Genomic DNA, 55,741 nt, shown 5'->3' with positions numbered 1-55,741 from the left:
GCCCCACATATCCCTACTATTTCTGCAAAATTCTTGTTGAAGCATGCTTCGTTAACCGTCGCTAGCCGTTTCATCCATAAGGGTGCTACGCAGACGACGAACGTCCCGGATTGGTGGCTGCCCAAACATCCGCGCATATTCCCTGCTAAAATGCGATGGGCTCTCATATCCAACCTGAAATGCAGCTTCGGCCGCATCGATGGATCCTGTCAGGAGTAACCGGCGTGCCTCTTGCAATCGGATCTGTTTCTGAAACTGGATCGGACTCATCCCTGTGACTTCCTTAAAATAATCGTATAAAGACGAAGCGCTCATGCGGGCCTCTGCGGCTAAATCATCGACGCGCAGGGGCTGGGCAAAGTCGCGATTAAGCTTTTCGACGACCCCTGCGATGCGTTGTGCATGACTTCCGATAACTGCAATCTGCTTCAGCGAAGCGTTATTTTCTTTCTGGAGCACCCGGTAAATAACCTCTCGCATAGCGTAAGGCGCAAGCACCGGGATATCTTGCGGCGCTTCGATCAATTTTACAAGCCGCAGCACTGCATCCAGGAGGGCATGGTCGATTTGGCTTACCTTTAGTCCCCGGCATGTTTCATTTCCTGCTCTCATCGAATCTCCGGCAGCCTGAATGACGTCAACAATCTGTTTCATATCGAAAATGATCTGCGCACTGACATATGGTGTTTCACTCGAAGCTTCCATCACCTGTCCAGTAATCGGCAGATGTACCGATGCGGTTAAAAAGCTGTTTGAATCATATTGGTACATCTCCTGCCCTAATATAACTACCTTGGAACCTTGAGCTACGACGCAAAGAGAAGGTTCATAAACGGAATAAACCGGCTCGGACGTCCTGGAAGCACGAATCAGGCGCAAACCGGGAACTTTCGTGTCATGCGTTCCGTCTTCTAGCGTGAATTTCTCTATGATATGTAGAAGTTCCTTTCTTTGTTTCTCGAACCATGCATCCATTAGTCTTCCCCTTCTTTTTACTGATGTAATTAACCTTACTTTATCTTTCTCTGGAGGATTTGACAATGATCCTGCAGGATCCGGCTACCGACTCTCCGCTCGAAGTTGCGATAATCGATATGTAAAAAAATGCGTTAGCGGAATGGGAGACCTATCCATAAGCAAACTTACAAGGTAGGTAAATGACAGCCCAATACACGCAAACGAGACGAGAGGAGAAATTGTATGAGTACACCAAACGAACAAAACCATCCATATGTCGGCATGTGGGTGACCAAAGACGGTTATATTCGACATGAACTGCTGCCGAACGGGCGGTATGACGAGGCACGCGGTAATCGAAAAAGCGCTTATCAAGGCCGGTATACCATTATAGGCGACCATATTGAGTACGTAGATGATACCGGGTTTACCGCAGACGGTGATTTCCGGGATTCAGTGCTTTACCACGCCGGTATGGTTCTCTATCGTGAGGAGTAGGAGATTTCCTTGTTTAGTTTATTAATTAGTTACCGTTTAATCGAACAATTAGCATAATCAAATGGAAGAGGAGAAATGTTTCATGTCAAAAATCCAGGGTAAAGTTGTTGTCATTACAGGAGCAAGCAGCGGGATTGGTGAAGCGACGGCCAAGCTTCTTGCCAGTCAGGGAGCGCATGTTGTTATGGGGGCCAGACGCGTGGAAAGACTGGCAGCTTTGGCTTCGACGATTGAGACAGAAGGAGGCTCGGTACTATTTCAACAGCTGGACGTGACGAATATCGAGCAAATGCAGTCCATCATCCGCTTGGCGCAGACCCGGTTCGGCCAAGTCGACGTCATTGTAAACAATGCCGGCGTAATGCCCCTCTCTCCTTTGGCTGCCTTGAAAATTGAGGAATGGAACCGAATGATTGACGTCAATATTCGCGGAGTTCTGCATGGCATCGCTGCAGGTCTTCCCATCATGAGAGAGCAGCAATCCGGTCATATCATTAACTTGGCTTCCATCGGTGCCTATGCAGTGTCACCAACGGCAGCAGTCTACTGTGCAACCAAATATGCCGTTCGCGCCATCACGGAAGGCTTGCGGCAGGAAGTTGGAGCAGACATTAGGGTAACGCTGGTTTCCCCGGGCGTAACACAGTCTGAGCTCGCAGAGAGTATTTCGGATGACGAGGCCAGGGAACTCATGAAAACGTACCGACGTGACGCTCTGCCTGCTTTTGCCATTGCCCGAGCTATTGCTTATGCGATTGAGCAACCGGCAGATGTCGACGTCAATGAGTTAGTGGTGCGGCCAACTGCCCAGCTTGCATAACAATGTGACAGAGAAAGGACCTGGAGCAACGGGTCTTCAAATATTGAAGGATGAATCAGGCAGTCAGTCAACCCATCGACTCGGCTGCTTGTTTGCTTCAAACTCCCCCTCCGATTCCGTCAGCGGAAAGTTTTGTTTGAAGATAGGCCTAATGGGTTAGAAGTATGCGGCAACTCCCGCCCACCCATAACCTATTGAGTTACGCTTTTTCGTCATTTGTTTATGACTACCGTGCTAGACAATTACCCTGCAATTATTGCACAGGTGTTGCTTGCCCCTGGCACCCCAACATTTTTCCGTCTTTGTTTGTTAGCACAGCTAAATCAGCAATGAGCCAATCACCTCTACTTACGAGGTTCCGAAAATTTAAAGTGGGCAACAGTGCTTTCGCACAGTGTCGCCCCCGCTTGTATTCGTTCTTCAAATCTCAATTTTATATCCGACACCCCATACCGTCTGAATGAGCTTATAGCCTAGCAATTTGTCCACTTTCTCTCGCAGGTTGCTGATGTGTACCATCACAGTATTATTGCCCTCATAATATTTTTCCTTCCATACCTTCTGGAAAATGTCTTCGGCGGGAAATACTTGCCCTGGATGACTTGCAAGTAAATATAAAATATCAAATTCTTTTGCGGTGAGGACGATTTTTTCTTCATTGTATCTTACTTCGTAACGTTTATGGTCGATCGTAAGTGGTCCAAATTGCAGGACAGAAGAACCTTGAGATGGATTGTTTTTTGCCGGATAGGCGCGTCTCAGAAGGGCCTTCACCCTTACAATTAACTCCAAAAGATGAAACGGCTTGGTCATATAATCATCTGCACCAATCAATAATCCTTCTATCTTGTCCATGTCCTCCGATTTGGCGCTTAGCATGAGAATAGGCACGTTCTCTGTCTTTCTAACTTCCTTAGAAAACGTAAGTCCGTCCATCTCAGGCATCATCACATCTACGATTACAAGGTCAATCTCTAGTTCCTGAAAGCATCGTAAAGCTTCCAATCCAGTAGCAGCTGTGAAGACGTTATGACCTTCTTGTCGAAGTGCAAGCTCCACGAGTCTTACAATTTCCGGATCGTCGTCTACCACCAATATGTTAGCGTTCATCGATGTTCTCCCTTTCAAACAAAGTAAAGAAAGCTGTCCCGCTCTCATCACTCTTCACCCAAATTTCCCCTTGATGAAGTTCTACAATATTTTTGGCTATGGCAAGCCCGAGACCTGAACCTTCTTCCGTACGCGCCTCATCTGCTCGATAAAAGCGTTCAAAAACATATGGAAGAGAGTGCTTAGGAATCGGTTTCCCGTAATTTTTTATTTCAATACAAATCCCTTTCTCGTCCTCCTGGAGTCGGATATCAAGCCACTTACCATCCGCGCCATATCGCAATGCGTTGTTTATAATATTTTCGTATACTCGTACGAGTTTCTCAGCATCTGCATAAAGCCAGACTTCGCGACCAGGTAAACTTAAACGAGCTTCCATCCGATTGGCTTTTAATTCAGGAATATACTGAGCAGCCAGCTGTTGGAGCAATCGAGTCATATTTATTTTTTCTTTATGAAGGGTTAGCTTCGGATTTTTTGTACGAACATACTCAAACAGTTCATTAACAAGGCGATCTAAATTTTTGCTCTTCTCATAGATGATAGACGTATAATAGCGCATTTCGACTTCATCTTTGTAACGATCCTGTTCAATAATATAGAGATAACCAAGAATTGAAGTTAATGGCGTGCGTAAATCATGGGAAACAGAAGTGATTAGCTCATTCTTCGATTCTTCTGCTGCTCTCTCCTGCTGCAGGGAGAGTTCTAGCTGATGAACAAGAAATATTCTGTGCCAAATTTCCAATCAACGTACCCCGATCACTCACAGGTAATTTTACGTCCAATTTCCCTTCGGCCATCGATTGAAGCATTTGGGATACCTCTGTATAGTAACGAAATGACCGTCGAGACACAATAAACATGCTGAAAATGAGAAATAGGAAAAAAACAAAAAATATAATAGGAAACAACCTGGGGAATAGTCCGTTAAGTTCATTAACCAGGTTGATGACAAGGTTATATAGATCATCTGAAATAACTCTAATGATCAGAATAACAGCCATTAGTACAAAACAAGTTCCCCCTGCAAGCACTGCACTTATGCTGATAAACTTCGCCAGCTCCAATCGCATCCTATGATATGTAGATTCCATACAATTCACTCCATATTTAATTTTTATTAAAAATGATTAATACTCACAAAATCTAATGAACCTCAGTTCCAAGAATACTCGATCACTGCTTTTGTTTATGTAAAACTTTAAAATTCTTTAAATATACTTTACATATTCTAAACTTTCTCTTTGTAAGCTGAATAAGGAAATTAAGTTACTACGAAGGAGAGAGACTTTCATGGATTTGTTATACACTATTCCACCATTAGCCGTTTTGATACCTTTAGCACTACTGTATATCATTTTTAGGGTGATTACCTATAAAAACAAGAGAGTGACCTTACTTGAAATTTTATTTAGCGGCTATTCGTTGGGTGTCATTTATTTTGTCTTTTTACCTATTGAGCTGACCTTTGGGGTTCACCGCAATCAGGCTCCATGGTACAGCTCGATCAACTTTATTCCTATTCTAACCATTGATATGACAAGCTTTATATTAAATATTATCCTGTTCATTCCACTGGGTGTTTTCTTGTGGCTTGCGCCTCGCACCGTTTATTCCTTAAAACAAGCAATTCGGACGGGGTTGTCCGTATCATTTGGCATAGAGCTGATGCAGCTCATTATTAAACTATTACTTGGCAGCTCAAGAAGTATCGACATCAACGACTTGATAGCTAACACGATAGGATGCGTAGTAGGTTATTTCTTAATTAAACAAGCTATAAAATTCAAACCGTTTGCATCTCTTCTAAAATGGCTTCTCCCTATAAATCATCGGCTTTATAAGAAACTTTAGATAAAAAAAGACAAGGCACTGAACGGTATGGATGCTTCCATTCGCAGTTCGATGCCTTGTTTTATTTACCGAAACGGCTTGTTTCATCATCTGCCATCATACGGACAAATTCCATGGACGCGGGGGAAATCTCATCGAAAGAAATTGCGATAACTCCGATCTCCCTGGTAATCACAGGCGTAACCGGCTTAACGGTGAGCCCATGGGACACGGAGGATAGCGTAAAGTCGAAAACAAGACCGATCCCGAGCCGTCTACGGACCATATGGATCAGGGTTTCGGCGGTTTGGACGGTCAAATTGCTTTCGAGATTTAAGTGGTGCTGCTGAAGTATGCTGTTCATCGCCGCCTCATGCCCGCCTTTACAATAAATCATGTCATGCTGGTACCTTCCGAGGTCGACAACCGCCGTATCGTGCAGCTCATGATCGTCCGGAATGATCGCCACCATGTGATCCTGAACCAGGCTATAGTGCTCAAATTCCGTAAACGGGGACGCGACAAGCCCAATTTCCACGGCACGGTCGGTGACCCATTCCTTGATCTGGTCGGATACCCCCTCATGGAGTTCAATTTGAACGTGAGGATACTTGGCCCGGAACCTGGCGATAGCCTCAGGAAGTAACAGGGACGACGCAGCGGGAAACGAGCCGATTTTGATTGTTCCAGATAAGAGCTGGCTCTCCCGGCTGGCTACCTGAAAAATGCGGTTTTCAATGGATTGCATCTGCCTCGCCAATACCAGAACCTCTCTGCCGACATCGGTCAGAATGATCCCCTTCTGCCTATCCCTCACAAACAGTCTCACTTGCAGCGCATCTTCAAGCTGTTTAATCGTCTTGCTCACAGCGGGTTGGGAAATAAACAACGCTTTCGCTGCTTCGGTAATGTTTAATTTCTCGGCGGCAGCCATAAAGACATTCAGGTGGTTCAAGTTTATTTTCATCGCGCACACCTTCATAACCACGTGGTTATTCCCTTTATTACAAATATGTATTTCAGTTATGTACTATTATAACTTATTCTAATTGCACGGCAATACGGAGACATCGCACGCATTTAAGGTTGTAAGGAGGAGATTATATTGATCGATCATGCAAAAAAAGCGGGGCTTTCTCAGACCTCGGAGGGCACCCGCGTATCTACTCGCCGCATCTTGTCTACAGCTTGGATCGTTACGGCTGTATTCATGCTGTCCAATTCAGCGACGCCGCTGTATGTCCAGTGGCAGACGGCGCTGGGATTCACGAATGGAACCCTAACGGTTATTTTTGCCGCTTATATCGCGGGCTTGCTTGGCAGCCTGCTCGCAGCCGGCCAGTTGTCCGACCGGTTCGGACGCAAGGCGGTGCTTTATCCGGGTCTTTTGGCTGCGGTGGCCGCCTGTGCGCTGTTCGCATCGGCCGAATCGGTCGGCATGCTGCTGGCAGCTCGGTTGCTGACAGGCATAGCCGTCGGCGTCATCGTTTCCGCCGGCATGGCGGCGGTAGTGGACTCCGGTGGACACAGCAAGAGACAACTGGCATCCCTTGCCGCTTCCGTGGCTATGGTCCTCGGAGCCGGACTCGGGCCGCTGCTGGCCGGAATGATGGCCCAATTTCTTGCGTACCCTGTTGTGCCTGTGTATTCCGCGCAATTAATCATTTTAGCGACAGCCTTTCTGGTGGCATCCCGTCTCCCTTCCCGGCGGCATCCTACGCACGGAGAATGGAAGCTGCGCTTCCCGTCGGTCCCTAAGCATAACCGTCTGCATTTAGCGATGGGAATATCCGTGTTTGCTCCGGGCATTACCTCGACTTCCTTTGTACTGTCTCTGGGTCCGCCGCTGCTGTCCAAGCTACTGCATGTGACCAGTCCCTTGGTCGCTGGAGGAACGGCCTGTATCATGTTCTTGGCGGCCACGGGAATCCAATTCGTTGTCAAAAGGTTCTCCGTGCGCAGTCTGTTTCTCATGGGTAGTGCGGTTATCCTTTTGTCCATGAGCTGCCTGGTATCTGCTGTTATGTTATCGGCACCAGCAATCCTTGTAATAGCTGCGGTATTCGCAGGTGTTGGACAGGGGTTGGGGCAGCTTGGAGGCCTCACGCTGATCAGCTTGCATGTCCCGGAACATCGCCGCGCCGAAGCCAATGCGGTACTGAATATCGGAGGATACGTACCTGCCGCGCTGCTGCCCATCGGAACAGGTTTTTTGATCGATATGACCAGCATCTCCCCGGGTGCCTCGCTGTTTGCGGGTGTGATTGCGGCAGCTTCGGTCGCGGGGGCCGTTTTTGTAACCTTGAAGTTTAATAAAAGATAAAGACTAGAGACGGTTATCTCCATGGGCTGAATGATTCAAACATGCGGTAAACCAGGCGAATATAATTTGACTTTAACGTAGCGTTAACCCTTAAAGTGATTCTAAAGGGTGGATGCAATAGAGGAATTTTTCAATTTGATGATAATTAGCGAAGGTGAGCTTTAATATGCAGAATATAGAGCGACAAGCACAGAAAAAAGGCGTGAAGTTGAAGGCTTATGGTCAATGCCAATTTTGTGGATCAAACACTGCTGGTGGAGTTATTGAATGTTTTGACATTTTCAATCATATAGCAAGTCATTTTGTAGGAGGAAATGGTCTTTCTCAATTTATATATACTGATGCACATTGTCTGCAGCATTCGGAGGTTCATGGCAGATGGAACAACAATTTGCATCTCACCAGACAGTATTTAATACTTGAAAGAAATATAGAATGGGAGTATTCGAAAACTCCTCTGTTGAGCGATATGATGGATAAATACAAATTATCGCACCCGGATGCTTTGATCCCTGCATTGCCCGTACTAGAAAGAGGAAACTTAACCGTTACGGACTTAGTAGGACTTAAACAGGATGAATTCGAGTCGATGCTATTAACATGGGCAATTGATGTATATCATGCATACAATCAGTTTCATGTAATTGCAAAAATTGTAGGTGATCTCTATATCAACAAATATGAACGATAAAAAACGGAGGACAACATGAATGTTATAAATATTGGATATGGCTCAACAAATTATTATGCAATAGAGCACCAGAAGAAGTATCTATTAATCGATACAGGCATACCGGGTACGCTAGGAAAAATGACGAGTCAATTGCGAAAATATGGAATCAATCTGAATGCTGTTCATCATTTGATTGTAACTCACTTTCATCCTGATCATTGTGGAATCGCCCAAGAGCTACAATCCTTGGGCGTAGAATTGATGATCAGCAGAACACAACTGTCTTTTCTTGAATCAGCAAATAACTTCCTGAAAAAACTGCACAATTATAAAGAAATTGAAATCAATCCCAACAACATCATCAACGAAAACGATAAACCAGCGTTCACTAACAGATTTGGTATTCCTGGATACATTCTGCACACACCAGGTCACTCAGAAGATTCCATCAGTATTATTATCGAAGGAGTAGGTATTTTTACAGGTGATTTGCCTTTTCCAAACCACTACATGATTGAATCGAACGAGAAGGTGGATATTAGTTGGTCACAAATAAGAAGCACAAACGAAAAACAGGTATTTCCAGGGCATGGGGATCCCTTCTCACTTTGAAAGTTGAATGAGCAGCACCTCTAAACTCGGATAGACATATAATAAATTTTGGGAATTTCTATCAACTATCGCAGGGCAATCTGGATGATGTGCTTCGCTTGGGAATGATTTTAACTTGGTCCTCTTGGTCCTATAAAGTAAAAAGCCGCGCGTATGCGGCTTAAAAAGGGACACCGTTTTTGACTTTCAAAAGCTTACTTCTCTCTGGATCTTCAGTTTCACTTCGATTTTGCACCCGTTACTTTGAAGTAAATTTGATAAGGCTCGTACCCGATATCCCGAATTCGTTTGAACGTGATGGCAGGATCCTGGTTGACTGTTTTGAAGAAATAACGCCAACTCCCCCACTCGCGCTCATTCTCGTTCTCAATGGCGGACGCGATATTCTCATCCTCCACATAGAGCTGACGTTCCGCCTCGCACAAGCCCGCCAGCACTTCCGGACCGTATCGGAAAGCACCCGTCCGTTCGTCGTCGGGCAGCGGAACAAACCGAATGCCGATTGGCAGCATAATCGAGACGGTATCGCCTTCCTTCCATGCTCTGTGAATGTCGTAGAAGCTGCTGCTGTCTCGAGTCGTCCCCTGCAACTGGTCATTGACGTATACGGAAGCCTCTGCCATGATCCACTCCGGTATGCGGAAGCGGAGCGTGAATGTTGTCGGCGCCGCAGTGGATACGATGAAATCGTACTTCCGGAAGGCAGGCATATTTTCATTCGTCGCCGCTGTATCATTAATGGCTTGATACCCAGCTGTGTTAGATGAGGATAGCAGGCTGCCGCTCATTTTGTCCTGCGTCTGTACGATCTGTATGTCGGTACCATCGATGCTTGTGCGCAACTCGGAATCGAAGTATTGACTGATATAGATGATTTCCCCGTCCTGATAATAAATTCCCTTATTCCAGGCCGCATTCGCCTGAACCATCGTGCCATGGCAGCAGAAGAAGCTGTCGGTTTCCGTGCTCCACTCCTTACGCAGACCGGCCTTCATGGGAAGAAAATAGGTCAGCAGTCCGGTATGAGGATGCTTATGCTGACTGCCCGTCAAGCCATATTCCTGATAATAGGCTTGCGCCATAATGCCATTGTAGAGATTGTATTCGATATATTGCGCGTAGGATGGATCGCCCGTTTGACGAAATAAGAACTCGGCCAGGCGGATCATGTTATAGACCGTGCAATGCTCTTGATTTTTGTCACCCAGACGCGCCTTCATCTTCATCTTCGGCATCCAGACCTCACCAGCGGTTTGACCGCCTGTCGCAAGGCTTCCTCTCTCCGTAACCGCGCATTTCCAATACGCTTGGACGATGGACAGCCACCTGTCGTCTCCGGTAACCTCATAAGCTCTCGCACAGCCGAGCACTTCCGGGATCGTGGTGTTTGCATGCATATTCGTAAGGGGATCCTTGCCCTCCAGCAAGGGTTGAAACAGCCGGCTGCGATAGTAGCGTTCCAGCAGCACACGATATTTATCCGCCCCGGTTATGTGCAGCAGATCGGCCCATACCTCAAGCATCCCGCCTGTCTCCACATCGAGAATATCGTCGAATTGCTCTCTTGTAAAAGTGCCGCTCCAATTAACAAACCAGTCCGCGAACCGATCCACGATATCGAGCGCCTGTCGATTACCGGCATATTGCCAGGCATCGACCAGTCCCATCAATATTTTATGCAGATTGTATTGGGGCGCCCAGATGCTTTTGCCCCTTGCAATCCAGTGCAGATACTTTTCGGGAATCGGACCGACCCACTGCCCGCCGTTATCCCGTTGGCATTCATGCAGCTCCTGCACGATCGCATCCAGTTTGGCCTTTATTTCCATGTCGCCGCTTTTTTCGTAATGCATCGCCGCGCCCGACAACCAATGACCAAGAAAATGTCCGCGCAATTGGCAGACCGGCGTCTCCCAACCGCCGTGCGCACCTTCGGGAATCGTTCTGCCGTGAAATCTGCCGGCCTCCAATTGATAATTAAACAACAGATGACCGCTGTCCAGCTTCATCAGATAGCTTCTGTTCGCTCGTTCCCTGCGAATCAGATCATGCTCTTTTACAATGACCTGTTTACCCATCAATGCTTTCATCGTATCCCTCCTGTCGAGATGTCGGCCGGACGGGCTGTAACCTTTCAGCCCGGTTACCGGAACGCCTTGAAAAAGTATTTTTGTCTCTACATAAACCGTAGAATTGGGGAATGAGAACTATCGTTGCTCCCCCCCACTGGTCCGGATGAACGGCCCAAATGATCGGATTGGAGCGCATGAAGGTCCCCATGCCCAAGTATCATCGCATCTTAATATTTCGGGATCAGGGATAGTATAGAGGACTGACTTTTGCCGGAAAATGATTTATACTTGCTTTTACTTGATCAATTCTATTATTGCGAGGATTGCGAGGAAACGATGACAACGATTTATTATGTCGGATACGGTGCGGCCCATCCCGGCGACTTTCTGTATGATTTTCCGGAGGGTCATGATTTCTGGTTGCTTATTTTGACACATACTCCGGCCGAAATCTGGGTGCAGGGCAGCGTCAGGGAATACCCGGCCAATTGCGCCTTGCTTTTTCGGCCTGGACAGAAAATCTGGTATCGTGCCTGTGCGGAGCAATTCGTCAACGACTGGGTGCGCTTCGATACCGACGAATCCTACTTGACGGAAACGACGCTGCCGTTAGGCGTTCCGTTGCCGTTGGTAGACCCCGGCTACTTCAGCAGGCTGTTTCAACTTCTCGCTACCGAGCATTTCTTCCAGTACGACTATCGGGAATTGTCGATCGATTATTTGCTCCGGCTGATGTTCCATAAGCTGCTGGAGGCCGCCCGGGAGACGGATAGACAGCCGGACGAGCATCAATTGCTGGAGCTTCGCAAGCGGATTCACAATAATCCGGGCTTTGCATGGTCCGTTCCGGTCATGGCGGAATCCGTCCATCTGAGTCCGAGTTATTTGCAGGCCTTGTACAAATCCGCCTTCGGCGTCTCATGCATGGAAGATGTCATTCAGAGCAGGGTTCGACTGGCCAAAGAACGGCTGTTATACGGCTCGCAGAGGATCGCTGACATTGCTGCATTGTGCGGCTACCGGAATGTCGAGCACTTCTCCAGACAATTTCGCCGAATTGCTGGCTGTACTCCACGTTCCTTCCGGAGCTCCGCAGGCGCGGCCGCTGAACAAAGCTAAACCAGCATATGCCCTCCTCCATTCGTGACAAGAAATTGTAGCGATAAAAAAAGCCGCTAAGTTAGCGACTTTCTTTGGGATCATATTCTTGACTATCGAGAGCGTTCGTAAAGGGCAGGGGTTAAAACAATAATGATGGTATTTTAATTGATTTTTTCAATACGCTTAACAAATCGAATAGGTGGAAAGGATTCTAGCTGGTCTAAGCCAGAAGTGATTTTCACTTTTTGTCCTACTTCAATTGATTCGTAAGTCTCTTTTTCAACCAAATAAAATGAAGCTTCCGGTTGGTCTTGTGCCAATTTTACAAAATACTCAAGATTACCTTTTTTTAAATCCTCCTCACTTATATTTTGAAGAACGAAAAGTTTGTACATGTCACTTTGATCAGTCTTATATACTACAGTACCTTCGTAAACTGGATACTCCTCTTTCTTATCTTTATTTGAACAGCCGGTAACTATAAACATACTAATTAAAATACACAGCATTATTTTCTGATAATGCATTGCCGTACCTTTTTTGAAAATTTTCTTGTTCATTACATCAAGCTCCGCAAGTTTGGTTACAGCTCCCGGGCCATAAAAGTACTGTAAGGATCGAGCGCATAGTCAGCAAATGGCCCGCACTCCAACAACACGAAGGCTGCCTTAGCCGTCTTAGCCGGCTAAGGCAGCCTTCGCGTCCGTAAAAAACGTTACTTAATTATTACCGATTTGTTCGGCCAAACCGATTAGAAGTCCTTCAACGCCACGAATGTAGCAGAGCCGGTACGAGTCCCCGTACTGAACAATTTCGCCAACGAGCACAGCACCATGTTTAGAGAGTCTGGATACCATTTCGTCAATGTCTTCAACGGCGAACATGACCCGCAGATAACCGAGAGCATTTACAGGAGCAGTTCGGTGGTCTGATATAGTAGGCGGGGTGAGAAATCGCGAAAGTTCAAGTCGGCTGTGGCCATCCGGTGTAACCATCATAGCAATCTCTACATTCTGTGAGCCCAGCCCGGTTACGCGACCAGCCCATTCACCTTCGACAGTAGCTCGTCCTTCAAGCTTCAAGCCAATTTCCTCGAAGAAAGAGATTGCGTCATCGAGTGAATCCACAACGATGCCAACATTGTCCATTCTTAATAATTTGTTATTTGCCATAGTTTGATCTCCTTATTGTCGAAATTTTATTACATAATCATCTTCTTGTTATTCTATGAGTGATTATTAATCCCTTCCAATTCGGTACCAACTTGTCACAGTTCGAATGTTCTTTCTTTTTCATCTAACGATATGCTCATGGCGTGGGGGTTTGACAAGAGCATATACGGTTAAAACGCAAATAGCCGCAGCTATGCGGCTATTAAAGCATGAATCTTCTTGTCGTTTTAATTGAAAGGTGTCACTGTTTAGTAGAGATCGCGGTCGTTCTTTTTATTTTGACCTTCACTTCTCTTTTTTTAAGTAGATTTACGGATAATCAGCGAGGCCTTGTAGGTTTTCACGATAGGAGCAAATTGCAGTCCCTTCAATCTCCTGGTAAGACATTCCGTAACATCCCTCACCATATCGGAAATACAATTGGTTAATGTGGTCAGCTCCGGGTCAGTCATCAGTCCTACAGGATGGTTATCGCATCCGATGATGGACATATTTTGCGGTACGGATATCCCCGTTTGCTTTGCTGCCTTCAAAATACCGGTAGCTACAAAGTCACTACCTGTTATCATTCCATCCGGCAAATCATCAGAAGTAAATAATTGTTCTCCCAAAGAGTAACCATCCTCCATAGTCACCAGCCCCGTGTAACATTGCGCTTTCGTACAAGCAAGACCAAATTGTTGGTGAGCCAGTTGAAACCCTCTCCATCTTCGCTCTTGCAATGGTGTCAGTTGATCCATACAGAAAAATAAATGACGGCGCCCCTTGGACAGCAAATAGGCTGTCGCTTGAAAGACCGCATCTTCTTCATCCAATCGAAAGACATCGAGGAACTCTCCGTCCATCGCTTCGTTGCATATGATTCCAATGGAAGAACCTATATATTCTTTAATCTCTCTTTCAGAGAAATGGGAATGAGCAATAACCACGGCATCCATTTCTCGTCGTAACAATCGGGCATACACATCTCGTTCATACTCGCGGGATAATTCGATCTGATAGATGACAAGTCGATACCCCGCTGAGCCTAAAGACCGACTTAATGCGCTAACAAGCTGACTGAAAAAGGGATGCTCCACATCCGGGACAATCACACCGATATGATTGCTGGCCTGAAGACGCAACTGAACCCCCTGCGTATTACGGACATATCCCAGCTGCTTAATGGCTTTCTGGACTTTTTGTCTGCTCTCATCCGATACATGCGGATGGTTGTTTAACACGCGTGATACGGTTGACTTGGAGAGACCGCTTACTCGAGAAATATCTATTATGGTGGGCAAAACGAACACCTCATCTAAAGTATTGACCTGGGAACGTTCCCTGCAACTATGATATCGTTAACAAACTGTAGGAGGAATGACATGCATGGAAGTCATCTATACCCCCGCTGTAACTGAACACCTGATATTTTTCGATTTCGACGAAACCTATTACCCGCATGAATGTTTGCCTGAACAACTCAATATGGTATACGAGCTGGAGCAATACCTCCAGCAGCTGGCCAGAAATCGTCAAGTAAAGATAGCTTGGGTCACCGGAAGCAGTGTTCAGCAAATACAAGCAAAAATGAAAATAGCCGGTATGACGCTGCTCCCCCATTATATAGCGAGCAATCTGGGCACAGAGATGTGGGAGGTGGAGTCTGACGGACATCTGGTTACTGTTCCATCATGGACAAAGATTATTGGAGCATCCGGATACTCTCGAAGAGATGTGGAAGATTTAATTAGCGAATTAAAATCAACATACAACATTCTCCTTCACGAACAAACTCAATTTGGTCAATCCGGATATAAAATGAACTACTATTATTATCCGATATCAGCAGCCAGAACCCAATACGATTTAAGCATCATCAGGCACCTGGCTGCAAATCAGGGGATCGGCATTAATATCAATGTTTGCAATCCAAAGGCGGGAGATCCGGAGCACGCATATGATGTCGATTTTATCCCGGCTGGAACTGAAAAAAAAGCGGCTGTTCAATTCCTGATGGATTATTGTCAGGTCCTCCCTTCCAAAACATTGGCCTTTGGAGACAGTGGTAATGACATCGAGATGCTTCAGATGGTTGCCCATGGATATCTTCTCCAGAATGCAACAGCTGAGGCAAAAGCAGGCCATAACAACGTTGCTCCTTATCCATACGCAGAGGGTATATTGCATGTATGCAGAAATTTCTTTGGGGAGTAATATATTCTGCGCAGAGTTTGAAGATTTCCGTTCAAATACCATCCAACGGATCTCTGGTTTTCCCAAGCGACATGATCCGGAGAAAAACGGGATGAACTGGTCAGCATGGCCGATTATGCGCCTCAACAAGCTGCAAATCGCTGTACTCGATGACCAGCTCTTCCATACGGGCAATAAATAGCTATATCGCAGGCAGGGTTTTAAATGATGGCTTGCGAAATATCGAAATATCCCTTCTGACAATGACGAACCTCATAAAGAGCTCAGTTAAAACGATGGGGTGGTTTTTTACCACTTCTTTTTCTTCCTCTGCTTACCAAATAGAGCAAGCTTCAGCAAATAGGCTCCGTCTTTCTTGATAAAAGGAATGGTTGCAATTCCTAATGCGACGAGATAAATAAATGCAACCGTAAAACAAGCCGAGGTAATTTCAGAGTATTTGAACAAACTCGACGTATCCGTAAAATAGCAAATGATTTTCAAGATAAGTATGTTCAAGGCTACGGAGACCAAAGTGACAAAACCTGAGAGTGTGCGTTTCCCCTCATTCTCAAATTTTTGGGCACGAAATATCATCGACCAGAATAAAGTGGTCCATAAATAATACAGAATAACAATCAAAAACCAAATAAACCATAAAAAAGCTAAGATTAACAAAAGCATGTTCCCCAACTCCCTTCGGTGAAATCGTAGCTTTGCGGATGATTTTGTTGTTTGGAGGAATGCTCTGGTTGACCATTGCGTTGCTTCCTGTAACAAAACCTGTTCCCCTCTAGGAGCTTTCTTCTAGCACCATTGCTTCTTCAAAAATAGTCACATCATCTTCAATAATAGGGTGTAAGTGTTCTCAACATGAAACAGCACAGGCCCTTACATACTCACAACAAAGAGACCGCAAATTATGCAGCTCCCATGGTCTCTATGGGTCTTATCGATCGGCCCATTAACCAACAGACTACAATTTCAATCGATATACCCCAGCCTCACCGAGAAAATCTTTTCGGGTCAATCCTTTTTCTCCAAGCAATATCCGGTAATTCGTTATTGTGCCATCATGTGAAATCATGAAAATTCTTTTATATCTTTCCCCGATCCACGCTATTAATCGCTTAGCATATCCTTCAAAGATATATTGCTCAATCTGGTTAATCCCTTCTTTCCAGCACTCCAAATTGAAATCGAGAATTTCAATATCTCCATACAGATTTCGAATTTCAGTTTTAGAAAGGATATGATCACATGCTAAAAAAGGGAGATCGGGGTTCTGAGGAAACATTCTCGGACCAACAAATGGAGAAATTACAAAGTCCAAATCATTTTTTAAAATAGCTGCCGTCTCTATTGTGCGTTTAGTTGGACTCACAAGAACTAAATCATCAGGATCAATTATAGTATCATTTCGTAGCTGCGTTACTTGAAATTTGCCGTACTCCGTAAGACTAGGATGCAGAGTATTCAACCGATTTGGATAATCGATAAGATGCTCTCCATGACCGTGCCTGATAAATATGAAGTCCATTTTTCACCCTCTTAGCGACATATCCCATATTTGGAATTCTATGCTTGTATGTAGCAATCCTGCTGTTAACGAAATGAAGCTCCCGATCGACGGCTTCTTCGAAGTTGATTAATAAGTTATTAGTTCGCCTTACTTTAACATCTATTTGTCCGCCAGGATAGTAAATTCCCAAGGGATATTTTCATTATTCCATCCACGATGCTCATCAAACCTTTGCAATCTGAACCCTGATGCGACGACCGAATTAATAATATCACTTAACGTGTACAATCGAATGGAGACATCGGGGAAGTCTTTCTGCTCATCTATATCAAATGCTCCTTTATACGCCACATCTCCATTTTTTATTTCCGTATCAAAGTAATTGAGCTCGCCATGAGACGAGATACATCTTCCTAAGGGATGGAAATCACTTAAAACCAATTGTCCACCATCATGCAATAAGGCGTAAAGAATACTCATGAACTTGTCCAAATCACCGAAATAGTGTAATATCCCTCCCTCTAAATATAGAATGTCGAAATATCCTCCGTACTCCTTTAGGTCAATATCATATATGTCGGTGACGATATATTCTAATGTGATATTTGCGCTTGCTGCCAGCTCTAAAGCATATTTTTTGTTTTCCTCAGAGATATCGAATACAGTCACCTCTGCTCCTAGTAAAGCTAACGGAACAGCTTTTCTTCCATTTGAACCGCAAAGGTTAGCAATCTTTTTGCCTTGAACATGTTCAAAAAGGCCTTTATGCTTTTTAAGTGCCGCGAGCGGGTTTTCTAATAGCAGACGTGCTTTTTCCTCAGGAGAACCATCTCTTTTATGCCAAAATTCATATGCACGATACTCCCAAGCTTTTTTATTTATTTTACTTTGTTTATGCACTTCGTTCCCCCTCCCTTTCTCCTTACTAAAATTATACAACAAGTTGCGACTAACCTGACACGAAACCTGTCTGTATCGAATGGGAACAAGCTCGCCGGAGCTTAAAAAGAATCGGCAGCAGTCCCCCCTTACTCGTTTCGAACATGGAGTACCGCTGCTTTTCAATAAAACCGGCTAGTAAAGCCGCGAAAGACTTGCCCTTTGTGATGATTCGGATCCCCGCAATACTTTATTGGCTAGTCAGGTTAGCCAATCGCCGTATCTCTTCGCTTAACCTTCGATTGACTGGATACACTTCTTCGATAAAATTTAAAATACGAAGCGCCGACTCGGGAACATGATGGTATCCCTGTATCATGTCTCCTATGATTTCCGCAAAACGGGGGAATCTCCTCTCCAGCCGCCTCTCATTGCCGAATGGGTCGGGAAAGTATTCCACCTCTTGCTCCAGTAGATGGAGGACGGATAGAATCCTGTCCACTGCGTAGCCTTGAACAAACCTCGTCGCGGAAAGACGCTCTCCCCTTGCATAGCGACCGAGCCCCACGTATAGGTTTGTTAGCGCTTCATTCAAAGGAAAGTCCAAACAATCCGCTCTTAGGCTGGGGACCGGATGGGAAGGTTCGGCGATTGCCGTATTAGCATACATTTGATCCTTCCAAATGACCCGGCCTGCCGTATAGGTCGCGTTAGCCAACTCCGATTCCTCGAATACAGCATATTCCCCGAAAATACCATCCTCGAACAGTACTTTGTAGCCAACATCAGAATTCTTAAACGAATAGGCAAGAGGGTGTACATCCTCGAGCCAATCCAATCGGTCTATATATCTGTTTTTCTCCCCGGGCTTTACAATGACAAAGAAATCTAAATCCGAATATTCATCCAACCGTTCTGTCTCGACCCCAACGGAACCAACTCCTAATAATAAAAGAGCTCCCCCCTTCCGTTCGAGCGACTTCCCGATATCGCCCAGCCGCTGTAACAACAATTCCGTTCTTAACATTACGAATCCTCCCTTTATTTGGAATGCAAAAAGGGTCCAACCCACTTCTCAGCGAGGTTGAACCCGAAGGTTGCATTGCCTTTGTTATTCTGTCTTCAAATTACCACGCAGCCTTATTGCTGTCAATCGAAGACAACTAGTAGGCACTAAGGGAGATAATTGCACGATACTAGAACCGATTCCTATACAATTGTAGAGTCAGCCGGTGCGGCGGGAACGGGCCAGAGTTAGCCCGGCGAGGACCATGCCGATCAGCCCCATCAAGATAGCAATGATAGCCCCAGCTCGCCCGGCGCCGGTGCCGAAATCACCAGTGAAGATGGTGAGATGCACCCCGGCGTACGATATGACGATCAGCCCTAAAACCGTGGCTACGATTGCCCCGTTTCGCCCACCGTTGCCGACGCGACGGACGGAGCGGGCCAGAGACAGTCCGCCGATTACCACGCTGACTAGTCCCAACGCCGCGTCCAAAGTGGCCCAGAGGCGTCCTTGGGTTAATCCGTATACGACATTACTGTTGGTTGCTTCAGCAAAGACAATAGTTGGAACGAGTAGGCATGCACAAAGTATTAGGAATGAAACTAGCATCATTTTCATTTGTTAATTACTCCTCCTTTTTGTTTTTTCCATCGCTTGCTTTGAACCTCCAAGTTTCGACAGCAACAGCCAGATCATTGACCACGAGTTGAATGCGAATCTAGGTTTTCTCAATCGACGACGCATACGCAGTCATTCCTTCCGTTTTGAAAATTTCTCTCCTTTCACAGCCAGTTTACACATCAAATGTCGAGATCTTATGCAGATCTTCCGCTATTTGCGTGGATTTCTTTAAGAGCCTTCCTAATCACGGTATAATTTTCGGTAAGCGGTGAGTACTCGTAAGTGAAAGGAATTAAAAGGAAAGGAGCTGATGGGAATGGGACCGAAATTGCTGCTTGTGGAGGACGAAACGGGAATGCTGGAGGAGATGCAGACCTATTTGCAGCGTGAAGGGTTCAAGGTATTGACCGCCTGTACCGGCAATGAAGCGCTCATGATTGCCCGGTCTGAAAATCCAGATCTCGTCGTGCTTGATTGGATGCTTCCCGAGAAAAGCGGAATCGACGTATGCCGCGAAATAAGGCATACCTCGCATTGCGGCATTATTATGGTCACGGCGCGATCGGATGAATCTGATAAAATCGTCGGTCTGGAAATCGGTGCGGATGATTATTTGACGAAGCCATTCAGCTTGCGCGAGCTCGCATCGCGCATCAGAGCAATGCTTCGCCGATTAAACGGGCCTGAAGACAAGTCGATGTTCTTGGAAAGAGACAACTTGATCATTTCCGAAGCCAGATGTCAGGTATTCAAAGACGGTCATGAAATCCAATTGACACCAACTGAATTCAAAATTTTGTTCACACTCGCGGGTCGTCCCGGCATAGTTTTTAGCCGTTTGCAATTATTAAAGGCTGCTTTGGAGGATGAGTACATGGGATACGAAAGAACGATGGATTCCCATATCCGGAATCTTCGCCGCAAACTGGAAGACGATCCTGCCAATCCCCGATATATTCAGACGGTATATGGTTTCGGTTACCGATTCGGTGAACGTTCATGAAGATAACGTTTCGGATGAAAGTATTTGCCTGCATGGTGCTTCTCATGCTCATTGTAAGTATCACTTTCTCCCTTACAACACAACTTTACGCAGGTGAACTGGTCGATCAATTTCGAAAGGAACGCATCGATGCCAACTATTTGAAAGCCATGCCCGAAGATCAAATCGAAATCTTTATCTCTTATTTCATTGACAATATGAAGCTGGGCACACTGCTTAATGTAACACACGGCGTACGCTTGCTCTTTTTTATTACCATCGGGTTACTCTTCAGCTTTTGGATATCAGGGGTGCTGACCCTCCCGCTTAAAAAGCTAATAGCCGCAATAGAGCGCGTGGCCCAAGGTGACCTTAACGCCAAAGTGCCTGTGGACACGAAAGATGAGTATGGGAAAGTCGCTCAAACATTCAATGATATGACGTTTCGCCTGAGTGAAGCTGAAGAAGCTCGCAGTCGATTGGTGGCCGATGTTGCTCACGAGCTTCGCACGCCGCTGTCCTTGATGCAGCTTAAACTGGAGAATTATCAACAGGCCGGCCAACAGATCTCGCCAGAAATGTTACTTCGGATTCATGATGAAGTGATCCGAATGAGCTTGCTAGTCGATGATTTACATGTCTTATCGTTGGCAGAAGCAGGACGGTTGTCGCTCCATCGCAAACCGCTTGATTTGACGGTTCATTTAGAACGAATTGTGGACGACGTGAAATTTGAAGCGGAAGAAAACGGAATTGCCCTTAGTCTTTATACGATTTCGAGACCGATTTCCGTAATGGTCGATCCGAGACGGATAACGCAGGTTTTCTTTAATTTGCTGACCAATGCGATTCGTTACACGCCAAGTGGTGGGGAGATTATGGTTAAAATCGAAGAGCGGGTCGTGGATCGGAATGCGTACTTTGTACGTGTCTCGGTGATCGATACCGGCATCGGAGTATCGGAGGAAGCATTGCCCCGCCTATTCGATCGATTTTACCGCGTGGACGAAGCACGCTCGCGGCATACAGGCGGTACGGGACTCGGTTTATCCATCGCGCATCATTTTGTAAAAGCCCATGGTGGGTTCATCCGCGTTGAGAGTGAACCCGAGAAAGGTACAACATTTTCCGTTTATTTGCCTTACGGGCAATGATAATTATAAGAGTTGGTAGCCCGGCGTACAAACATGCAGGAAATCCACTTCCTATGCCCCTACGATCCGGGGTGTATATGCTGTTCCGTTGACACCCTCCCTCTTCTTACCCGCCCGTTAGCTTCGAAAAAAACATTAACCACTCTGTTTAATATCCCATAAAAGAGATCAACAATGTACGGCAAGGATCATGTGACAAAGGGGTTTCCATAGGTGTCCATAGTTCTCTGTCGCCTCCAACGGGCATATCTCGATGATGCAAAACAAGCAAACGCGGTTTTCGCGATTGCTTGTTTTGCATGATGGCGTTTAATTATGAACGGTAACATTCGTTAACGTTTAAGCAGAACGCTAATGTCTCTCATATACCGGTCGATCCGGCCCGGGTTCGGCCAGGCTCCATCCGATACCGAGCAGAACGATGATGGCAATGAACGCAGCCGGCAATACCCATTTCCAGGAATGCGCGAGCATCCGGACGGCAGGAGACATCAGGGCAAGGATCAGTCCAATCAACACGACGCTGAACAGGTGAATCCCCGGCGGCAACAAGAGGAATACGATATGGAAGACCGATGTGAACATCAGGATAGGGATAAGCGTCGTTCCCAAAACTACGGCAGGACGGTTTAAGGTCTCTAGCGGATCGCGGGTGCATGCTGCCCATATCAATGCAGCGTAGTGGATCAGCAATGGGATCGAAAATAGATAGCTTGCACCCGGCAGAAACCAGGTTGAGCCGATAAGCAGCAGGAGGAACAGAAATCCGCCGCCAAGCAGCATCTCTAATTCATTCGATTTCCGCACGATCCAGCGGGTAAGCGCGACATGAACAATGAGTGTTACCAGAACGAAGCTGATGCTGTAGAGAAGCGAATCATAAGTTGCGCCTGTAGGCTGCGTCATTTTGCCTGCCCACAACATTTCGATCAGCGTCCACAAGCCATAGCTCAGTGCGGTTGATAGCACGGCGGCCAGAATCGGGGTTCCGAGCCCGATTAAACTCCCCTTTGTGGTTAGTAAGGAGAATCGGGCATACAACCAAGCAAAGGCCAGCCATAACGCTGCAAGCGCAACAGTAATCGGAATCGCCCACTGCGTAGGGTAATGAACCAGCAGGCCGAACAAATTGAAATAAATGCGGTTGCTTGTGGAGGACAAGTCTGACAAGTCGAGATTGCCGAAATGCCTTGCCATGGCGAGCGCATTCTCGCCTTGATGCTGCACGGTCTCAAGGGAGACATTCTCCGTATTGTCCATAGGGGTATGATAAGCTACCCACCCATCGCCATAGGCAAAGTTCAGTCCCGGAAGACCATGCTCCAGGGCCACCGTCAGATCGGTATCGTTCGGCAGCTGCTTGTAAAGGTCCACCAAGAGCGAGTTGCTGACAGGATTGGACACAGCCCGCGCGTATTCTTCGATAATCCGTCCGTTGCCATCGCTGGTCTGGAACATGAAGGATGAACCCTTTGATCCTCGGGCTTCAAAATTTGCGATCATGCCAACCTCACGATGCAGCGGGTCACGGAAGAACACCTCGGCTCCCAGCAGGCCTTTCTCTTCCCCGTCCGTCAATAGAATCCAAATATCATTCTGAGGAGGAGATCCGGCTTGTATTGCCCTTGCCGTCTCCAGCAATGAAGCCACGCTTACCGATGCATCATTCGCCCCGGGCCCGGTAGGTACCGAGTCGTAGTGGGACATAAGAAGGAGCGGTTTGCCCGGTCCGGTGCCCTTAATGACCCCCAGAATGTTCGTAAGCTGGACGTCAGTATCGATGTACTTTGTTGTTAGACGGTCTTTAAACTCCTGAACCTCCGGGTTCAAGCCGAGCAACTCCATCTGTTCCACCAAGTATGCCCTGACTTCCCCATTGGCAGGCGATCCCATGGGGTGGGGCTCCCGTGCAATCCGTTCGACATGGACCATCGCCCGTTCCGCGGAGAACTCGGTTTCTGGCGCGTCCGTTCCCCTGGGTTGCGGCGGCTTCTCGAACCACAGCAGAAGGGAGACACAAAGGATGACGGCGAGGATCGTCATAAGCGGCAGCCAATAGGGATGTTTGCGGTCCGGCGGTCTGCTCAATTGAATTTGCATGATACCTACTCACTTCCTTTTAAGATCATTCAGACTCATTCATGGAGCAATCATTCATCGTATGTAAGAAAAAGCTCTTATACAGCGTAGTTCCAGAATATGACATGTGTCAATATTTGATTACAGTGTGTAATGAAATCAATGCATCACAGAGCAAGAGCTCCCATTAGAATGGAAGCTCTTGTGATTTATATCCAAGATGGTCATTTATTCAACTTTAGTTCCCGGTTATCTTAGCAACCAACATACTACAACTTCTTTCAATATGCCCCAGCCTTACCGAGAGGTCTCTTCTCTCCAAGCAAAGCAATATCTGATAATTCGTTATCGTAACGTGTATGTACCTGATGGACTTTTAAGCAAGCAATGCCCTTATGTTCTTCTCGTACACAAAAAGCTTATACGCCTCTGCGTCCCCAGCCAAAAACTTTGACATGCACGATGGCTTTGGTTACCCAATGCAAGAGCACATACAACACGATGAACAAAATGAGCAAAGGCCTAAAGAATAGCATTGCCACAACCCAGGTGAGCAGAATCTGCCAGTTCTTCATTTTCCGCAAATATTTTACAGGCCACAAGCATATTTTAAATAACTTTTCGTTATGCTGAAGCGCATCTAAAAATTCATCCTGGAACTGTTTGTTGTCCGGGTCCAAGCGGACGGCATTTCGCATATACGTCTCTTTCAGCTTGTATTCCCCACGCTGGCCAGACGACAAGCCGAGGAAAAAATATACATTTGGCGATTCCATATTATTGTTGAGGGCTTGCCTTTCCAACCTGGCAGAATCCTCGAAGTTTGTCAGCAACGCTTCCGTATAGCTTAACAAAGCCAAATATAATGGTGATTCCGGACGCAGTTCAAGCGCATGTGAAAGTGCCGTCTTTGCTTGCTTTGGCCTCCCCTTTTTGTTCAACATATTTGCTTGCAGATAATAATAATGAGGCTCATAGGGATCTATCCGTAAAGCTTCTTGCAGAGCTTCTTCGAAAGCCCGATCCTTATCCGTATAGTAGTAAACGCTGACGCGCACAAACCAGGCCAGCTCGTGCTGTGGTTCCCGTTTAAGCGCCTGATTCGACCAATGCAGTGCTTTGTCGTATTCATCCATGAATAAGTGAATTTGCGAGATTAGCGCAAAGACGTCCGGGTGCTCCGGTACTTCGCTTATTAGCTGCTCAGCTTCCTTTAAAGCTTCTTTATACCGCCTCCATTTGATAAGCTGCTGCGCCTTCGTATATGCGGCGTAATGATGTACGTCCTCCACCTGCTCTATCCCCTCCTATACATTACGACTTGACGCCATGCTTCTTAATGTAATCCAATACGATTTGATAATCCCCGTTAACGTCACTGAACGTCGCGTAATTCTTTGCTGTAGCAAACCAATCCAGCGTTGTTGCCTTTCGGCCTTTTGTGGATCTCTTTAAATCGTCCTGAGTAATAGGCTGGATCTCACCCTTCTCAAACGTACGCTCCATCGCTGATTCTACGGCATCATGAACTAACTGCTCTAAGTCGGCTCCGGAATAAAACTTGGTCTCTGCAGCAATTCTGGGCAGGTTCAGCGAACCCAGCGGCTTACCGGATAGCTTCAGTTCGAGAATGGTTTGCCGCTCTGCCTCTTCAGGCGGCGGTACAAAAACCAGATGGTTAAAGCGACCGGGACGTCTCAATGCGGAATCAAGGTACCAAGGCGTATTGGTTGCTCCGATGACAAACACGTTATCGTTCTCCGCCTGCAGACCGTCAAGCTCCAGCAGTAATTGGTTAACAAGCATGCGGTCATGATGCTGGCGCATTTGATGACGGCTGCCTCCAAGGGCATCGATTTCATCAATGAAAATAACGCACGGTTTGTTTTCCCGCGCTTTTTCAAATATATCGTGTAAGTTATGTTCGCTCTGGCCAGAATACATCGAAAGAATTGACTGAAGCTCTACATGAAAGAAATTAGCATCGATCTCGCCTGCCACCGCTCGTGCCAAAAATGTTTTGCCGCATCCGGGTGGCCCGTACAGGAGCAAGCTCCCTCCAGCTTGTTTGCCGTATGCAGCATATACTTCCGGCTGCTTCAGAGGTAATATAAAATTGATTCTGATTTTCTTCTTAACCTCTTCCAAGCCTCCGACGTCGGCAAACGTCTCTTTTGGCTTCTCAGACTCGACAAGCGATTGATCCTCTTTGCTGAAATGAATAAGCCTTAAATTTTTGCGTCTTTGCGCTGCTAGTTCATCATGTTCCGACATCCTGCTCTCTCCTCTGTAATATTCTCTCATAAGAATATCATACTTCCATAAATTAGGGAGTAATCCAGCGAAAAAAGACAACCGCAAATGGCTGCCTTCCTTCAATCCTCATGTGATGATTTGTATTCAGCACGCTAAAGAATTAATACGTAATACGTTCGATTACTACAATGCTTTCATCAAACAGCCCGCTCGTAATTAGATGGGATGGACGTTTGGAGCGGATTTCTGGATCAGGATGTTGTTCAGAACCAAAAGTAAACTCTATGGGCTGATCTCCTTTAACTTCTACAATGACATCCAAACCTTGTTTTGGAATACCTGCTTGTTTGTAATAGAAAGTTTCCATTGATTTAGGAATGGTAAAGGATTCTTCATCAACTTTTATTTTTTGAACGCGACCACCAGGTATAGACAGATACATGTTTTGCACATCGGTTCCACCTGTGAATCGAAAATGAATCATTTTATTCCCTTGCTTTATCCCCGTCTTTACTAGCTTTATTTGTGGTATTTGATAGTTTCGTACAGGTGCATTTCCTACCCATGCTTGTTTATCATAGTTAAACGGTAAGATAGCTTTAATATTGGAAGTATTCGTTGAAGTTATATATTTCTTCGTCCAATCATCTGGTGGTTGGGTTGTAACCCACTGTGCTTGTTTTTTATCCTGATCCACGACATAGAATAAGTTACTATCTATAGGTCGATCTGCACTTGGGTTAGCTCTGAAAAAACTAATCGATAATATTACTACCGCGATTCCTATGAGGGTATAAGGCACCCATTGTCCAAGCTGGAATAACTGTTTACATGGCATGAACAGCAAAGCTAAGAGCCAAACGAAAAGTAACATGAGGTAAGGTGCAAGACTAACCGGAAAAAAGGTGAAAAGTAACTTGAGCAGTGGGGCGAACAGTACTACGGGTAAGAAGGATTTAAGGGATAATATCCATGTATTGGCACTTATTGTATCCATTTTATTCTTCCAAATTACCCACCCAAGTATCAGTAGTGATACAAGCAATGGCCAAGCAAACAGATAGCTGGCACCAGGTAGAAATTGTGTTAACAGGATGAGAACTATGACACCAAGAAAGATCGCCGACAAAGTCATTTCCCATTCATTTACGGAACGGAATTTCCTCCAGATAAGGAAACTGATAGATGCCGTGAGTAATAGAAATGCCCATTGATAATAAGAGCTGTCATATATTGCCCCACTGAATAAGGTCATTTTTTCTCCCCAAAGTGCGAATTTCAAATTGATTTCCTAGTAAGGATGAGGTAACGGGATTTGGGGCTGCTTTGGCAAATTCTTTTACCATCCAAACCGTTATGATCACTGGTTTGGAACATGATAGACGGACCACTTGTTCCTCTAGCCTCGAAATTAATGATGAGATCCATTTTTTGTTTATGTTTTGATTTCGTCCAAAATTCCTTTGCACCCATTAATCCTTGCTCTTCGCCATCAGTAAACACGAAATAGATATCATTTTTTAAAGGTGGAGCTGATTTTAATACACGTATGGTTTCTAATAAAGCGGCAACTCCGCTTCCATCATCACTAGCTCCCGGTCCTTGTTGAACAGAGTCATAGTGTGCAGACATCATCATTGCATGATCACTGCTATTACCTTCAAGTTTAACGATCACGTTGTACATATCTCCGCCAGTTAACATTTTGGGGTATAGAGAAGCATGATTGGAGTGTTCGATTTCTGGTTTTAATCCCATTAATTTTAATTGTTCAACCGTATAATTTCTTACTTTTTCATTTTCGATTGATCCGCTTGGATGAGCAGTCTTTGCTATCTGGTTTAAGTGTTGGACAGCACGATCTGCTGAGAAATTTTTCGAGATATCCGCCTTCTTATCTGGGCTTGGTGGAACAATGGTATGAAGGCTGATAAAAGCAATCAAAAATATAAATGATATGATCGTAATGGCCTTAATAATTTGATTATCAGTCAAATTTAAATCCTCCTTATGGTTACTTGGTTGTAGGTATCATAATGAAACAGAAAAAGACAAACCAATGGTTTATCTTACAGTTACCTTACTTTACGGTAAGGTGGGTTATTTAGAAAAAATTACGCCCTGTCCTCTCTTTGAATAGCGACTTATATTGGGACCGTGTTTTTGTCCTCCGACACCAATTTCAAAAATTTCGGTTGGTTAACTCCTTTTCTTCTTATGGATCATTCCTTGTTTACAATGGTTTGTGTCACAATTCATCCTCATTTATATGCGCAAACAAAAACGGCAGCCAAACAGCCACCGTGTCTAATATTTAATGGTCATGATTTTCCCTGCTTAACTCTTTCGATACTTGGGATTCAGTGCCTGGTTCGACAATGACAAACTGCCCCATCATACCGCTATCCTCATGATACAACAAGTGACAGTGATACATGTAAGGCGTATCAGGATCAGGGTAGCTTCCAAAGTCGACGGCCAGTCTAACTGTAGTGTCATTCGGAATAAAGACTGTATCCTTTCTCCCACGCTCATATATTGGCGGCAAATGTCCATTCTTGTCAATAATGGTGAAGGCTGCGTCATGAATATGAAAGTTATGATCCCAACCCTTATTTGTGATCTCCCATATTTCACGCGAGCCAGCCGGAACAACTTCATCAATCCGATTCATGTCCATTTCCTTGCCATTAATTTCAGATTTCGTTGTGAGTTCAAATTTACGTACCTTTACATTTTCGGGCACATCGATGAGCGGCTCAGCGGTAAGTTGATTCGGAAGTCGCGGAGAATCGGATAAACTTGTATCGGGGATAATCTTCACGATATCAAACTCCCCATTTTCAATCCCGTCTTTGCCTGCAAAGCTGTGCAAGATCGTTTCTTCGCCAGCTTCAAACTCCACCACGATCTCTGCACGTTCACCCGGACTTAGCAACAAACGATCTAATAAAACGGGTTCGGGTAAAAGTCCCGCATCATTGCCGACCAGATAAAATGAACGATTATCCGAAAAGCCGATATTATAAGCCCTCGCATTCGAACCATTCAGTAATCTAAAACGAACCTGTTTTGCAGTGATCTCTAGGTAAGGGTCGAATGTCCCGTTTACTAAGATTTGATTGCCTAACAACCCAAACGGAGTCATGCTCATGTTCTCGTTAAAAGAACCGTCGCCCTTAAATAATTTATCCTGGAGGATAATCGGGATGTCGTTGACTCCATATTCCGAAGGCAACTTTTTAGACTCTTCATCCTCAATGATAAATAATCCTGCAAGACCGCGATACACGTGCTGTGCTGTCTTCCCATGCAAGTGGGGATGATACCATGTAGTCGCGGCCGGCTGCTCGATTGTCCAATAAGGCTCCCAGGTTGCTCCTGGTTCAATCATCTGATGTGGCCCGCCGTCCATTACTGCGGGTAATCGCATTCCATGCCAATGCAAGGTTGAGGTTTCATTCAATTGATTGACCACATCGAAAGAAACTTGGTCACCGCGCGAAACCCGGAGAGTCGGTCCTAAATAGGATCCGTTTATCCCCCAAGTGGGTGTCTGCCTTCCTTCCAAAAACTCGGTTGATCCTGACTGCATGGTTAAGGCAAAGTGTTTCTTACCCTCTGAATCCGTCATTGGCTCAAGTATTGGCGGAATTTGCAATGGATTCTTAAATTCCAGCTTACCGACGTTAGTGGTGGTATCCCCTTCACATCCGACTAAACAAAATGCTGATAAAATCAGCAGCAGCGTGAGCAGTTGAAGGTATTTTTTCATTTTCTATACTCGCTTTCCTCATCATTGATGAAATCAAATAGAATCGCACTTAGTAGAACCGCGCTCCTTCAGAGTGTAGTTTCACGGTTCATTTTTAGAAAAACACTTCTTTTGGCATGTACAGCTACTACGATTGAAACCCAAAACAGAACTGCAGCGATGACCGGATGAGCAGCACCCGCTCCTTCAAAATTTGCTGTAAAATATTGTGCAAAGATTAAAACAAGGATGAGTACACTCATCCAACGCAAAAAAATCGGAAGCTTTCCCGTAAACGAAATGATGAGCATTAGAATCGAAACAGTTCAAAAATCCGAGCAAATACAATATGGCTTTGGCAGGAAGATGTATCCGTAAAAACGGCAATCCCTGCAATCAAGATTTGGGCCGCGACACAGATGACAAATAAACTGGCCACAAATAAAAAAAAATCTTGAACCTCTTGTCATCACTAATCTCATCTCCTTCACATATGACACTCAATCTTGTCGAGTTTTATTTGAAAAACGTTTTCCCAGTATGACGGCCGCTATACCGCCGGCTAAAGGCAATATCATTGAAAGAGCACCGATGAACATGACCGGAAACGTGTCCATTTGCCGCAAGACGATTCGCACGATGAATTCAAAAAGGATAAACCCTCCTAACAAGCCAACCACAAAAGTGAGAAACAGCATCAACGTCTTCTTCATTCCTATGTCTCTTTCTTTTCTCAATAGATCTGCATGCGATCGTTCATGTAATGATCATATAAGACGAATATTGTGAACTTATGACGAAGAGATACGGTACCTGTGAATTTTAAAATAATATTCTGCACCGAGGTACTCGAGAAGGCAAAAGAGTCCAAATTGTTCATTGCGGTCTGGATTGGATGCTCATTGAGAAGAACGGCATTAAAGTGTGCTGGGAATTTCGTCAAACGAGCCGCGTTGGTTTATTATGCCTTGTTTTTTCTTCGATTCGTAAAACTCTGACAATCATAAAAAGAGCAGCCGATCATTTGCCAGCTGCCCTTCAGTGCTTATTCAACTAACGTTTCCGTAAGCAAATCCAAGATAATAATGTTATTTCAATATAGATCTAGTCACAGTATATAGTGTGCTCTGGTATGCCAGGTAACACCATAACTGAAACAGCCATCTCCGCCCCATTGGACGGAAATGGCCGTTATTACGGTCGCGGGGCGCCTTTGCCATCAGCTCGCCTTTGCGAGTTTCGCGCTTCGAATCGATGATGAAGCATATACGACAAGCGCTGTCCAGATGAGCCCAAAGCCGACGAGCAGAATCGGAGAAACCGACTCCTTGAACACGAAGACGCTCAGCAACAGCATGATCGTCGGCCCGATGTATTGTACGAAGCCGAGCGTGGACAGCGTCATCCGGGCAGCCGCCCGGGCAAAGAAGAGCAGCGGCAGCGCCGTAACAACGCCGGAAAGAAGCAGTTCGATGAACATGGACGGAGGCAGCGTCCATGCCGTTGTCTTTCCTACGGCAGCCAGATAGATCCAATAGCCGAGCGCGACAGGCAGGACGACAGCCGTCTCAGACAACAAGCCTACAGAAGCGTCTTGCCCGATCTTCTTCTTCGCAAGACCATACAAGCCAAACGTTACGGCCAGCGAGATCGCAACCCACGGAAACCGCCCGTAGTCGATAGCGATGAGGAGCACTGCGGCACCCGCGATGGCAATCGCGAGCCATTGGCCGCGGCTTGGCTTCTCGCGAAGGAACACCACCGCAAGCAGTACATTCAGCAACGGGTTCAAATAATAGCCGAGACTTGTCTCTACAACATGGCCGTTGTTGACCGCCCAGATGAAGATCAGCCAATTCGCAGCGATCAACAGTCCGCTGGCAGAGAGCGACAGCAGCAGCGATCGGCTAGCTGCAATCTTCCTGAGTTCACCCCAACGGCGCTGGAGCGCGACGAGAATACCCATGAAGACGAACGACCAGACGACCCGATGTGATAGAATTTCACCTGCCGGCACATCATCAAATAACTTCCAATATAGCGGGAGAATACCCCACATAATATACGCAATAATAGCGTTGACCAATCCATTATTCATGATTACGTCCCCTCTTCTCTCTCCGATGTCTGAAACGGATTATACGCCTCGATCCTCGTGTAAGTAAAGTAAATAATCTGGATGTGCTTACTTAAAAGATTAAAAGAAAAAAGACCGCAATATGCGGCTTTTAAAGTCCATAGGTTGTAAACGTTCCAAATGGGTATGGTTTGTTACGAATTAACAATATAATCCTAGCCGAACTCCGATTTAGATTCACAATATATCCTCATCCGCCAGTTCTTTGTCTAGAGATCCCATTTTTTGTAATAACATAACCTGCCGGCAAGCAAGTTGTATCCGGATGATTTTTACAACGTGAAAAAAGCTCTTTAACATCTCGCTGGAAATCACCACGCGGACTCTTGGGTTCTCTTATTCCCCATTTCGACATGCATTCCAATATCAAACCTTGAGTCTCCGGATATTTCCTTATACTGCTATGGAACTCTTCCGTAGGCAGATCATTGATAAAATAATCCGATAACAACAGCTCTACCACTTCCGCTGGCAACGAAACGTTTAAGGAAATTAGTGAATTAAACATTGCTGCTGCCCGGTACTGCACATACCGTTCCGATTCTAGTTACCTGGCTTAACTGTTCTTGAGTCAATCGACACTCCTTGAATCATAATTTCTTCAAACTCCCTTAATAACCCATCGCCTTCCGACATCTGCTCAATAACTTTTAGTTTATGAGAAATCATCATAGCACCGCCATTGGTTAAAACGTTATTTTGTGCCTTGACCCAAATGTACGAACAAAGTAGTGACCTGTGCGCGGAAATTATCCTTTTTGTTTATCTTGATAATGACATGGATGAAAGGAAAAAAATAGATCCATCCCGGAGACATTTTCTGCATTAGGTGGTCCTTACACTTTTCAATTTCATGATTGTTAATGCATCGACTAATAAGACAGGTGCGGTTAAAACACAAAAAAATCGCAGCTATGCGGCTTTAAGCGTAGATATTCCCGCCATCGTTCAGATTTTCAGTGAGCAAGAAAGCAATTGTCTGAATCAATACTATACATTATGATGGTGTTATCTTGACAAGGAGGAAAGTCGTGCTAAGTTCGATAAACTTATTCAGAAAACGGAATACCTGCGCTGTATTTTTGCTTTGTTTGTTGATCACAATCTCGTGCTTCTGAATACCGTCATATTATTCGACCTATTAGGCAACCTTACGGCCTCTTATGAATACGGATTCGGATTGATGATCGCTCTTGTCCCTATTACTTGGTTGTACTCCCTCTTATGTATCTCGAGCATCGTACTCTTTGCGCTCTATCTATCCATAAAAAAACCTTGGTTCATCTTAATCGGGACCCTGCTGCATTTCGTGTTTACCTTACTGTATCATTTGGTTGTTGAATCAATGACATTCTCACGCTCCTTTACCTGGGGATATCTCGTGATCGTCATTGAATTCGCTGTTTATTTTTATTTCATTCGGAGAAGCCCAGAAAGATCGTCTTGATAATAGCCAGAACCTCCTGAATCACAATTAGGAGACAATTTGATACTCTAAAAAGCCTCTCCCTCCAGTTATAGATGGTTGTACTTCCATCTCACCGAAGGAGAGGTTTCTTTTTGGTTTGCTTTCTCGACTAGCAACGGGAACATGTATACTGGTAGACGTTATGACTGACGCTGCAGAGGAGGAATTTGCTACTTCCGTGTATAACATGCAGGTACCCTCTCCTCCGCTTGGGGCTGTGGCCAGGATAGATTCACGTCCGCCAAAGCTTCCAAAACCTCTTTGGTTAAGTTCAAATTATATGCATTATTCGCATCGATCATAATCTTGCCTGCGGGACCTGCCACTTCGTCGGATACCTGAACATGCCCTGCACCGAAGTACCCACCAAAAACTCGAATCGTATCGCCCGGGTTCTGTATATTATAGGAGCGCATCCAACATAGAGCATCGAGAACCTCTTCTGTCTGTAAAGGGCCCCAAGTTGCAGCAAGCAAAGCTTGTGGGTCGCCCTTGCCTGTACGCGCAAGTACTCATTAAGCTGCATCCCTATAGTCCAGTCCGTCTCCAGAAAGAGCGTACGGAATCCCAGGTGTTCAACAAGGAATCTCGTAAGTCGGTCCTTAATGAGATATATCTGGTGAGCGCTTCGGGCACCGCGAGTCGACTCTCCAACCCCGATGATAGTAGTGCGGCGAAAGATATTGGCTAAGGGCTCAAAATCAGTGAAAGAAGCCTGGGGATTGTGGCGTTCACTGATTGCTTTATTTGCTTGGTGCAACACCTTTTATCAGTAATTCCGTCCATTGGGCGGTATAAGGGAGAATCCTCTTGTAAATATGGGGGCTGGAGATCCCTTCAACCAGAGCCTGAAAATAAATCAGAAGAAATTCATCCGAATATTTGAGATCAACCTTACCTTCTTTACGCCCGCGGTGAAATAAATCCAACATGAGGCTGTAGCTTTCCTGGACGTACTGCTGCATCATCAGTGATAATCCGTCATCTCCTTTCTTCGTAAAATAATCCATTAAATCGAAATAAAATTGCTTGTTGATCTTCTCCAGAAATTGAATTTTGATCTGACTCATGGCAATGATCGTTTCTTCGAAAGGTTTATTTTCGGCCATGAGCTCCCGGGCCGATTCTCCCATTTGAGTTAAAAAATACTTAAACACCTCCTGGATCAGGTTTTCTTTACTCCCAAAATACTTAAATATCGTCGTTTTACCGACATTGGCATGTCTCGCGATCTCATCTACCGTTACATTTTCGATGCCCGCATCGGTATTCATCAAGTTAAACGTTGCTTCTAGAACTTGATTTTTCTTCGCTTGGGTCCGCTTTTCAAAACCATTCATTCCTTATTCCTGCTTTCTAACGATTATGATTAAAAATGAATATGGAGGATTTAGTTCGTATTTTTCCTTCCTATTAATTATATATCGAAATTACGAATTATAAAACAAATAAGAGTTCTAAACTTATGTTTTTTTGCATTGACTATGCCATTAAACGGGTGTATAACTGAAGTTGTAAATGAACTTTGGTTTAAAACAAAGCGAATTCAACGATTATAAGAACTAAATATCAATAATTAGTTCATTATTTGTTGAGGTGAAGCTTTGCTTTAGACTGGAAAGCACGTTACTAAAACTGGTCAAGAAGGAGTTTTAGTGCTATGACAAACATTGTAAAAGTTCAAGGCTTGCAAAAAAGCTTCGGGAAATTCAAAGCGTTGCATGACGTGTCATTTACGGTAAATGCCGGGGAAGTTGCCGGATTTATCGGGCCGAACGGTGCGGGAAAATCCACCACGATTCGTACGCTGCTCGGGATCATCCAGCGGGATGCCGGGGATGCGACGATCTTTGGCAAGGATGTATGGAAGGACAGTCTTGAGATTCATAAACGAATTTCTTATGTTCCTGGGGACGTGGCGCTCTGGGGCAGCTTAACAGGCGGCGAAATCATTGATTTGTTTATGAAATTGCATGGCGGCGGAGACAAAACGAAACGCGACTATTTAATTAAACGGTTCGAGTTGGATCCGAAGAAGAAAGCCAAGGGCTATTCCAAAGGAAATCGGCAAAAAGTCGGCTTGATCGCGGCTTTATCCGTTGATTCCGATTTGTATATTTTCGACGAACCGACTTCCGGCCTGGATCCGTTGATGGAATCCGTCTTCCAGGATGAGGTCGAAAAAATCAAGCTTGCGGGAAAAGCAATCTTACTGTCCTCTCATATTTTGAGCGAAGTGGAACGGCTGGCCGATAAAGTAGTTATCATTCGCCAGGGCAAAGTGGTTGAAACCGGAACATTGGATGAGCTGCGTCACTTAACCCGTTCGACAGTAACTATGGTAACGCAAGGCGATGTGGCTAAGATGGCATCCGTTAACGGTGTCCATGATTTCAAGCAATCCGGCAATCAAGCGACATTCTCGGCGGATAACGAATGTATCAATGATATTTTGTCCGAAGCGGCAAAGTTGGGCGTCAAGAAATTTGAATCCGTGCCGCCTACGCTGGAAGACTTATTCATGCGTCATTATGAAGTCTAAAGCGGAAACGGAGGAGACTGGGATGCAAGAAAAATTTGCGCGTTCGCGTGTACTTTTCGTCCAATATCTGAAACGTGATTGGAAAAAAATCATCATTTGGATTTTAGGTTTAGGCTTGTTTTCAGCCGGATTTGTTCCGGCTTTTGAAGAAATCGGCAAAGGGCAAGGTTTGCAGGGAATGTATGAAACCATGCAAAATCCTGCCATGATTTCCATGGTTGGTCCGACACCGGTTGAGACCGCGGCGGATTATACTTTAGGCGCGATGTATGCGCACGAAATGCTGTTATTCTGCGGTTTGTTTGCGATGATTATCGCTGCTTTGCATGTGGTAAGCCATACCCGCAAAGAAGAAGATCTAGGGCTTACTGAACTCGTACGCTCTTTTCAAGTAGGTCGTCAAGCCAATTCGCTTGCGGTGATTGCCGAAGTCGTCTTGATCAATTTTCTATTGGCGCTCGTGATTGGAGGAGTCATGACCAGCTATGGCGCAGATACGATTTCGGCCGATGGAGCCTTTTTGTTTGGCGCATCCATCGGGATGGCCGGGATCCTGGGAGCCGTGATTGCCTTAGTCATGGCGCAAATTATGCCAACTTCATCCGGAGCAACCGGTTCATCGCTTGGAATTGTAGGTTTGCTTTATATTCTTCGTGCTGGTACGGATGTGTCGAATGTTGATTTCTCCATGATCAATCCGATGGGTTGGACTTATCTAGCCTATCCATTTACAAAGAACAATTGGATTCCCCTGATTGTGGCGATCGTCTTCAGCGTCATTGTCGTGATCATCGCTTTTGCCCTTGAAGGCGGTCGAGACATGGGGGCCGGTTATTTGTCCGAACGAGAAGGACGAGAATCGGCAAAAAAATCATTGCTGTCCGTACCCGGCCTGTTTACCAAGCTGAACAAAGGCGTAATGATCAGCTGGTTGATTGCTTTCGTCATTATGGGAGCAGCTTATGGTTCGATTTATGGAGATATGCAGGCTTTCCTCGAGAGCAATGAAGTCATGAGTCAAATGTTTACCATATCCGGCGTTTCCATCGAGGAATCCTTCACCGGGACCATAATGATGGTCTTGATCGGAATGGTTTCCATTTTGCCGATTGCGATCGTGAACAAACTGTTCTCGGAAGAAACCCGGCTGCATTTAAGTCAGCTTTATGCAACCAAAGTGACGAGAGCTCAGCTCTATTGGACGAGTGTCATTTTGGCCATCGCTGCTGGGATCGTGGGCATTTTGCTCGCTTCCGGCGGTCTTGGAGCGACGGCCATTTCTGCCATGGGTGACCGCTCGTCCATCAATATGCGGGATTTTTTCGTGGCGGGTTATAATTTCTTCCCTTCCGTGTTATTCTTTACGGGGCTCGCCGCATTGGCTTTAGGCTGGGCCCCAAGACTAGGGAAAGCCGTATATGGGTACCTTGGCTATTCTTTTGCATTAAACTACTTCGGCGGCATTTTGGATTTGCCGGAATGGTTCGCTAAGACAGCCGTCCAGAGCTGGATTCCGCGGATGCCTGTAGATCCGTTTGATGCCGCTACCTTTATTGCGATCTCGGTGATCAGTGTTGCTTTGATGGTTATGGGCTACATGGGATATCGCAAACGGGATATGGTGGAAGGAGCTTAGCAGAGAAGTGAATTCGTAATATGTCTTGACATAAAATGGAGCAGAAAACGGGCTGAACTATGTGATTTCGGCCCGTTATTTTTTGTGATTTATGGCGTTTATCCGAAGAGCAAACCGATATTGCCAAACTGCTCGCCCGCCATCATTCGCTGAAACGCGCTCCGTGTCTCATCTATCGCGTACATCCGGTCGATCAGCGGATGAATCCTGTGCTTCTCCATGAACTGAAGCATCTCAGCAAACTCCTCCCGGCTCCCCATCGATGTACCGATCCAGGACAGCTGAGGAAAAAACAAAGCCCTAAGCGGAACATCTACCGTATCGCCGGAGCTGGCCCCAAAACTGATAATCCGCCCATTGGGCTTAATCACCTTTAAGTATTGGGAAAAGGTTGCCGGACCGATGCTATCTAGGATCACGTCCACCTTCTCCCCTTCCAGCTCTTCGTTCCAATCCCCGTCGCTTGAAAAAGCCCTATGTAAAGAATACCTCCGAGCTTCAACAAGCTTGGCTTCACTGCGGGATGTAACGCTCACGACAGCCCCCGCAGCTTGGGCCATGAGCATCGCATAGGTTGCAACCCCGCCTCCTATGCCCGGAATGAGCACATGCTCGCCTGCCTTGATTTGGGCCCTTGTAAACAGCGCACGGTAGGCTGTTAGAGCAGACAAAGGAAGTACTCCCGCTTCCTCCCAACTCAGATATAATGGCTTTCTGAAGGCATTGCCCGCCGGGATCACTACCGTCTCGGCAAAGGTGCCGTCCATCGGACCGCCCAAAATCTCAGGTACTACAGGGACCTCTTCTGTGCGCTCCCAGCCGATCGTCGGATGGATGATGACCTCGTTGCCAACCATGTGATCGCTAACGCCCTTACCCACTTCCTCAATGATCCCTGCCCCGTCTGAACCCAGAATGAGCGGCCTATCCGTTGCCTGCCGTCCCTCCATCAAAAATAGATCACGGTGATTGAGTCCGGCCGCCTTTAAGCGGACTCTAACTTCACCTAAACCCGGTTGTTTTATTTTCACATCGCTGATTCGAAGCCCGCCCAGACCGCTCGGGCCGTGATGAATAACTGCTTTCATATGAATTCCTCTCCTTCTTCCGGCCTGTTGGCCGTCCTGGATTCATTGTAAGTTTCACTCCGATGCATGTAAAATGGTTAGTAATGAATGTGACATTCAGTAGAAATGAAGCCAGGATGGTGAAGGCGTATGGAAAGTGGAGATTTACGTATATTCTACGCAGTGGCGGAGGAAGGCAGCATCACGCGAGCGGCCCAGCGCCTTCAGTATGTTCCCTCTAACGTCACGGGCCGGATCCGCCAGCTGGAAGAAGGCCTGCGAACATCACTATTTGTCCGAAGCAACCGGGGGATGGAATTGACTCCAGCCGGTAAGATTTTGCTTGGATATGCGCGTGAAATTTTAAATTTGCTGGGTGAAGCGGAGAAATCCGTTCAGGCTGAGGATAAGCCGCGGGGACAGCTGCGAATCGGAGCGATTGAATCCACCGCCGCAGCTTATCTTCCGGAACGCCTCGCCGATTATTATGCTCGATACCCTGAGGTCAATCTGTCCCTGAACACGGGTAATTCCAGCGTACTTATGCAGCAAGTAGTTAACCGTGAAATTGACGGGGCTTTCGTGTACGGCCCTGTAACGCATCCTCAGCTGAAGCAGATCCCTTACTATCAAGAAGAACTGGTGCTGCTCACCGAAGTTGGGGCCGAAAGTCTGCAGGAGCAATTGCACAAGCCAATGCTGATCTTATCGACGGGCTGTACTCACCGGTCCAGAGTGGAGCGCCTTCTGGCAGAAGCCGGAGTCCAACATCCGCGTATCATCGAGTTCGGTTCGCTCGAAGCTGTCATCGGAGGGGTTGCTTCGGGACTCGGTGTAGCTCTCCTTCCGAGGTCCAATGCCGCAATGCTTTCCAAGGAGATCAACATGAAAGCCATGACGCTTCCGAAGTCCTATCGTGAGCTTGTGGTGCATTTTATTTATCACAGGGACGTCCCAGTGAGCAGCGCGCTTCGAGCATTTTTAGAGCTAAATCATCAATAGTGATTTAATCTTCACCTGCTATTTTCTTTTAGAAGGTATTGATTTGTTGTTATCGAACACATAAAAAAGCTCCTGTTTCGCTACAGGAGCATAAATCTTCTCTTAAAGTAAGTCGTTTTTTTCCATGGTCATTACATCAATAAACTTACCAGCCGTGACACCCTGCTTCTCAAAAACGCCAGCTTCCCAATATTCTGTTGTGCGTATAAAACCCAGCCCTTTCCGTTAAACGAAAAAAGTGTTTAGTAATATCTAAGGCTTGATTGCCTTGATTACGGCTGATACGATGTAATCCTCGATATTGGATCCTTGAACCCAATCCTTAATAAAATCTTTGGACTCATCCTTCGGTTCGACGGAGATATCGGTAAATCCGCTTTGTTGAAGCATTGTCTCAATTTCGCTAATTGAAGATGCTCCTGATATGCAACCTGAATAAAGTTCATCTAAGTCGCTTTTTATTTCTGAAGGAAGCTCTGCTGTTGTCACAATATCGGAAATCGCCAGCCTGCCGCCGCTTTTTAGAACACGAAACGAATCATTAAACACCTGCTGCTTATCAGGCGAAAGGTTGATAACACAGTTTGAGATGATGACGTCCACCGTGTTATCAGCGACAGGAAGATGCTCAATTTCTCCCAAACGAAAATCTGTATTCGAATACTCCCCTCTAATAGCATTGTTACGTGCACGGCTAACCATTTCAGGTGTCATGTCAACGCCGATCACTTTACCGGTCTCCCCCACCTGGCGGGACGCTAAGAAACAGTCAAAACCCCCGCCGCTGCCTAAGTCGAGTACGACTTCACCAGGCTTTAATGACGCAACAGCTTGGGGATTGCCGCACCCCAAACCAAGATTTGCACCTTCAGGCACCGCGCTTAGTTCATCATTCGAATATCCAAGCTTACTTGAGATCGAATTGAAGTCGGAAGGTGTACTGCAGCAGCTGGTTGTTTGTATGTCGGTTTGACAACACGAACTAGCATTACCTTCTTGAATAGCCACTTGTTTATAACGGTTACGTACATTTTGGCGAATTTGATCGTTCGTTACTTGATTCATTCGATCATCTCCTTCGAGTAGTTTTTATAAGATCAGCAACAGCTAGGCGTACAACAGGCTATTGAATTCGCAGGTTGCCGTCTCCAAAGAAGTTGGTTCAACACCCCCTCTTTTGGCTTTTTCCATTTCCAGGCTTCCCTACTGGCTCGCTCAACTTCGAGCTGCTGCTGCTTCAAAAGATATTCTTCGTCCCACCAATTTAAATACATAGGTAAGATCCTCCCTATAAATGATTTCTTATTTTCAAATAACGCATTAGCTTGCTTACAACGTATTTTTCGTCCGGCCCCACCCCCCTTAATGTTGCGGAAGCGAAGGAACGCTGTCCTTCCAAACCGACATAATAAAGTCCTGGAGCGGTAAGGCTTATTCCTGCTGTCTGTATCGGTTTTCCCTCAGTGCCAAGAGCCCCTATGGGAAAATACTGAATCACCTCATTTTGTGACGGATAGTGGGTTGCAGCTCCAGATATCCTCATACCTGGCAATGAGGACAACCTTACTGGCGAAAACAGCTTTAAACTATCGTAATAATGCGGCCAAGAACCAGCTGCATGCTCGCCTGCTTTCAAGATCAAAAACTTGAGCCCGTTTTGCTTCAAGTAATACCCGGAAGCCATACCGGCCTGCCCGCCTCCGATAACAATTGATGCTAAAACGGATGCCATTTTAAAGCCCCCCTTCGTTCATTATTTGCATTATACAAGTATTTGAAGGTAAAAAAATTTACCCAATAATGGGTCTGCAGCAATTATCAGATTTAGCCATTGCCTCATTCATTAACTTGATGGAACGAAGGACCGTCTCTTTCTCGAATTCGGTCATAAATGAGAATATTTCATCAAGATAAGCATTCATCTGTTGGTCGATCGTTGTAGCTACGTACTTCCCTTCAACCGTTAAGGAGAGGGTCGATACCCGGCGATCGGCAGGATCAGGTGTCTTTTTAATTAAATTCATTTTGATTAGAGACTGTACTTGTCTGCTGAATGTTGTAATATCGGTCCCCAATGTTTCTGCGATTTGCTGGATCGAAGGATTATGCTGACGGTCGACTTCGAACAAAATATGGCTTTGGACAGGAGTGATGTCATTACCACCCACAGTGCAGCAATTTTTGTTCAATAAGCCGAAACGGCGTGTCATAATCTGAAATAGTTCGCGAGTGCTTTCCATTGTTCTGTTCACCTCTTGATTCATTTATACACGAAACATTTGCAATATGCAAATGTTATTTGGGTAAGAAATCAAAGACTTATCTTTCATTTGATTTTCTACCGGAATCCGAATATTATATAACCGTTTACTTATGTGAGAAATGGTTGATCAGATAAGGAGGTGTTGGTTTGGAGCAAATCTACGAAATGGCTGATAAGTTGAAGCTGCTAAGCGATGGTACCCGTCTCACCATTTTGTCCTTGTTGAGGGACCGGGAATTTTGCGTATGCGAACTCGTTGATATCCTGGAGATTTCTCAACCCGGCGTAAGTCAGCATTTAAGAAAATTAAAATCCCAGGGCCTAGTAAAAGAAGATAAACGCGGTCAGTGGGTATATTATTCCTTGAGTGTAGATGTTCCACCATACATTAGGTCGGTGCTCGAGTATACGCCTAATTCTAAGACCATTCTAACTGCGCTTAACAAAAAAGAAATAACTTCGGTTTGCGAATGAGGCTTTTGCAGCATTCTGAAGTTTTTTCTTGTTGTTTATATAAGTATATGGTTATATAATGATTTCCGTCGTTCATCGATGACACAGACTTTGAAGCAAACGGAGGACGAGATGGCAACTGTTGTATTAGCTAGTATTATTTTTTTGATTACCTTAACCTTGGTTATCTGGCAGCCCAGAAATTTATCCATCGGATGGTCAGCCTGCGGCGGTGCTGTGCTGGCGTTACTTGCCGGGGTAGTTAGTGTCCATGACGTCTGGGATGTTACCCAAATGGTCTGGAATGCCACGTTAGCTTTCGTTGCGATCATCATCATCTCTCTAATCTTAGATAGGATTGGATTCTTTGAGTGGGCTGCCCTACATATGGCAAGAGCTGCTCGTGAAAACGGCATCCGCATGTTTGTATACGTCAGCATTCTGGGTGCTGTTGTCGCTGCCTTTTTTGCGAATGACGGAGCAGCCCTCATTTTGACACCGATCGTATTGGCCATGGTAAGGGCGCTTAACTTTGATGAAAAAAAGGTATTCCCTTTCATTATCGCGAGTGGGTTTATCGCGGACACCACTTCACTTCCGCTCGTCGTGAGCAACTTGGTCAATATCGTATCCGCTGATTTCTTTGGAATCGGGTTCGGGGAATACGCTGGCCGAATGATCATTCCGAATTTATTTTCACTGATCGCCAGCATCTTGGTCCTGTATTTCTTCTTCCGTAAAAGTATTCCGCGGCAGTTTGAAGCCACCCGCTTGAAGGAGCCTGCCGATGCCATCAAGGATCCCTTCATGTTCCGGATGTCTTGGTATGTTCTAATCGTTCTTTTAATTGGGTACTTTATCAGCGAGTTTCTGAATATCCCTGTATCCCTTATAGCTGGTGTCATCGCTCTTATGTTCCTATTACTTGCCCAGCGCAGTCGGGTGGTCCCAACGAAAGAAGTCCTCATAGGAGCCCCTTGGGCAATTGTCTTTTTCTCTATCGGCATGTATGTCGTGGTGTATGGTCTCCGAAATGCGGGACTTACCGATTTGCTCGCAATAGCTATACAAACCGTTGCTGACCAAGGATTATTTGTGGCGACAATGGGTATGGGGTTCATTGCCGCTCTTCTGTCATCGGTCATGAACAATTTGCCTACCGTCATGATTGATGCGCTAGCCATTGATGCTACCCAGACGTCTGGAACGATTCGGGAAGCATTAATTTATGCTAACGTGATCGGCTCTGATTTGGGGCCTAAAATCACGCCGGTTGGTTCATTGGCAACATTGCTATGGCTTCATGTGCTTTCTACCAAAGGGGTCAAAATTTCTTGGGGAACTTACTTTAAGACCGGGATTATTCTCACGGTCCCAACGCTGTTTATAACCTTGCTTGGGCTCTATTTGTGGTTAGCAGTTTTGTAGTTTTTATATAAAAGGAGACGATGATTCGTGGAGAAGAAAACCATATACTTTCTCTGCACCGGCAACTCATGCCGCAGTCAGATGGCTGAAGGTTGGGCTAAACAGCATCTAGGGAGCAGCTGGAATGTATACAGTGCTGGTATCGAAGCTCACGGGCTGAATCCCAATGCTGTTCGAGCCATGAATGAGGTAGGGATCGACATTTCCCACCAAACCTCCGATGTGGTTGATCCGGAAATTCTTAACCAAGCGGATATGGTTGTAACGCTATGCGGGGATGCTACCCCGCCGACAGTAAAAAGAGTTCATTGGGGATTTGATGATCCTGCGAAAGCTCAGGGCACGGATGAAGAAAAGTGGGCTGTGTTCCAAAAGGTTCGGGATGAGATTGGGGATCGAATACTTAAGTTTGGCGTCTCAGGCGAATAGACAAGTCTCCTTCCCTGCTCGCTAGCTCAATAAAGGCAGCCGATATCGTTAACGGCTGCCTTCTTGTTTTATTGAATGGTTGTAGATTATTTTGAATCACTTTATTTTGTAGAAACTAACGACTTTCGATTTACTCTTATTGATTGGTTCTCGTTAAGCTGGAGGAATGCTCTGTGGATTGTTAAATACATTTTTCGGGTCATATTTTGCTTTTATTCTTCTCAATCTTGGATAGTTCTTTCCATAATAGACCGGCCCGGAACTCTTAATGCCCTGGTCTGGAACGTTAATATAGGAGCCTACGATATAAGGCTGCAGCTTCTTTCGGGTGTTTCGGGTCAAAGCGATATTTCTAGCTGCATGAGATGGATTCACCCAAGAGCTGTTCCATTCGACGTAGAACTTAGCTTTGCGCCAGTAGAATGCGGTGGCTCTAGGTGCGATCCGACTTACGGCGCCGCCCCAATTCAGGAAAAAGAACCCGGCTGGCGTTCCTCCCTCTGCTTTTTCCAGAAACTCACGCATGGCTTTATAGGCTTTCTCTGGAAATGGACGTCTGCCAAAGCCGCTTGAGAATTGGTTACTGAATCTTTGTGTAAGAACCGGATCGGGGGCAAGCATAAATTTAGTGGCTTCCCTGTATGGCAGATAACGAATGATTTTTTGCGTCGGGGTACCAACGCTTAGAATCGGTTCGAGTTGGATAAGCGCCTCGCGTTTTGATCCTAGGTAGATCCCCAGCATACTGACATTTCCGCCTTTTTTGGGACCGACGCTTAATTCACTTCCGAGCTTGGTGCTGGCGTTCGGAGCCCAAACCTGCCATTTCTTCACGATTTTTTCAAACTGCTCCCATGGCCAGGTGATTCGAAATACTGTGGCTTTGTTTGGAGCACGCAGCACCTTGAATTTGTATTTGGTATAAACGCCGAAGTTCCCGCCGCCTCCCCCACGGGATGCCCATAGAAGGTCGGAATTTTGTTTTTTGTTTGCTCGAATGATTCTCCCCTTAGCGTCTACCATTTCGAGTTCGATTAAATTATCGCTGATGAGACCGGTCGTTCTTTGTAGCGGCCCGATTCCACCACCAGGCGTAATGCCGCCGATCCCTACCGTTGGGCTGTCGCCAAATGGGGCCATATAACCCTGCCGAGCCAACGTATCGACGATTCGGCCAACCTGATTCCCGGTCTCTACTACTGCTGTGCTGCTCTTTTTGTTCAGACGAATTTCTTCATTTCGCTGACGTCAATGACGATTCCTCCATTGACCTGCGAGAGATTGCCTTCCAAGGCGTGCCTTCCGCTTCGCGGGCGCAAGGGGACTTTATTTTTTCGAGCCCATCGAATGGCATTGGCCACATCTTGTGTTTTCTGAGCAAAAACAAAAACCTTAGGAAATCTGTCCGTATGTGGATCCCAATTTTTGCGTGCTGCTTCATACCCAGGGTCACCCCTAAAAATCACTCGCCCAGTAAGCCTCACATCTGACTTCACGGATCTGTCCATCTCCTTAGAATTAATGAGAAGAATGAATACATTTTTGACATATCGGCGGATGCCATATAATGTATGATGGAAATCTGTGACGTGTATGGGCTGGTGCCCTTAAAATTTCTTGAGGAGATTCTAAGTCAGTTTAATGACTCTACGATCGGTTTGTTGTCCCCATCTGCCCTTTAAAATGGCTTCATGACCATAAGCACCAGTATGGCAATCATCAGCAGCTGCGCTGCCGTCTCGATGGGCACGATCTTTTTGATCAGCAGTCCGAATTCGGCGGGTATCTCATTACCCTGGTCATAATTTTCAGAAATGCTCTTCTCGATCTTGTTCACACGGGGCTCGATCCATCCGTCAATCAGGACGACCGTGAGCAGCGCTAAAAGGATGGATACATTCAGCCACATTTGGGAGAACCCCGTCTTGGTTATGATCATAAGCCAAACCCCGGTTAAAATAAGGACGGTCCCGCCAATTTTGGGTATTTTGGAAAGCTTGGTTGCTATGCCGAAAGCAAAGTGCAGCTGGCCGACGGTTCTAGCAGATCTTCGAATGATGGGCAAAACGAAAGTGGGGCCCATGATAGCGATAGAAGCCAATATATGCAAAACGAGCAGGATTCCAAACAAACCCATAGTTCCCTCCTCCTTAGCGCACCGTCAAATGTTGGGTTTGATAGGCTAGACCGATCCTTTTTCCTTTAAACGGTCCTTCGAGCTCAAGATGTTCCAGCATACATGTGACCACATCGTCATAAGCCACATTCAGCTCATGAAATCGACTGAACAAGTAACCGGCAATATCCGTCTCGGAATATTCCTTGATCGTCTCTGGAACCGGAACGGGTAAGGTTTCCGTTGTTACAAGAAGAGGAACCGAATCCGGCTGCTCTCTCGACACTGTCATGGTTCCCGGACACATCATGGACCAATCGAGTCCAGTCTGTTGCAGCCTTTCGAGGTTCCGGTTATGGTTCCTGTATTCAGGTGGAAAGCCGGGTAAATTGTTGCCGATTAGATCTGTATAAGGTATATCCAGCAGGCCGGCTCCCCCCATTACCCATACCCGCCCGGAGAAACTTGGCACCGATTCACATTGGCTAATAATGTTGTCAACGATCCTATTAAATTCGTCTCCCTGCCCCGCATGGCCCGCTGCAAGAATAGCGGCGTCTTGATGCGCGAGCGCCTCACCGACGCTAGCCGGTTCCATCATATCGCCCGCGATAACCTTCACATGCTTGGCGGAATGCTCGCCTAGTTGCTCATAAAGCTTCTCCGAATTTCGCACAAAAGCGGTCATTTCATGACCCATTTTTATCCCTTGTAGCAGCACTCTCTTCCCTGTATTCCCTGTCGCTCCAAACACAACAATTTTCATTGGTTTTTCCTCCTCTTTCGTGTCCCCATTATTTGGTTAGATCAAGCTTAGCATCGCCCTTGCATGATGTTAAGAACCCACTTTAAAGTAGGGTCCTTACTAAAAAGTAAGCATGACAAAAGGACACCAACATGAACATGAAGATCAGGAGGAAATGGGAGCTCTTTTATAGGCAGATTGACGGCAATTCTACAGAATGGGGCATTTAGGATCTAAAACTCGTTAATGAATGCCACGTGCCAAGGGGGGCGAATTCAATTACTTGACTCATACGGTCGTCATTGAGTGGTGCACACTTGAATTAATGTTGTCATTTTGCGACCGCAGGAATAACAAAAGCTGCCCGGGATTCCCGTGACAGCTTTTGTTTGGGGTTATTGAAGCCATGTACAAGGTCATTGAACCACCGTTATGACGCTGAGTCTTCAATATTCCGCTTGTTATGATTTTCTCCCCAAGCACACATGACTTCTGCTACAGGGATCAATGTTTTTCCGTACTCACTGAGTGAATATTCTACTTTTGGAGGGACCGTAGGATGGACCGTTCTATCGACAATGCCTTCCCGTTCCAGATTCCGGAGATGCTGTGAGAGCATTTTTTGTGACACCTCAGGTATGAGCTTCTCCAGATCATTGAATCGCTTATTAGAGTCCATCAAATGCCATAAAATCAGGGGCTTCCATTTGCCGCCTAAAACATGAATGAGTGTCTCAATCGGACATTGACGCTGATGAATCATCGATGGATCATCCCCTTACTTTCAAGTAAGTGCATTACCTAAAATTGCCATAATTGAATTTTACGCTAGCTCTACGATCAAGTCAAACATGAAAACGAAAAAAGGGAATCAGACTTTAACGAATCCAGCCTTCACGACCGCCCTACGATCCATCGAGAATGAGATAAAGTCTTCTTAAGGATCGGATTGGGATCAAGTTATCCTAATCTTTTCCCTTCAAACTTCATCCTTAATCACATAGTTGGAATCCCCTTTAACGGATTTGGTATCCAGAGCATTTATGGCAGCTTCAATCGAAGCAATACGTCTTTCTAGTAACGTCTTTTGAGGGCTGCCTTCTTTAGCGTTTTGATACTGTTTTTTAACAGAAGGAAGAATACCGACAATAACAGTTCGGGCTTCGAAGATGTCCAACATCTCGTATGGAAACCCTGTTCCATGCCAAGCATTTTCTAGACTATCTAAAGCGATTTTCACGGCATCCCGTCGTTTCTTAATGAGGGTTATGTTTGCTTCTTTCCCAATCATGTTGTTATAAGCATTTTCGAGTTTCTTTAAAGTTGACTGCATCGATTGGATCAGCAATCGTTGGCGTTCTGGGCTATCAGCTTTCATTGTAGAACCTCACTCTGTATTTATTTGTATAACGAATGTAAGGATTTCATCGGAAAGACCTCCTATAGTACCAGAGGATGATGATCCCAGTCCCTACATGGCACCACTTCGGGCGAATTTTGAAGAACTCAGAGTTTCAATAACATCCCCCACCTTTCGTTTCCAATAACTATACAACATTCATGCAAGTGCGAAGGATAATGCGGGTGTACCATTGATTCCTCCTAAATCAATTTTAAGAAAGTTATCGTTGTGCTTTAATGTTTAGTCTTAAGCCTTAAATACACCTGTCTAGTCAGCTACGCAACTAAGTTTTTGTCAATGAGTTCTGACAAGAACCCAGTTACTTATGACAAAAAAGCCGCAAATCATGCGACTTTCTAATCGTAAAGTTCATCTATAAATCTTATCCGAGAGAACAAATGTTCTTTATCAGATATCTTAAATCTAGTTATCGATACCGCTCAACAAGATTAAGTTCGTAATAATGCTCCTATTGAAGGCAAAATCTATGTCTGACAGATGTTCAGGCGGGTATCACTCTCTTTGTGTTCTGCGGTATTCGCTCGGAGATAGACCATTGCGCTTCTTAAACGTTTTGCTGAACTGGTAGACGTCAGTGTAACCACATGCTCTCGCTATATCCGTGACGGAATCACCTGTGAATCGGAGCTGGCGGAGGGCATGCTCATTGCGAAGCTGGTCCAGGTATTCCTTGGGACTGCACCCGTAACGTGCTGCGAAGCTTCTGCGTATATAAACAGGCGAGAAACCAGTCTGCTCCGCCAATTCGGTGATGCGAAACTCGGTGGCAAATCCCGTGTCCAGTTTCTCCTTGAACCTGCGAAGAGCCGCTGTTATTCCTTCCTCACCATGGTTTCTTCCACCTGCTTCCGCCGCCTCGTGCACCTCTTGCAATAAGCGATACCAGACAGATTTTACTCGCGCCTCTCGAACGAGATCTCCAGGCACCCATTCTCTCTCCGCTTCACGGAACAGCTCTCCGATCTTTCCCATACGCTCACTCTGTAAAGGCAAAAGAAATGGCAGCCGCAGTCGTTCAATAGGCTCAGGGGCATCCCACCCATTCTCATTCTTTCTTAGCGAAGCGCAATCAAAGAGCAGCATCGTCATTCGAAGCGGGTGCGTCTCGGAGGACTTCATATGAAGAGGCAACCTGGGCCAAAGGTACACCAATGTGCCTCCTTCAACTTCTACGTCCCCCTCCTCACTGCGGAAAATTCCCTTACCGCTGTAGATGTAGTAAAAGGTATGCCCGGAAACGGTCTGCCGAATATCCTCCCAGCCTGGCAGCGCCGGCTTTGCGAGTACCCAGTGTATATGCACCACCATATTTCCCAAAGCATATTCCATTGGTTTCCCCCTTTATTATGATTTGTATCATTTATGATAAATGATTAGGATTGTTTTTGCCATTGTCCCTTACTTGCTGAAGGTGCTACACTCCGAACATACAGACCAGCAGTTATTGAGTATCTAAAGAAAAATCATTGGAGATGGTAAATATGATCCGCACGTTTCAGCAGCATCGACTTAGGGAATGCCAATTTCTCGACGGGTTATGGGATTTCGTTTTTGACAAGGATGATATTGGATTATCTGAGGATTGGCACACAAACTTTCCTTCCATGCATGATCGTATACCGGTGCCGTCCTGTTGGAATAACGAGCTCGGTAAGTTCGACTACGAAGGAGTGGCATGGTACCGGACTTGGGTAACACTTGACGAGAGCAGCCATCTGCGTCTATTGTTCCACGCCGTGATGGGTCATGCCGATGTGTACTGGGATGGTCAGCATCTGGGATACCATTATGGTGGATTTACTCCATTTGATTTCACGATCCCTAATGTCACAGCCGGGGTTCACCAACTTGTCGTCCGCACAGACAGCACGCTGGGGCGCAACACTTTGCCATACCACGTTGTAGACTGGTTTCATTACGGCGGAATCATCCGGCCCGTAGAGGTACAGCGACTGCCTGATGTCTCGATCGAGAGAATGCGTATCACCTACGAGATGACAGGAGATTCCAGTGCTGATGTCCGAATCTTGCTTAAGCTCCGCTCCATGTCGGACACTTCAGTCGAAGTGCCCCTATCCCTCTATCGGAATAATGAGATATTCTTTGCTGACAGCGCTTCCCTACCTGCCAAAGGCAGCATGGAACTAGTCGTGGAACAAACCTGGACGGACCTCCAGCGGTGGGAACCGGAGGATCCTGTTCTCTACATGATCAGATCCGTAGCCGGGCATGACGACCATACAGACCGCATCGGGTTCCGCACCGTGGAGACCCGGAACAAGAAGATTCTGCTAAACGGCAAGGAGCTTTATCTGCAGGGAGTTAACCGTCACGAGGAACACCCTGAATGGGGCTTCGCTTTCCCCAACAAATTGATGACCAAGGAGCTTGATATTATCCAGCAGATGGGATGCAACACTGTACGGGGGTCACATTACCCTCAAAGTGAATACTGGCTTGATCTGCTGGATGAGCGTGGCGTGCTCTTCTGGAGCGAAATTCCGATTTGGGGGGCCGCATTTCCTGCTGCGGAGACGGGCGACCCGCTATTCGTTGAACGCGCGATGACCATGATGGATGAGATGATTGAGCGAGATCTTCACCATCCCTCCATCCTGTTCTGGTCTGTCCATAACGAGATTGATACGCGCTCCACGCAGGCCTATGAATTGTCTATCAAGATGACAGAACTCGTTAGGAGTAAAGATCCGTCAAGACTGGTGGCTTATGCCACGATGCATCCCATGAAAGACATCTGCCTCGGACTATTTGACGTTATCGGAATTAACTATTATGGCGGATGGTATTTCGGACATGTCGAGTTCGAAGAAATGCTTGAAGTCTTTCATGCGCGCTGCAAGGAATATGGAGCAGAGAGCACTCCGGTGCTTATGACCGAATTTGGTGGAGCAGGCGTATTCGGTGATTCCGGCTGGGAACCCCGTCTGTTCAGCGAGGACTACCAGGCTGATATCCTCAGCAAGTCCCTGAAGCTCTTCCGGTCCGATCCGAAGATTAGCGGCACCTACGTCTGGCAGTTTGCAGATACAAGGGCCCAGCTGCAGAGTCATCTTCCCCACTTCAGGGATCGGGCACGATCCTTCAATAACAAAGGGCTGCTCAACGAATACCGGAAACCCAAGCTTGCCTATCGCGTCGTCAAGGGCATTTATACCGGCCAAAACGATCCATACGACTGGGGTTCCACGCTGAAATGATCCGTGAGGGCATCCCGGGTGGGATGCTCCTGCAGATCAGATGATAAACCGTCATTCCAAATGAATGAACATAACTTTTGGAGAAGGGGCGATTTGTTCATGCACACACGAAAGATAAGCAGGTATGCAATTGTCTTAATGATCTTGGGACTGTTTACAACTACGCTGGCTGCGTGCAGTGGGAAAGGATCGGAGGTGGCGGAACCCACGGGATCAAAACAGAATCAACCACTAACGAAATTAACGTATTGGGTAGAATTGTTTCCGGATGCTGCCGCCATTATGAAGAGTTATGGAGAAGTTACTTCATGGAAGGAAATTGAGGCCAGAACCGGGGTGGAAATTGAATTTCAGCATCCGGCACAAGGTCAACTCGGGGAACAATTCAACTTGATGGTAGCATCAAATAAACTGCCTGATGTTGTAGATTATGGATGGAACGCTTACCCCGGTGGAGCACAGAAAGCAATCAGAGATAAGAAACTCATTCCATTGAATGATTATTTGGATCATGCCCCCAACTTAAAAAAACTGCTGGACGATCATCCGGAATGGAGAAAAATGGCTTCTACAGACAATGGAGATCTCATTGGCTTTCCGTTCATTCGGGAGGACGTCACCCAGCAAGTGTTTTTGGGACCAGCAATTCGCAAAGACTGGCTGGATCAATTAAATTTGTCTGTACCAACGACCATTGATGAATGGTACGCCGTTTTGAAAGCGTTTAAAGAGCAAGACCCCAACGGAAATGGTGAAGCGGACGAAATTCCGATTCTCATTCCGGCAGGAGAACTAGCTTTTGCCGGTGCCTTCGGAACACCTAATGATTTCTACCGGGAGAATGATATCGTCAAATACGGACCCATTGAACCCGGTTTCAAGGAATACTTGGCCACAATGAACCAATGGTATAACGAAGGACTGCTCGACAAGGACTTCGCGACAGCGGATGCCAAGATGACAGATGCCAAAATAACAGGAAATCAGGTCGGATCGACGGTGTTATTTCTCAATGGCGGAATAGGAAAATACATGGACTTGATGGCGAAGAGCCAACCGGATTTTAAACTTGTCGGAACCCCCTATCCGACTTTGCATCCTGGCGAAAAGCCGGTGTTCGGACATATGGATAATCCCGTTACCGGCATCTTCGCAGCGATAACCGGAAGTAACAAAAACGTTGTTGAAACCGTAAAATTCCTGGATTACTTGTACAGTGAAGAAGGAAAACTCATCATGAATTTCGGAAAAGAAGGCGAAACCTACACATTAGTTGACGACCAGCCCCAGTATACGGATGCTATCTTGAATAATCCTGACGGGCTGCCGATTTCCCAAGCCTTCAGAAAGCATATTATGGGCGCTACATCAGGTCCTTTTGTGCAGGATGTACGTCATACGCAGCAGTATACGACCAAGCCGGAACAAAAAGAAGCAATGACATTGTGGTCAAATACTACACAAGAAAAAAGAATGCCTCCCGTTAGTATCTCTGTAGAAGATAGCAGCCGATATTCCTCGATTATGACTGACGTTAATACATTTAAAGACGAAATAATTCTCAAATTTATTATGGGTTCAGAGCCGCTCGAAAATTTCGATACCTATGTAGAAATGCTAAAAGGTTTAGGAATCGAGGAAGCGATCCAAATTCAACAAGCAGCTTTAGAAAGATACAACAACCGATAAGCATTACCAACAATTCTGGAAGATGGCATGGGGCAGCTTGCCGTTTTCCGGACATCCGGGAGGGAGAATTCGTGTCTGATTTAGATAGAAGCTCTATGCTTTCAGCAGTTAGAGTACCTGCTGAAAGCAAAAAGAGTATCATCAAGAGGGACTTGGTTCGTAATCGCTATATTTATTTGATGCTTGTTCCTGTTTTGATTTATTACGCCATTTTTCATTATGGTCCTATGTATGGCCTGCTCATAGCTTTTAAGGATTATGGTATAGCCGATGGGGTGTGGCAAAGTCCATGGGTGGGTTTTACCCACTTCCAGAATTTTTTTGAAAACCCTTACTTTTGGCGACTGCTTCGAAACACCTTAATGATCAGCTTTTATGAATTGTTATTTGCATTTCCTGCCCCAATTATCCTGGCTCTATTACTTAATGAGATTCGACTTATCTTCTTCAAACGCGTTGTACAGACGATTAGTTACCTCCCTCACTTTATTTCAATCGTAGTAGTAGCCGGAATGCTTGTCGACTTTGTTGCCCGTGATGGTCTGATTAATAATATCCTCGGTTTTTTTGGATATGAGCCCATCGCTTTCCTGCAAGAGCCGGGATGGTTTCGCTCTATTTATGTATCCTCCGGGATCTGGCAAGGAATCGGCTGGGGATCTATTATCTATCTCGCCGCGATGTCCTCCATTGATCCTACTCTGTATGATGCGGCTCGTATCGATGGCGCAGGTCGTTGGAAGCAAACGTTGCATATCACCATCCCAGGCATTATGCCGACCATTGTAATCTTATTTATCCTTAATATAGGATCGATGCTTGCCGTAGGAAGTGAAAAAATCATTTTGCTCTACAACCCGCTTACTTACGAAACGGCTGATGTTATTTCAACCTATGTGTATCGAAAAGGTATTCTTGGAGCAGATTTCGGGTATTCCGCTGCCGTAGGCTTGTTCAATTCAGTCATCAGCTTCATATTGCTTACACTGGCCAATACAATTAGCAAGCGGGTAAGCGAACACAGGCTGTGGTAAAAGGAGGAGCAAGAAAAATGACCACTAAACGTTCACTGGGTGAAACTGTGTTTTCTTGGTTCAATCTCTGCTTTATGGTATTGCTTTGCTTCGTTACACTCTATCCGTTTATTTATATTCTGTTTGCATCACTAAGCAATCCTACAGAAATGGCCCAGTTTCGCGGCATGCTGTTCTATCCACAAGGGTTTAGTTTCGATGCCTATAAAGCGGTACTCGAAAATCCTATGGTTACAACTGGCTACCGGAATACGCTGTTGTACGTGACAACAGGAACAGTCATCAACTTGATCATGACAACGCTCGGTGCCTATGCACTTTCCCGTCGTAATGTTTATTTCAAAAACCACATCATGCTCCTGATCGTGATCACCATGGTATTCAGTGGTGGGCTTATTCCGTCTTACCTGCTGGTTAATAATCTTGGGATGTTAAATACGCCTTGGGCCCTTCTCCTGCCAGGAGCAATCAACTCGTTCAACTTAATTATAATGCGAACGGCATTTCAAGGCATTCCGGCAAGCTTGGAGGAATCGGCACGCATCGACGGAGCGACTGACTGGGTGATCATGACCCGGATTATTATCCCCCTTTCTATGCCCGTGATTGCCGTCATGATTTTATGGTATGCCGTCGGACATTGGAATTCGTATTTTAATGCATTGATTTATTTACGTGACCGGGAGCTGTTCCCTCTGCAGCTGGTGCTCAGGGAGATTCTGATTTCCAACAGCACAGATAGTATGATGACAGGAGCAGCGACCGGCGATCGTCTGGATATCGGGATCACCATAAAGTACGCAACGATCATTGTATCAACATTGCCGATCTTGGTTCTGTATCCGTTTCTGCAAAAATATTTTGTGCACGGCGTGATGATCGGTGCGCTCAAAGAATAATGGGATAGCATGGTTTTAAGGTTGCACAATTTGCTGGAAAAACGTTCATCATGTTTGGCAATCCTTTACCGTTGATTGCATAAAAAAAAGCGTTAAAACCTATGTAAAAGGTTTTAACGCTTGCTGATTTGCATACGGGCCCCTCTCAAAGCGGTCTCTCCATTGGACTCCCTTGTATGCGAAATCAAAATAGATTAGCCCCGCTCAACATAATCTCATGAAACTCGACGAACAGTTAACATTTCAGCGTGGTTGTACGCGAAACTATTCGTGTTTCTAATCCGCCTGCTTGGCCCGATGCACCGTCAAAGTCACCCGATTGGTTTCACACATGAACGTGGAGAGATGTACGGGCTCGTCCTTGGCATCGAAGGCGATTTTCAAAATCCGAAACAAATTGGCCCCGACATCGCATTCCAGCAGCTTGGCATAGTCCTGTGTCGCGCTAATGACATCGATTTCTTTATCGTTGCTTACGATCTCCGTCCCGTATTCCTCGGCCAAAATTTTATACGTGGACTCGTTCATCGCGATCTTCTTCTCCAGATCGGGGAATCGGGTCAGGGAATAATGCGCGATATCGTAGA

The 55,741-nt window shown here is 45.8% G+C and carries 53 protein-coding genes and 1 pseudogene (1 of these 54 cut by a window edge); 20 read left to right on the top strand and 34 right to left on the bottom strand.

Annotation, left to right across the window (positions count from 1 at the left end):
• Window positions 1-51: 51 nt before the first annotated feature.
• Window positions 52-975, bottom strand: a complete 924-nt coding sequence (locus tag MKX76_RS07825) for an AraC family transcriptional regulator (protein WP_007127995.1) — start codon at window positions 973-975, stop codon at window positions 52-54.
• 225 nt (window positions 976-1,200) lie between these two features.
• Here MKX76_RS07825 and MKX76_RS07820 point away from each other — a divergent pair, with 225 nt between their 5' ends.
• Together MKX76_RS07820 and MKX76_RS07815 are read left to right on the top strand one after the other, a co-directional pair.
• Window positions 1,201-1,455: an Atu4866 domain-containing protein gene (locus MKX76_RS07820; protein ID WP_007127996.1), complete on the top strand. Its 255-nt coding sequence runs from the start codon at window positions 1,201-1,203 to the stop codon at window positions 1,453-1,455.
• Between the two features lie 82 nt (window positions 1,456-1,537).
• Window positions 1,538-2,275 carry an SDR family oxidoreductase gene (locus MKX76_RS07815; protein ID WP_007127997.1) on the top strand — a complete coding sequence of 246 codons (738 nt, stop codon included), beginning with the start codon at window positions 1,538-1,540 and terminating at the stop codon, window positions 2,273-2,275.
• A 420-nt stretch (window positions 2,276-2,695) separates the two neighbouring features.
• Here MKX76_RS07815 and MKX76_RS07810 read toward each other — a convergent pair whose 3' ends face one another.
• Together MKX76_RS07810 and MKX76_RS07805 are read right to left on the bottom strand one after the other, a co-directional pair.
• Complete coding sequence (locus MKX76_RS07810) at window positions 2,696-3,385, bottom strand: response regulator transcription factor (protein ID WP_213615550.1); 690 nt, start codon at window positions 3,383-3,385, stop codon at window positions 2,696-2,698.
• The gene (locus tag MKX76_RS07805) at window positions 3,375-4,133 is read right to left on the bottom strand and encodes a sensor histidine kinase (RefSeq protein ID WP_083832584.1); all 759 of its coding nucleotides are present in this window, start codon (window positions 4,131-4,133) and stop codon (window positions 3,375-3,377) included. Before MKX76_RS07805 ends, MKX76_RS07810 begins: the two co-directional genes overlap by 11 nt.
• Window positions 4,134-4,681: 548 nt before the next feature.
• Between MKX76_RS07805 and MKX76_RS07800 the strand changes: the two genes are divergently transcribed.
• Complete coding sequence (locus MKX76_RS07800) at window positions 4,682-5,242, top strand: VanZ family protein (protein WP_007128001.1); 561 nt, start codon at window positions 4,682-4,684, stop codon at window positions 5,240-5,242.
• A 61-nt stretch (window positions 5,243-5,303) separates the two neighbouring features.
• Here MKX76_RS07800 and MKX76_RS07795 read toward each other — a convergent pair whose 3' ends face one another.
• Window positions 5,304-6,188 (bottom strand): LysR family transcriptional regulator, encoded by an 885-nt coding sequence (locus MKX76_RS07795; RefSeq protein WP_007128002.1) that lies wholly within the window; start codon window positions 6,186-6,188, stop codon window positions 5,304-5,306.
• 138 nt (window positions 6,189-6,326) lie between these two features.
• Here MKX76_RS07795 and MKX76_RS07790 point away from each other — a divergent pair, with 138 nt between their 5' ends.
• The 3 genes from MKX76_RS07790 (at window position 6,327) to MKX76_RS07780 (ending at window position 8,829) form a co-directional block, all read left to right on the top strand.
• On the top strand, window positions 6,327-7,544 hold the full coding sequence (locus MKX76_RS07790; protein ID WP_007128003.1) for an MFS transporter: 1,218 nt from the start codon (window positions 6,327-6,329) through the stop codon (window positions 7,542-7,544).
• A 166-nt stretch (window positions 7,545-7,710) separates the two neighbouring features.
• The gene (locus MKX76_RS07785) at window positions 7,711-8,235 is read left to right on the top strand and encodes a DUF5946 family protein (protein WP_341033392.1); all 525 of its coding nucleotides are present in this window, start codon (window positions 7,711-7,713) and stop codon (window positions 8,233-8,235) included.
• A gap of 15 nt (window positions 8,236-8,250) precedes the next feature.
• Window positions 8,251-8,829 (top strand): MBL fold metallo-hydrolase, encoded by a 579-nt coding sequence (locus tag MKX76_RS07780; protein WP_341033390.1) that lies wholly within the window; start codon window positions 8,251-8,253, stop codon window positions 8,827-8,829.
• A 218-nt stretch (window positions 8,830-9,047) separates the two neighbouring features.
• Here MKX76_RS07780 and MKX76_RS07775 read toward each other — a convergent pair whose 3' ends face one another.
• The gene (locus MKX76_RS07775) at window positions 9,048-10,919 is read right to left on the bottom strand and encodes a beta-L-arabinofuranosidase domain-containing protein (protein ID WP_341033388.1); all 1,872 of its coding nucleotides are present in this window, start codon (window positions 10,917-10,919) and stop codon (window positions 9,048-9,050) included.
• Between the two features lie 318 nt (window positions 10,920-11,237).
• On the opposite strand from MKX76_RS07775, the gene MKX76_RS07770 reads away from it, so the two are divergent.
• Window positions 11,238-12,020, top strand: coding sequence for a helix-turn-helix transcriptional regulator (locus tag MKX76_RS07770; protein WP_341033387.1), 783 nt, complete (start codon window positions 11,238-11,240; stop codon window positions 12,018-12,020).
• Window positions 12,021-12,163: 143 nt separating this feature from the next.
• Here the strand turns inward: MKX76_RS07770 and MKX76_RS07765 are convergent, their stop codons facing one another.
• The 3 genes from MKX76_RS07765 to MKX76_RS07755 form a co-directional block, all read right to left on the bottom strand.
• Window positions 12,164-12,562, bottom strand: coding sequence for a DUF3221 domain-containing protein (locus tag MKX76_RS07765; protein ID WP_341033386.1), 399 nt, complete (start codon window positions 12,560-12,562; stop codon window positions 12,164-12,166).
• 159 nt (window positions 12,563-12,721) lie between these two features.
• Window positions 12,722-13,174, bottom strand: a complete 453-nt coding sequence (locus MKX76_RS07760; protein WP_007128009.1) for a VOC family protein — start codon at window positions 13,172-13,174, stop codon at window positions 12,722-12,724.
• A gap of 299 nt (window positions 13,175-13,473) precedes the next feature.
• Complete coding sequence (locus tag MKX76_RS07755) at window positions 13,474-14,466, bottom strand: LacI family DNA-binding transcriptional regulator (protein ID WP_341033383.1); 993 nt, start codon at window positions 14,464-14,466, stop codon at window positions 13,474-13,476.
• A 76-nt stretch (window positions 14,467-14,542) separates the two neighbouring features.
• Here MKX76_RS07755 and MKX76_RS07750 point away from each other — a divergent pair, with 76 nt between their 5' ends.
• A complete protein-coding gene (locus MKX76_RS07750) occupies window positions 14,543-15,370 on the top strand; it encodes an HAD-IIB family hydrolase (RefSeq protein ID WP_341033381.1) in 828 nt (275 codons plus the stop codon).
• A 288-nt stretch (window positions 15,371-15,658) separates the two neighbouring features.
• Here MKX76_RS07750 and MKX76_RS07745 read toward each other — a convergent pair whose 3' ends face one another.
• The 5 genes from MKX76_RS07745 to MKX76_RS07725 form a co-directional block, all read right to left on the bottom strand.
• Window positions 15,659-16,129, bottom strand: coding sequence for a hypothetical protein (locus tag MKX76_RS07745; RefSeq protein ID WP_341033380.1), 471 nt, complete (start codon window positions 16,127-16,129; stop codon window positions 15,659-15,661).
• 196 nt (window positions 16,130-16,325) lie between these two features.
• Window positions 16,326-16,889, bottom strand: coding sequence for a histidine phosphatase family protein (locus tag MKX76_RS07740; protein ID WP_341033378.1), 564 nt, complete (start codon window positions 16,887-16,889; stop codon window positions 16,326-16,328).
• Window positions 16,890-17,030: 141 nt separating this feature from the next.
• Window positions 17,031-17,771 (bottom strand): class I SAM-dependent methyltransferase, encoded by a 741-nt coding sequence (locus MKX76_RS07735; RefSeq protein ID WP_341033376.1) that lies wholly within the window; start codon window positions 17,769-17,771, stop codon window positions 17,031-17,033.
• A gap of 229 nt (window positions 17,772-18,000) precedes the next feature.
• A complete protein-coding gene (locus MKX76_RS07730; protein WP_341033375.1) occupies window positions 18,001-18,777 on the bottom strand; it encodes a hypothetical protein in 777 nt (258 codons plus the stop codon).
• 198 nt (window positions 18,778-18,975) lie between these two features.
• Entirely contained in the window at window positions 18,976-19,377 is a 402-nt protein-coding gene (locus MKX76_RS07725) for a DUF6223 family protein (RefSeq protein ID WP_341033374.1), read from the bottom strand.
• A gap of 319 nt (window positions 19,378-19,696) precedes the next feature.
• Here MKX76_RS07725 and MKX76_RS07720 point away from each other — a divergent pair, with 319 nt between their 5' ends.
• Together MKX76_RS07720 and MKX76_RS07715 are read left to right on the top strand one after the other, a co-directional pair.
• Window positions 19,697-20,383, top strand: coding sequence for a response regulator transcription factor (locus MKX76_RS07720; RefSeq protein WP_341033373.1), 687 nt, complete (start codon window positions 19,697-19,699; stop codon window positions 20,381-20,383).
• Window positions 20,380-21,516, top strand: a complete 1,137-nt coding sequence (locus tag MKX76_RS07715; protein WP_341033372.1) for a sensor histidine kinase — start codon at window positions 20,380-20,382, stop codon at window positions 21,514-21,516. Before MKX76_RS07720 ends, MKX76_RS07715 begins: the two co-directional genes overlap by 4 nt.
• Before the next feature lie 351 nt (window positions 21,517-21,867).
• Here MKX76_RS07715 and MKX76_RS07710 read toward each other — a convergent pair whose 3' ends face one another.
• The 10 genes from MKX76_RS07710 to MKX76_RS07665 all read right to left on the bottom strand — a co-directional run bounded on the left by MKX76_RS07710 (window position 21,868) and on the right by MKX76_RS07665 (window position 34,550).
• The gene (locus MKX76_RS07710) at window positions 21,868-23,616 is read right to left on the bottom strand and encodes a M28 family peptidase (protein ID WP_341033371.1); all 1,749 of its coding nucleotides are present in this window, start codon (window positions 23,614-23,616) and stop codon (window positions 21,868-21,870) included.
• A 398-nt stretch (window positions 23,617-24,014) separates the two neighbouring features.
• Window positions 24,015-24,887 carry a tetratricopeptide repeat protein gene (locus MKX76_RS07705; protein WP_341033370.1) on the bottom strand — a complete coding sequence of 291 codons (873 nt, stop codon included), beginning with the start codon at window positions 24,885-24,887 and terminating at the stop codon, window positions 24,015-24,017.
• 22 nt (window positions 24,888-24,909) lie between these two features.
• Entirely contained in the window at window positions 24,910-25,869 is a 960-nt protein-coding gene (locus tag MKX76_RS07700) for an ATP-binding protein (protein WP_341033369.1), read from the bottom strand.
• A 142-nt stretch (window positions 25,870-26,011) separates the two neighbouring features.
• Window positions 26,012-27,133 carry a hypothetical protein gene (locus MKX76_RS07695; RefSeq protein ID WP_341033368.1) on the bottom strand — a complete coding sequence of 374 codons (1,122 nt, stop codon included), beginning with the start codon at window positions 27,131-27,133 and terminating at the stop codon, window positions 26,012-26,014.
• Window positions 27,130-27,846, bottom strand: coding sequence for a M20/M25/M40 family metallo-hydrolase (locus MKX76_RS07690; protein WP_341033367.1), 717 nt, complete (start codon window positions 27,844-27,846; stop codon window positions 27,130-27,132). Before MKX76_RS07690 ends, MKX76_RS07695 begins: the two co-directional genes overlap by 4 nt.
• 319 nt (window positions 27,847-28,165) lie before the next feature.
• Window positions 28,166-29,626: a multicopper oxidase family protein gene (locus MKX76_RS07685; RefSeq protein ID WP_341033366.1), complete on the bottom strand. Its 1,461-nt coding sequence runs from the start codon at window positions 29,624-29,626 to the stop codon at window positions 28,166-28,168.
• Window positions 29,627-29,694: 68 nt separating this feature from the next.
• Complete coding sequence (locus MKX76_RS07680; protein ID WP_341033365.1) at window positions 29,695-29,916, bottom strand: DUF6220 domain-containing protein; 222 nt, start codon at window positions 29,914-29,916, stop codon at window positions 29,695-29,697.
• A 189-nt stretch (window positions 29,917-30,105) separates the two neighbouring features.
• The gene (locus MKX76_RS07675; protein WP_341033363.1) at window positions 30,106-30,318 is read right to left on the bottom strand and encodes a hypothetical protein; all 213 of its coding nucleotides are present in this window, start codon (window positions 30,316-30,318) and stop codon (window positions 30,106-30,108) included.
• Between the two features lie 506 nt (window positions 30,319-30,824).
• Entirely contained in the window at window positions 30,825-31,703 is an 879-nt protein-coding gene (gene rarD, locus MKX76_RS07670; RefSeq protein WP_341033361.1) for an EamA family transporter RarD, read from the bottom strand.
• Between the two features lie 2,250 nt (window positions 31,704-33,953).
• Entirely contained in the window at window positions 33,954-34,550 is a 597-nt protein-coding gene (locus MKX76_RS07665) for a TetR/AcrR family transcriptional regulator (RefSeq protein WP_007128035.1), read from the bottom strand.
• A 320-nt stretch (window positions 34,551-34,870) separates the two neighbouring features.
• Here MKX76_RS07665 and MKX76_RS07660 point away from each other — a divergent pair, with 320 nt between their 5' ends.
• Window positions 34,871-35,752 (top strand): ABC transporter ATP-binding protein, encoded by an 882-nt coding sequence (locus MKX76_RS07660; RefSeq protein ID WP_210094860.1) that lies wholly within the window; start codon window positions 34,871-34,873, stop codon window positions 35,750-35,752.
• A 22-nt stretch (window positions 35,753-35,774) separates the two neighbouring features.
• On the top strand, window positions 35,775-37,388 hold the full coding sequence (locus MKX76_RS07655; RefSeq protein ID WP_210094868.1) for an ABC transporter permease: 1,614 nt from the start codon (window positions 35,775-35,777) through the stop codon (window positions 37,386-37,388).
• 98 nt (window positions 37,389-37,486) lie between these two features.
• Here the strand turns inward: MKX76_RS07655 and MKX76_RS07650 are convergent, their stop codons facing one another.
• Window positions 37,487-38,476, bottom strand: coding sequence for a zinc-binding dehydrogenase (locus MKX76_RS07650; protein ID WP_007128038.1), 990 nt, complete (start codon window positions 38,474-38,476; stop codon window positions 37,487-37,489).
• Window positions 38,477-38,605: 129 nt separating this feature from the next.
• Between MKX76_RS07650 and MKX76_RS07645 the strand changes: the two genes are divergently transcribed.
• Entirely contained in the window at window positions 38,606-39,457 is an 852-nt protein-coding gene (locus MKX76_RS07645; RefSeq protein ID WP_007128039.1) for a LysR family transcriptional regulator, read from the top strand.
• Between the two features lie 252 nt (window positions 39,458-39,709).
• On the opposite strand, the gene MKX76_RS07640 is transcribed toward MKX76_RS07645, so the two are convergent.
• The 3 genes from MKX76_RS07640 to MKX76_RS07630 all read right to left on the bottom strand — a co-directional run bounded on the left by MKX76_RS07640 (window position 39,710) and on the right by MKX76_RS07630 (window position 41,697).
• The gene (locus tag MKX76_RS07640) at window positions 39,710-40,522 is read right to left on the bottom strand and encodes an arsenite methyltransferase (RefSeq protein WP_210094859.1); all 813 of its coding nucleotides are present in this window, start codon (window positions 40,520-40,522) and stop codon (window positions 39,710-39,712) included.
• A 223-nt stretch (window positions 40,523-40,745) separates the two neighbouring features.
• Complete coding sequence (locus MKX76_RS07635; RefSeq protein ID WP_007128042.1) at window positions 40,746-41,189, bottom strand: NAD(P)-binding domain-containing protein; 444 nt, start codon at window positions 41,187-41,189, stop codon at window positions 40,746-40,748.
• Between the two features lie 58 nt (window positions 41,190-41,247).
• Entirely contained in the window at window positions 41,248-41,697 is a 450-nt protein-coding gene (locus MKX76_RS07630; RefSeq protein ID WP_007128043.1) for a MarR family winged helix-turn-helix transcriptional regulator, read from the bottom strand.
• A 170-nt stretch (window positions 41,698-41,867) separates the two neighbouring features.
• On the opposite strand from MKX76_RS07630, the gene MKX76_RS07625 reads away from it, so the two are divergent.
• From MKX76_RS07625 to arsC, 3 genes are read left to right on the top strand one after another with little or no spacing between them, the layout of a single operon-like run.
• Window positions 41,868-42,194, top strand: coding sequence for an ArsR/SmtB family transcription factor (locus MKX76_RS07625; RefSeq protein WP_007128044.1), 327 nt, complete (start codon window positions 41,868-41,870; stop codon window positions 42,192-42,194).
• Window positions 42,195-42,206: 12 nt separating this feature from the next.
• Window positions 42,207-43,601, top strand: a complete 1,395-nt coding sequence (locus MKX76_RS07620) for an arsenic transporter (protein WP_340901458.1) — start codon at window positions 42,207-42,209, stop codon at window positions 43,599-43,601.
• Window positions 43,602-43,628: 27 nt separating this feature from the next.
• The gene (arsC, locus tag MKX76_RS07615) at window positions 43,629-44,030 is read left to right on the top strand and encodes an arsenate reductase (thioredoxin) (RefSeq protein WP_341033358.1); all 402 of its coding nucleotides are present in this window, start codon (window positions 43,629-43,631) and stop codon (window positions 44,028-44,030) included.
• A 153-nt stretch (window positions 44,031-44,183) separates the two neighbouring features.
• Here the strand turns inward: arsC and MKX76_RS07610 are convergent.
• From MKX76_RS07610 to MKX76_RS07585, 6 genes and pseudogenes are all read right to left on the bottom strand, one after another.
• A pseudogene (locus tag MKX76_RS07610) lies at window positions 44,184-45,538 on the bottom strand (FAD-binding oxidoreductase).
• A 170-nt stretch (window positions 45,539-45,708) separates the two neighbouring features.
• Window positions 45,709-46,167: a DUF2269 family protein gene (locus MKX76_RS07605; RefSeq protein WP_341033357.1), complete on the bottom strand. Its 459-nt coding sequence runs from the start codon at window positions 46,165-46,167 to the stop codon at window positions 45,709-45,711.
• Window positions 46,168-46,180: 13 nt separating this feature from the next.
• Entirely contained in the window at window positions 46,181-46,912 is a 732-nt protein-coding gene (locus tag MKX76_RS07600; RefSeq protein WP_341033354.1) for an NAD(P)-dependent oxidoreductase, read from the bottom strand.
• A gap of 409 nt (window positions 46,913-47,321) precedes the next feature.
• Window positions 47,322-47,654 (bottom strand): winged helix-turn-helix transcriptional regulator, encoded by a 333-nt coding sequence (locus tag MKX76_RS07595; RefSeq protein WP_007128050.1) that lies wholly within the window; start codon window positions 47,652-47,654, stop codon window positions 47,322-47,324.
• Between the two features lie 216 nt (window positions 47,655-47,870).
• Window positions 47,871-48,269 carry a hypothetical protein gene (locus MKX76_RS07590; RefSeq protein ID WP_341033352.1) on the bottom strand — a complete coding sequence of 133 codons (399 nt, stop codon included), beginning with the start codon at window positions 48,267-48,269 and terminating at the stop codon, window positions 47,871-47,873.
• 537 nt (window positions 48,270-48,806) lie between these two features.
• Window positions 48,807-49,643 carry an AraC family transcriptional regulator gene (locus tag MKX76_RS07585; protein ID WP_213615605.1) on the bottom strand — a complete coding sequence of 279 codons (837 nt, stop codon included), beginning with the start codon at window positions 49,641-49,643 and terminating at the stop codon, window positions 48,807-48,809.
• 152 nt (window positions 49,644-49,795) lie between these two features.
• On the opposite strand from MKX76_RS07585, the gene MKX76_RS07580 reads away from it, so the two are divergent.
• The 4 genes from MKX76_RS07580 (at window position 49,796) to MKX76_RS07565 (ending at window position 55,154) form a co-directional block, all read left to right on the top strand.
• A complete protein-coding gene (locus MKX76_RS07580) occupies window positions 49,796-51,532 on the top strand; it encodes a glycoside hydrolase family 2 protein (protein WP_341033351.1) in 1,737 nt (578 codons plus the stop codon).
• A gap of 99 nt (window positions 51,533-51,631) precedes the next feature.
• On the top strand, window positions 51,632-53,221 hold the full coding sequence (locus tag MKX76_RS07575) for an extracellular solute-binding protein (RefSeq protein WP_341033350.1): 1,590 nt from the start codon (window positions 51,632-51,634) through the stop codon (window positions 53,219-53,221).
• Window positions 53,222-53,316: 95 nt separating this feature from the next.
• On the top strand, window positions 53,317-54,255 hold the full coding sequence (locus tag MKX76_RS07570) for an ABC transporter permease (RefSeq protein ID WP_341035029.1): 939 nt from the start codon (window positions 53,317-53,319) through the stop codon (window positions 54,253-54,255).
• Between the two features lie 17 nt (window positions 54,256-54,272).
• The gene (locus MKX76_RS07565) at window positions 54,273-55,154 is read left to right on the top strand and encodes a carbohydrate ABC transporter permease (protein WP_213615611.1); all 882 of its coding nucleotides are present in this window, start codon (window positions 54,273-54,275) and stop codon (window positions 55,152-55,154) included.
• 276 nt (window positions 55,155-55,430) lie between these two features.
• Here the strand turns inward: MKX76_RS07565 and MKX76_RS07560 are convergent, their stop codons facing one another.
• A protein-coding gene (locus MKX76_RS07560) for a GntR family transcriptional regulator (RefSeq protein ID WP_213615613.1) crosses the window boundary here: on the bottom strand, window positions 55,431-55,741 show its final stretch. The gene runs 427 nt beyond the window's last position; only the last 311 of its 738 coding nucleotides appear in the window; its start codon lies beyond the right edge, outside the window — the gene reads right to left on this strand; it ends in the stop codon at window positions 55,431-55,433.

The organism is Paenibacillus sp. FSL R5-0810 (assembly GCF_038002285.1).
Taxonomy (GTDB): Bacteria; Bacillota; Bacilli; order Paenibacillales; family Paenibacillaceae; genus Paenibacillus_AQ; species Paenibacillus_AQ lactis.
This window is presented reverse-complemented; position numbering and strand designations above follow the sequence as displayed.

Coding starts and splice junctions, on each gene's coding strand:
- MKX76_RS07730 (WP_341033375.1), bottom strand. CDS start 18,777: ATGTTAAGAACGGAATTGTTGTTACAGCGGCTGGGCGATATCGGGAAG.
- MKX76_RS07655 (WP_210094868.1), top strand. CDS start 35,775: ATGCAAGAAAAATTTGCGCGTTCGCGTGTACTTTTCGTCCAATATCTG.
- MKX76_RS07700 (WP_341033369.1), bottom strand. CDS start 25,869: ATGTCGGAACATGATGAACTAGCAGCGCAAAGACGCAAAAATTTAAGG.
- MKX76_RS07635 (WP_007128042.1), bottom strand. CDS start 41,189: ATGGCATCCGTTTTAGCATCAATTGTTATCGGAGGCGGGCAGGCCGGT.
- MKX76_RS07650 (WP_007128038.1), bottom strand. CDS start 38,476: ATGAAAGCAGTTATTCATCACGGCCCGAGCGGTCTGGGCGGGCTTCGA.
- MKX76_RS07565 (WP_213615611.1), top strand. CDS start 54,273: ATGACCACTAAACGTTCACTGGGTGAAACTGTGTTTTCTTGGTTCAAT.
- MKX76_RS07665 (WP_007128035.1), bottom strand. CDS start 34,550: ATGAATGGTTTTGAAAAGCGGACCCAAGCGAAGAAAAATCAAGTTCTA.
- MKX76_RS07580 (WP_341033351.1), top strand. CDS start 49,796: ATGATCCGCACGTTTCAGCAGCATCGACTTAGGGAATGCCAATTTCTC.
- MKX76_RS07800 (WP_007128001.1), top strand. CDS start 4,682: ATGGATTTGTTATACACTATTCCACCATTAGCCGTTTTGATACCTTTA.
- MKX76_RS07605 (WP_341033357.1), bottom strand. CDS start 46,167: ATGGGTTTGTTTGGAATCCTGCTCGTTTTGCATATATTGGCTTCTATC.
- MKX76_RS07810 (WP_213615550.1), bottom strand. CDS start 3,385: ATGAACGCTAACATATTGGTGGTAGACGACGATCCGGAAATTGTAAGA.
- MKX76_RS07740 (WP_341033378.1), bottom strand. CDS start 16,889: ATGGACTTCATATTTATCAGGCACGGTCATGGAGAGCATCTTATCGAT.
- MKX76_RS07765 (WP_341033386.1), bottom strand. CDS start 12,562: ATGAACAAGAAAATTTTCAAAAAAGGTACGGCAATGCATTATCAGAAA.
- MKX76_RS07750 (WP_341033381.1), top strand. CDS start 14,543: ATGGAAGTCATCTATACCCCCGCTGTAACTGAACACCTGATATTTTTC.
- MKX76_RS07585 (WP_213615605.1), bottom strand. CDS start 49,643: ATGGAATATGCTTTGGGAAATATGGTGGTGCATATACACTGGGTACTC.
- MKX76_RS07640 (WP_210094859.1), bottom strand. CDS start 40,522: ATGAATCAAGTAACGAACGATCAAATTCGCCAAAATGTACGTAACCGT.
- MKX76_RS07590 (WP_341033352.1), bottom strand. CDS start 48,269: ATGAAAGCTGATAGCCCAGAACGCCAACGATTGCTGATCCAATCGATG.
- MKX76_RS07575 (WP_341033350.1), top strand. CDS start 51,632: ATGCACACACGAAAGATAAGCAGGTATGCAATTGTCTTAATGATCTTG.
- MKX76_RS07785 (WP_341033392.1), top strand. CDS start 7,711: ATGCAGAATATAGAGCGACAAGCACAGAAAAAAGGCGTGAAGTTGAAG.
- rarD (WP_341033361.1), bottom strand. CDS start 31,703: ATGAATAATGGATTGGTCAACGCTATTATTGCGTATATTATGTGGGGT.
- MKX76_RS07715 (WP_341033372.1), top strand. CDS start 20,380: ATGAAGATAACGTTTCGGATGAAAGTATTTGCCTGCATGGTGCTTCTC.
- MKX76_RS07780 (WP_341033390.1), top strand. CDS start 8,251: ATGAATGTTATAAATATTGGATATGGCTCAACAAATTATTATGCAATA.
- MKX76_RS07680 (WP_341033365.1), bottom strand. CDS start 29,916: ATGCTCATCATTTCGTTTACGGGAAAGCTTCCGATTTTTTTGCGTTGG.
- MKX76_RS07725 (WP_341033374.1), bottom strand. CDS start 19,377: ATGAAAATGATGCTAGTTTCATTCCTAATACTTTGTGCATGCCTACTC.
- MKX76_RS07710 (WP_341033371.1), bottom strand. CDS start 23,616: ATGCAAATTCAATTGAGCAGACCGCCGGACCGCAAACATCCCTATTGG.
- MKX76_RS07570 (WP_341035029.1), top strand. CDS start 53,317: ATGCTTTCAGCAGTTAGAGTACCTGCTGAAAGCAAAAAGAGTATCATC.
- MKX76_RS07795 (WP_007128002.1), bottom strand. CDS start 6,188: ATGAAAATAAACTTGAACCACCTGAATGTCTTTATGGCTGCCGCCGAG.
- MKX76_RS07815 (WP_007127997.1), top strand. CDS start 1,538: ATGTCAAAAATCCAGGGTAAAGTTGTTGTCATTACAGGAGCAAGCAGC.
- MKX76_RS07630 (WP_007128043.1), bottom strand. CDS start 41,697: ATGGAAAGCACTCGCGAACTATTTCAGATTATGACACGCCGTTTCGGC.
- MKX76_RS07660 (WP_210094860.1), top strand. CDS start 34,871: ATGACAAACATTGTAAAAGTTCAAGGCTTGCAAAAAAGCTTCGGGAAA.
- MKX76_RS07770 (WP_341033387.1), top strand. CDS start 11,238: ATGACAACGATTTATTATGTCGGATACGGTGCGGCCCATCCCGGCGAC.
- MKX76_RS07645 (WP_007128039.1), top strand. CDS start 38,606: ATGGAAAGTGGAGATTTACGTATATTCTACGCAGTGGCGGAGGAAGGC.
- MKX76_RS07595 (WP_007128050.1), bottom strand. CDS start 47,654: ATGATTCATCAGCGTCAATGTCCGATTGAGACACTCATTCATGTTTTA.
- MKX76_RS07760 (WP_007128009.1), bottom strand. CDS start 13,174: ATGGCAAATAACAAATTATTAAGAATGGACAATGTTGGCATCGTTGTG.
- MKX76_RS07675 (WP_341033363.1), bottom strand. CDS start 30,318: ATGAAGAAGACGTTGATGCTGTTTCTCACTTTTGTGGTTGGCTTGTTA.
- MKX76_RS07600 (WP_341033354.1), bottom strand. CDS start 46,912: ATGAAAATTGTTGTGTTTGGAGCGACAGGGAATACAGGGAAGAGAGTG.
- MKX76_RS07775 (WP_341033388.1), bottom strand. CDS start 10,919: ATGAAAGCATTGATGGGTAAACAGGTCATTGTAAAAGAGCATGATCTG.
- MKX76_RS07720 (WP_341033373.1), top strand. CDS start 19,697: ATGGGACCGAAATTGCTGCTTGTGGAGGACGAAACGGGAATGCTGGAG.
- MKX76_RS07685 (WP_341033366.1), bottom strand. CDS start 29,626: ATGAAAAAATACCTTCAACTGCTCACGCTGCTGCTGATTTTATCAGCA.
- MKX76_RS07825 (WP_007127995.1), bottom strand. CDS start 975: ATGGATGCATGGTTCGAGAAACAAAGAAAGGAACTTCTACATATCATA.
- MKX76_RS07820 (WP_007127996.1), top strand. CDS start 1,201: ATGAGTACACCAAACGAACAAAACCATCCATATGTCGGCATGTGGGTG.